General features: G+C 75.1%; 46 protein-coding genes, 1 tRNA gene and 1 pseudogene (2 of these 48 running past the window's edge). 32 read left to right on the forward strand and 16 right to left on the reverse strand.

Features of this window, described 5'->3' with window-relative positions; genetic code table 11:
* The 3 genes from kdpB to K353_RS13115 all read left to right on the forward strand — a co-directional run.
* Positions 1-1,506 carry the 3' portion of a potassium-transporting ATPase subunit KdpB gene (gene kdpB / locus K353_RS13105; RefSeq protein ID WP_111553765.1) on the forward strand. 582 nt of this gene lie to the left of the window's left edge, so the window shows 1,506 of its 2,088 coding nt (coding positions 583-2,088); its start codon lies off the left edge, out of view; its stop codon occupies positions 1,504-1,506.
* A gap of 14 nt (positions 1,507-1,520) precedes the next feature.
* A complete protein-coding gene (gene kdpC, locus K353_RS13110; RefSeq protein ID WP_111553766.1) occupies positions 1,521-2,129 on the forward strand; it encodes a potassium-transporting ATPase subunit KdpC in 609 nt (202 codons plus the stop codon).
* Positions 2,130-2,323: 194 nt separating this feature from the next.
* Positions 2,324-4,924, forward strand: coding sequence for an ATP-binding protein (locus tag K353_RS13115; RefSeq protein WP_111553767.1), 2,601 nt, complete (start codon positions 2,324-2,326; stop codon positions 4,922-4,924).
* Positions 4,925-4,971: 47 nt separating this feature from the next.
* Here the strand turns inward: K353_RS13115 and K353_RS13120 are convergent, their stop codons facing one another.
* From K353_RS13120 to K353_RS13145, 5 genes are all read right to left on the reverse strand, one after another.
* On the reverse strand, positions 4,972-5,583 hold the full coding sequence (locus tag K353_RS13120; protein WP_233533545.1) for a phosphatase PAP2 family protein: 612 nt from the start codon (positions 5,581-5,583) through the stop codon (positions 4,972-4,974).
* On the reverse strand, positions 5,580-6,929 hold the full coding sequence (locus tag K353_RS13125; RefSeq protein WP_199528083.1) for a diacylglycerol kinase family protein: 1,350 nt from the start codon (positions 6,927-6,929) through the stop codon (positions 5,580-5,582). Before K353_RS13125 ends, K353_RS13120 begins: the two co-directional genes overlap by 4 nt.
* A 188-nt stretch (positions 6,930-7,117) precedes the next feature.
* Positions 7,118-8,413, reverse strand: a complete 1,296-nt coding sequence (gene serS, locus K353_RS13135) for a serine--tRNA ligase (protein WP_111553771.1) — start codon at positions 8,411-8,413, stop codon at positions 7,118-7,120.
* Between the two features lie 252 nt (positions 8,414-8,665).
* Entirely contained in the window at positions 8,666-9,505 is an 840-nt protein-coding gene (locus K353_RS13140) for an alpha/beta fold hydrolase (RefSeq protein ID WP_233533546.1), read from the reverse strand.
* Positions 9,502-9,711 (reverse strand): DUF4287 domain-containing protein, encoded by a 210-nt coding sequence (locus tag K353_RS13145; protein WP_111553772.1) that lies wholly within the window; start codon positions 9,709-9,711, stop codon positions 9,502-9,504. The genes K353_RS13140 and K353_RS13145 overlap by 4 nt, the downstream gene beginning before the upstream one ends.
* Before the next feature lie 136 nt (positions 9,712-9,847).
* Between K353_RS13145 and K353_RS13150 the strand changes: the two genes are divergently transcribed.
* Positions 9,848-10,756 carry a hypothetical protein gene (locus K353_RS13150; protein ID WP_111553773.1) on the forward strand — a complete coding sequence of 303 codons (909 nt, stop codon included), beginning with the start codon at positions 9,848-9,850 and terminating at the stop codon, positions 10,754-10,756.
* 51 nt (positions 10,757-10,807) lie between these two features.
* Here the strand turns inward: K353_RS13150 and K353_RS13155 are convergent, their stop codons facing one another.
* The gene (locus tag K353_RS13155; RefSeq protein WP_111553774.1) at positions 10,808-11,251 is read right to left on the reverse strand and encodes an iron chaperone; all 444 of its coding nucleotides are present in this window, start codon (positions 11,249-11,251) and stop codon (positions 10,808-10,810) included.
* A gap of 229 nt (positions 11,252-11,480) precedes the next feature.
* On the opposite strand from K353_RS13155, the gene K353_RS34320 reads away from it, so the two are divergent.
* The 3 genes from K353_RS34320 to K353_RS13165 all read left to right on the forward strand — a co-directional run bounded on the left by K353_RS34320 (position 11,481) and on the right by K353_RS13165 (position 13,268).
* Positions 11,481-11,627 (forward strand): hypothetical protein, encoded by a 147-nt coding sequence (locus tag K353_RS34320; protein WP_158585400.1) that lies wholly within the window; start codon positions 11,481-11,483, stop codon positions 11,625-11,627.
* 70 nt (positions 11,628-11,697) lie between these two features.
* On the forward strand, positions 11,698-12,561 hold the full coding sequence (gene nth / locus K353_RS13160; RefSeq protein WP_233533547.1) for an endonuclease III: 864 nt from the start codon (positions 11,698-11,700) through the stop codon (positions 12,559-12,561).
* Positions 12,558-13,268 carry a CoA pyrophosphatase gene (locus K353_RS13165; RefSeq protein WP_111553775.1) on the forward strand — a complete coding sequence of 237 codons (711 nt, stop codon included), beginning with the start codon at positions 12,558-12,560 and terminating at the stop codon, positions 13,266-13,268. The genes nth and K353_RS13165 overlap by 4 nt, the downstream gene beginning before the upstream one ends.
* A 25-nt stretch (positions 13,269-13,293) precedes the next feature.
* Here K353_RS13165 and K353_RS13170 read toward each other — a convergent pair whose 3' ends face one another.
* Positions 13,294-14,085 (reverse strand): DUF4389 domain-containing protein, encoded by a 792-nt coding sequence (locus K353_RS13170; protein ID WP_111553776.1) that lies wholly within the window; start codon positions 14,083-14,085, stop codon positions 13,294-13,296.
* Between the two features lie 153 nt (positions 14,086-14,238).
* On the opposite strand from K353_RS13170, the gene K353_RS13175 reads away from it, so the two are divergent.
* Together K353_RS13175 and K353_RS13180 are read left to right on the forward strand one after the other, a co-directional pair.
* Positions 14,239-15,423, forward strand: coding sequence for a MarP family serine protease (locus K353_RS13175; protein WP_111553777.1), 1,185 nt, complete (start codon positions 14,239-14,241; stop codon positions 15,421-15,423).
* A gap of 129 nt (positions 15,424-15,552) precedes the next feature.
* Positions 15,553-16,251, forward strand: a complete 699-nt coding sequence (locus tag K353_RS13180; protein ID WP_111553902.1) for a metal-dependent hydrolase — start codon at positions 15,553-15,555, stop codon at positions 16,249-16,251.
* Positions 16,252-16,661: 410 nt separating this feature from the next.
* On the opposite strand, the gene K353_RS13190 is transcribed toward K353_RS13180, so the two are convergent.
* The 3 genes from K353_RS13190 to nhaA form a co-directional block, all read right to left on the reverse strand.
* Positions 16,662-17,630: an alpha/beta fold hydrolase gene (locus tag K353_RS13190; protein WP_233533548.1), complete on the reverse strand. Its 969-nt coding sequence runs from the start codon at positions 17,628-17,630 to the stop codon at positions 16,662-16,664.
* Between the two features lie 77 nt (positions 17,631-17,707).
* Positions 17,708-18,178, reverse strand: coding sequence for a phage holin family protein (locus tag K353_RS13195; RefSeq protein WP_100837527.1), 471 nt, complete (start codon positions 18,176-18,178; stop codon positions 17,708-17,710).
* 125 nt (positions 18,179-18,303) lie between these two features.
* A complete protein-coding gene (gene nhaA / locus K353_RS13200; RefSeq protein WP_111553779.1) occupies positions 18,304-19,596 on the reverse strand; it encodes a Na+/H+ antiporter NhaA in 1,293 nt (430 codons plus the stop codon).
* 341 nt (positions 19,597-19,937) lie between these two features.
* Between nhaA and K353_RS13205 the strand changes: the two genes are divergently transcribed.
* The gene (locus tag K353_RS13205) at positions 19,938-21,011 is read left to right on the forward strand and encodes a serine hydrolase (protein WP_158585401.1); all 1,074 of its coding nucleotides are present in this window, start codon (positions 19,938-19,940) and stop codon (positions 21,009-21,011) included.
* A gap of 91 nt (positions 21,012-21,102) precedes the next feature.
* Here K353_RS13205 and acs read toward each other — a convergent pair whose 3' ends face one another.
* Positions 21,103-23,058: an acetate--CoA ligase gene (acs, locus tag K353_RS13210; RefSeq protein WP_111553781.1), complete on the reverse strand. Its 1,956-nt coding sequence runs from the start codon at positions 23,056-23,058 to the stop codon at positions 21,103-21,105.
* Between the two features lie 311 nt (positions 23,059-23,369).
* Between acs and K353_RS13215 the strand changes: the two genes are divergently transcribed.
* Positions 23,370-23,876: a hypothetical protein gene (locus tag K353_RS13215; protein ID WP_111553782.1), complete on the forward strand. Its 507-nt coding sequence runs from the start codon at positions 23,370-23,372 to the stop codon at positions 23,874-23,876.
* Positions 23,877-24,048: 172 nt separating this feature from the next.
* Here the strand turns inward: K353_RS13215 and K353_RS13220 are convergent, their stop codons facing one another.
* Positions 24,049-26,385: a SulP family inorganic anion transporter gene (locus tag K353_RS13220; protein WP_111553783.1), complete on the reverse strand. Its 2,337-nt coding sequence runs from the start codon at positions 26,383-26,385 to the stop codon at positions 24,049-24,051.
* A gap of 423 nt (positions 26,386-26,808) precedes the next feature.
* Positions 26,809-27,795, reverse strand: a complete 987-nt coding sequence (locus K353_RS13225; RefSeq protein ID WP_111553784.1) for an ATP-binding protein — start codon at positions 27,793-27,795, stop codon at positions 26,809-26,811.
* A gap of 203 nt (positions 27,796-27,998) precedes the next feature.
* Here K353_RS13225 and K353_RS13230 point away from each other — a divergent pair, with 203 nt between their 5' ends.
* Complete coding sequence (locus K353_RS13230) at positions 27,999-28,880, forward strand: oxidoreductase (protein ID WP_100837534.1); 882 nt, start codon at positions 27,999-28,001, stop codon at positions 28,878-28,880.
* A 464-nt stretch (positions 28,881-29,344) separates the two neighbouring features.
* Here K353_RS13230 and K353_RS13235 read toward each other — a convergent pair whose 3' ends face one another.
* Positions 29,345-30,250: an HAD family phosphatase gene (locus tag K353_RS13235; protein ID WP_255410726.1), complete on the reverse strand. Its 906-nt coding sequence runs from the start codon at positions 30,248-30,250 to the stop codon at positions 29,345-29,347.
* 566 nt (positions 30,251-30,816) lie between these two features.
* Between K353_RS13235 and ssd the strand changes: the two genes are divergently transcribed.
* From ssd to K353_RS35550, 7 genes and pseudogenes are all read left to right on the forward strand, one after another.
* Positions 30,817-31,914, forward strand: a complete 1,098-nt coding sequence (ssd, locus tag K353_RS13240; RefSeq protein ID WP_111553785.1) for a septum site-determining protein Ssd — start codon at positions 30,817-30,819, stop codon at positions 31,912-31,914.
* Positions 31,915-32,361: 447 nt separating this feature from the next.
* A complete protein-coding gene (locus K353_RS13245) occupies positions 32,362-33,603 on the forward strand; it encodes a TadA family conjugal transfer-associated ATPase (protein ID WP_233533564.1) in 1,242 nt (413 codons plus the stop codon).
* A 94-nt stretch (positions 33,604-33,697) separates the two neighbouring features.
* Positions 33,698-34,777 carry a type II secretion system F family protein gene (locus tag K353_RS13250; protein WP_233533549.1) on the forward strand — a complete coding sequence of 360 codons (1,080 nt, stop codon included), beginning with the start codon at positions 33,698-33,700 and terminating at the stop codon, positions 34,775-34,777.
* 436 nt (positions 34,778-35,213) lie between these two features.
* Positions 35,214-35,858 (forward strand): type II secretion system F family protein, encoded by a 645-nt coding sequence (locus K353_RS13255; protein WP_233533550.1) that lies wholly within the window; start codon positions 35,214-35,216, stop codon positions 35,856-35,858.
* Positions 35,859-36,020: 162 nt separating this feature from the next.
* Positions 36,021-36,272 (forward strand): DUF4244 domain-containing protein, encoded by a 252-nt coding sequence (locus tag K353_RS13260; RefSeq protein ID WP_111553786.1) that lies wholly within the window; start codon positions 36,021-36,023, stop codon positions 36,270-36,272.
* Between the two features lie 67 nt (positions 36,273-36,339).
* A complete protein-coding gene (locus tag K353_RS13265) occupies positions 36,340-36,675 on the forward strand; it encodes a TadE family type IV pilus minor pilin (RefSeq protein ID WP_233533551.1) in 336 nt (111 codons plus the stop codon).
* 45 nt (positions 36,676-36,720) lie between these two features.
* Positions 36,721-37,062 (forward strand): annotated as a pseudogene (locus K353_RS35550) (Rv3654c family TadE-like protein); the annotation flags it as partial.
* Between the two features lie 198 nt (positions 37,063-37,260).
* Here the strand turns inward: K353_RS35550 and K353_RS13275 are convergent.
* Positions 37,261-39,648 carry a DEAD/DEAH box helicase gene (locus tag K353_RS13275; protein ID WP_233533552.1) on the reverse strand — a complete coding sequence of 796 codons (2,388 nt, stop codon included), beginning with the start codon at positions 39,646-39,648 and terminating at the stop codon, positions 37,261-37,263.
* A gap of 222 nt (positions 39,649-39,870) precedes the next feature.
* On the opposite strand from K353_RS13275, the gene bldG reads away from it, so the two are divergent.
* From bldG to K353_RS13335, 12 genes are all read left to right on the forward strand, one after another.
* Positions 39,871-40,212: an anti-sigma factor antagonist BldG gene (bldG, locus tag K353_RS13280; protein WP_100837540.1), complete on the forward strand. Its 342-nt coding sequence runs from the start codon at positions 39,871-39,873 to the stop codon at positions 40,210-40,212.
* Between the two features lie 168 nt (positions 40,213-40,380).
* Positions 40,381-40,797 carry an ATP-binding protein gene (locus tag K353_RS13285; RefSeq protein WP_111553788.1) on the forward strand — a complete coding sequence of 139 codons (417 nt, stop codon included), beginning with the start codon at positions 40,381-40,383 and terminating at the stop codon, positions 40,795-40,797.
* A 311-nt stretch (positions 40,798-41,108) separates the two neighbouring features.
* Entirely contained in the window at positions 41,109-41,846 is a 738-nt protein-coding gene (locus tag K353_RS13290; protein ID WP_111553789.1) for a small secreted protein, read from the forward strand.
* 144 nt (positions 41,847-41,990) lie between these two features.
* A complete protein-coding gene (locus K353_RS13295) occupies positions 41,991-43,484 on the forward strand; it encodes a methyltransferase (RefSeq protein WP_111553790.1) in 1,494 nt (497 codons plus the stop codon).
* 200 nt (positions 43,485-43,684) lie between these two features.
* Positions 43,685-44,239 carry a DUF3592 domain-containing protein gene (locus K353_RS13300; protein WP_111553791.1) on the forward strand — a complete coding sequence of 185 codons (555 nt, stop codon included), beginning with the start codon at positions 43,685-43,687 and terminating at the stop codon, positions 44,237-44,239.
* 473 nt (positions 44,240-44,712) lie between these two features.
* Complete coding sequence (gene topA / locus K353_RS13305) at positions 44,713-47,610, forward strand: type I DNA topoisomerase (RefSeq protein WP_111553792.1); 2,898 nt, start codon at positions 44,713-44,715, stop codon at positions 47,608-47,610.
* Between the two features lie 78 nt (positions 47,611-47,688).
* Positions 47,689-50,964 (forward strand): dTMP kinase, encoded by a 3,276-nt coding sequence (gene tmk / locus K353_RS13310; RefSeq protein ID WP_111553793.1) that lies wholly within the window; start codon positions 47,689-47,691, stop codon positions 50,962-50,964.
* A gap of 207 nt (positions 50,965-51,171) precedes the next feature.
* The gene (locus K353_RS13315) at positions 51,172-52,377 is read left to right on the forward strand and encodes a DNA polymerase III subunit delta' (protein ID WP_111553794.1); all 1,206 of its coding nucleotides are present in this window, start codon (positions 51,172-51,174) and stop codon (positions 52,375-52,377) included.
* A 235-nt stretch (positions 52,378-52,612) separates the two neighbouring features.
* Positions 52,613-53,719, forward strand: a complete 1,107-nt coding sequence (locus K353_RS13320) for a hypothetical protein (RefSeq protein ID WP_111553795.1) — start codon at positions 52,613-52,615, stop codon at positions 53,717-53,719.
* Positions 53,720-53,907: 188 nt separating this feature from the next.
* On the forward strand, positions 53,908-55,527 hold the full coding sequence (locus K353_RS13325; RefSeq protein WP_111553796.1) for an alpha/beta hydrolase: 1,620 nt from the start codon (positions 53,908-53,910) through the stop codon (positions 55,525-55,527).
* A 173-nt stretch (positions 55,528-55,700) separates the two neighbouring features.
* Complete coding sequence (leuE, locus tag K353_RS13330; RefSeq protein WP_111553797.1) at positions 55,701-56,351, forward strand: leucine efflux protein LeuE; 651 nt, start codon at positions 55,701-55,703, stop codon at positions 56,349-56,351.
* Between the two features lie 153 nt (positions 56,352-56,504).
* A tRNA-Thr gene (locus K353_RS13335) sits at positions 56,505-56,581 on the forward strand.
* 56 nt (positions 56,582-56,637) lie between these two features.
* Here K353_RS13335 and K353_RS13340 read toward each other — a convergent pair.
* On the reverse strand, positions 56,638-56,967 hold the full coding sequence (locus K353_RS13340; RefSeq protein WP_370447600.1) for a winged helix-turn-helix transcriptional regulator: 330 nt from the start codon (positions 56,965-56,967) through the stop codon (positions 56,638-56,640).
* 245 nt (positions 56,968-57,212) lie between these two features.
* Between K353_RS13340 and K353_RS13345 the strand changes: the two genes are divergently transcribed.
* A protein-coding gene (locus tag K353_RS13345; RefSeq protein WP_111553799.1) for an NAD(P)H-binding protein crosses the window boundary here: on the forward strand, positions 57,213-57,671 show its 5' portion. 387 nt of this gene lie beyond the right edge of the window; the window shows 459 of its 846 coding nt (coding positions 1-459); the start codon lies at positions 57,213-57,215; the stop codon falls past the right edge of the window.

Below are 57,671 nucleotides of genomic sequence, written 5' to 3' on the forward strand. Positions count from 1 at the left end.
GCCGAGCCGGGCAAGACCTTCATCGACCGGATGATCGCCCTGGTGGAGGGCGCGTCCCGGCAGAAGACGCCGAACGAGATCGCGCTGAACATCCTGCTGGCCTCGCTGACCGTCGTCTTCCTGATCGCGGTGGTCACCCTCCAGCCGATGGCCGCCTACGCCGGGGCCCCGCAGCCGACCATCGTGCTGGTGGCGCTGATCGTGGCGCTGATCCCGACCACCATCGGCGCGCTGCTCTCGGCGATCGGCATCGCGGGCATGGACCGCCTGGTGCAGCGCAACGTGCTGGCGATGTCCGGCCGGGCCGTGGAGGCCGCGGGCGACGTCAACACGCTGCTGCTGGACAAGACCGGCACCATCACGCTCGGCAACCGGCAGGCCGCCGAGTTCCGGCCCGCGTCCGGCGTGACGGCCGAGGAACTGGCGGACGCCGCCCAGCTCTCCTCGCTCGCCGACGAGACCCCGGAGGGCCGCTCGATCGTGGTGCTCGCCAAGACGGCGCACGGCCTGCGGGCCCGCGCCCAGGGCGAGTTGACGCACGCCACCTGGGTGCCGTTCACCGCGCGGACCCGGATGTCGGGCGTCGACCTGGCCGAGGCCGACGGCGTCCACCAGGTCCGCAAGGGCGCGGCGGGCGCGGTGTCCCACTGGGTGCGCGAGAACGGCGGCGGCGTCGGCGCCGAGGTCTCCGCGCTGGTCGACGCGATCGCCTCGGCCGGCGGCACCCCGCTCGTCGTCGCCGCCAGGCTCGGGGCCGCCCCCGCCCGGGTGCTCGGCGTGATCCACCTCAAGGACGTGGTCAAGGAGGGCATGCGGGAGCGCTTCGAGGAGCTCCGCCGGATGGGCATCAGGACCGTGATGATCACCGGCGACAACCCGCTGACCGCCCGGGCCATCGCCGAGGAGGCGGGCGTGGACGACTTCCTCGCCGAGGCCACGCCCGAGGACAAGCTGGCCCTGATCCGCACGGAGCAGGAGGGCGGCAAGCTGGTCGCGATGACCGGCGACGGCACCAACGACGCCCCGGCGCTCGCCCAGGCCGACGTCGGCGTGGCGATGAACACCGGCACCATGGCGGCCAAGGAGGCCGGCAACATGGTGGACCTCGACTCCAACCCCACCAAGCTGATCGAGATCGTCGAGATCGGCAAGCAACTGCTGATCACCCGGGGCGCGTTGACGACCTTCTCGATCGCCAACGACGTGGCCAAGTACTTCGCGATCATCCCGGCGATGTTCGCCGGGGTCTACCCGGGCCTGAGCCACCTCAACGTCATGGGCCTGCACAGCCCGCAGTCCGCGATCACCTCGGCGGTCGTCTTCAACGCCCTGGTCATCGTCGGCCTGATCCCGCTCGCCCTGCGCGGCGTCAAGTACCGCCCCAGCGGCGCGAGTTCGCTGCTGTCCCGGAACATCGGGATCTACGGGATCGGCGGCCTGATCGTCCCCTTCGTCGGCATCAAGGCGATCGACCTGATCGTCCGGTTCATCCCCGGCCTGAGCTGAGAGAGGCCCGTCCCATGCCCACCATCGTGCGCACCCACCTCACCGCGCTGCGGATGCTGCTGGTGATGACCGTGATCCTCGGCCTCGCCTACCCCCTGCTGGTCACCGGCGTCAGCCGAATCGCCTTCCCCGCCAAGGCCGACGGCTCGATCGTCGAGTCCGACGGCAGGCCGGTCGGCTCCAGCCTGCTCGGCCAGTCCTTCGACCTGCCGAAGACCGGCGAGGACGACCCGGCCCGGCCGGACCCGAAGTGGTTCCAGCCCCGCCCGTCCGCCGGCGGCTACGACCCGGCCGCCTCCGGCGCGTCCAACCTCGGCCCGAACAGCGCCGACCTGCTGAAGGCCGTCGAGGAACGCCGGGCCGCCGTCGCCGCCTTCGACGGCGTCGACCCGGCGAGCGTCCCGCCGGACGCGCTGACCGCCTCCGGCTCCGGGCTCGACCCGCACATCTCGGTCGCCTACGCCCGGGAGCAGGTCGACCGGGTCGCCGCCGCCCGCGGCATCCCCGCCGACACCCTGCGGAAGCTGATCGGCGCGTGCACCGACGGCCGCTCGCTCGGCTTCCTCGGCCAGCCCGGCGTCAACGTCCTCCGGCTCAACCAGGCGGTCGCCGACCTCAAGTGACGGCTCGTCAGTCACCCGTACCGGTCGGCCCGGACGCTCCCCCGTCCGGGCCGACCCGCCGCGTCCCCGGCTGACTGCCGCGTCCCCGGCTGACCGCCACCGACCCTCGCTGATCGCCACCGACCCCCGCCGACCCGTCGCCCCCCGCCGATCCGTCGACCCGGCACCGACCCCCGCCGCCGAGAGGAGCCGCCATGACCGCTGACCCCGGGCCGCACCCCGAGGGCCGCCGGCGCGGCCGGCTGCGGGTCTACCTCGGCGCCGCCCCCGGCGTCGGCAAGACCTACCGGATGCTGGACGAGGCGCACCGCCGCCGGGAGCGCGGCACCGACGTGGTGGTCGGCTGGCTGGACACCCACGACCGCCCGCGCACCGCCCGCCTGCTCGACGGCCTGGAACGGCTCCCGCCCGCCGTGCGTCGCCACCGCGGCGCCGAGTTCGCCGAACTCGACCTGGACGCGCTGCTGGCCCGCCGCCCCGAACTCGCCCTGGTCGACGAACTCGCCCACACCAACGTCCCCGGCGGGCGGCACGCCAAGCGCTGGCAGGACGTCGAGGACCTGCTCGCGGCGGGCATCGACGTGGTCACCACCGTCAACATCCAGCACCTGGAGTCGCTCAACGACGTCGTCCAGCAGATCACCGGCGTCCCGCAGCGCGAGACCGTCCCCGACGCGGTGGTGCGCCGCGCCGACCAGATCGAACTGGTCGACATGGCCCCGCAGGCCCTGCGCCGCCGCCTCGCCCACGGCAACGTGTACCGGGCCGAGCAGGTCGACGCGGCGCTCGCCCACTACTTCCGGGTCGGCAACCTGACCGCGCTGCGCGAACTCGCCCTGCTCTGGCTGGCCGACCGGGTCGACGAGGGACTGCGCGACTACCGCGCCGCCCACCGCATCGACCGGGTCTGGGAGACCCGCGAACGGGTCGTGGCCGCGCTCACCGGCGGCCCCGAGGGCGTCACCCTGATCCGCCGCGCCGCCCGGATCGCGGACCGGGCCGCGGGCGGCGGCCTGCTCGCCGTGCACGTCACCCGCAGCGACGGCCTGGCCGGCGCCTCCCCGGCCCGGCTCGCCGAGCAGCGGCAGCTGGTGGAGTCCCTCGGCGGCAGCTACCACGTGGTGGTCGGCGACGACATCCCCGCGGCGCTGCTGGCCTTCGCCCGGGCCCGGGACGCCACCCAGCTCGTCCTCGGCACCAGCCGGCGCGGCCGGACCGCCCGCTTCCTCACCGGCCCCGGCATCGGCGAGACCACCGTCGCCCGCTCCGCCGGCATCGACGTGCACCTCGTCCCCCACGCCTTCACCGGCCGCGGCCGACTGCCCGCGCTGGGCCGCCGCCACTCCCGCCGCCGCACCCTCACCGGGTACGCCGCCGGGCTCGCCGTGCCCGCCCTGCTGACCGCCGGACTCGCCCGGGCGCACACCGCGCTGAACCTCACCACCGACGCACTGGCCCTCCAACTCGGCGTGGTGGCCGTCGCGCTGCTCGGCGGCGCGCTCTCCGCGCTGCTGGCCTCGCTGACCGCCGCGCTGCTGCTGAACTACTACTTCATCCCGCCGGTGCACACCTTCACCATCGGCGAGGCCAACAACCTCATCGCCCTCGCCGTGTTCGCCGCCGTCGCGCTCTGCGTCTCCACCGTGGTCGACCACGCCGGACGGCAGACCGCCCGGGCGGCCCGCGCCACCGCCGAGGCCGAGACGCTCTCCACCCTGGCCGGCTCCGTGCTGCGCGGCACCGACGCCGTCCCCGACCTGCTGGAACGCGCCCGCACCTCGTTCGGCCTGGACTCCGCCGCCCTGCTCGACCGCGCCACCGGCGAGGTCCTCGCCCGCGCCGACGACGCCGCGACCGACGACGCCGCGGCCGACGGCACCGCGGTTCCCGGCACCGTCGCGGTTCCCGACGCCGCGGCTCCCGGCACCGCCGCGGAGGCCACCGAGTTCGGCGTCGGCGCGGACGCCGTACTGGTCCTCACCGGGCGCCGGCTGCCCGACACCGACCAGCGCGTCCTCGCCGCGTTCGGCGCCCACCTCGCCGCCGCCCTCGAACGCGACCGGCTGGCCACCGCCGCCGCCGAGCTCGAACCGATCCGCGCCGCCGACCGGATGCGCACCGCCCTGCTCACCGCCGTCGGCCACGACCTGCGCACCCCGCTGGCCGCCGCCCTCGCCTCGGTCGGCTCGCTGCGCAGCCCCGACGTCGACTTCTCGGCGGCGGACCGGGCCGAACTGCTCGACCTCGCCGACGAGTCCCTGCACCGGCTCGCCCGCCTGGTCGACGACCTGCTCGACCTCAGCCGCCTCCGGGCCGGCGCCCTCACCGCGCACCTGCGCCCCACCCGCCTGGACGAGGTCCTGCCCGCCGCCCTCGACGCGCTCGCCGAACCCGGCGCCGCCGCCCCGGTCACCGCCACCCCGGTCACCGCCGCCATCGAGGGCGTCCCGCCGGTCCTCGCCGACCCGCCGCTGCTCGCCCGCGTCCTCGGCAACGTGATCGCCAACGCCCTGCGCCACACCCCGCCGGGCGTCCCCGTCCTGGTCGCCGCCTCCAGCCACGCCGACCAGGTCGAGATCCGGGTGGTCGACCGCGGCCCCGGCATCCCCCCGGCCGACCGCGACCGGGTCTTCCTGCCCTTCCAGCGCCTGGGCGACACCGACAACACCACCGGAACCGGCCTCGGCCTGGCCCTCTCCCGGGGTCTCACCGAGGCGATGGGCGGCACCCTCGACCTGGAGGACACCCCGGGCGGCGGCACCACCGTGCTGCTCACCCTCCCCGCGGCCCGCTGACCCGGTGGCGGGAGCGGGCCGCGGCGCGCTTGCCCGCGGGGTTGCGCCTACCCGAGGGGTTGCGCCTGCCCGCGGGGCCGGAACGCCCCCGGGATCCACCCGTCGAGGCCCGCGACCAGGCTGCCCGCGACGGTGCCCAGCAGGGCGCCCGCGATCACGTCACCCGGGTAGTGGACGCCCGTGTGCACCCGGGAGTAGCCGACCGTCGCGGCGAGCAGGCCGAGCGGCGCCGCCGCCCAGGGCAGTTGGGAGGAGACCCCGGTGGCGAAGGCGAACGCGGAGGCGGTGTGCCCGGACGGGAAGGACGCCGACTCCGGCATCGGCACGTGCCGGGCCTCCGGGACCTTCCCGCGGACCCGGTCGGGCCGCGGCCGCCGGGCCAGCGACTTGCCGAGCAGGTTCGCCGCCGCCGAGGCCGCCGCCACCGAACCGAGGCCGACCAGCGCGGCCCGGCGCGGACGCCCCGGCACCAGGGCCATCCCGCAGGCCACCGCGATCGAGATCTTGGAGTGGTTCGCCGCCGTGGACAGCTGCCGCAGCCGCTCGTCCAGGGTCGGCGTCGGGGTCGCCGCCACCGCGACGTACACCGCCTCGTCCACCGCCGAGAAGTCCGCCACCACGCGCTGTCCCGTCAGCACCCACTGCGTCAACGCCTTCACTGCACACCACCGTTCGCATCCGTCCGGCCCGACGCGAGGTGCGCCAGCCGGCTCCATTTCAAGGCCGGTACCGGGACTGCCGTGCCCGGCCGGTCGCGCGGCACCCGGACCCGCAGCGCACCGGGGCGGATCACGCAGCGCACCGGCACCTCCAGTTCCAGGGCCTCGCCGTCCACCGCGACGGGGATGGTCGGCACGTCCGCGGTCACCCGCACCTCGCGGCCGACCAGCACCGTCACCCCCTCCGCGTTCGTACCGCGCAGCGCCAGGTCGGCGGCCTGGGCCGCGCCGTCCACCTTGACGCCGAGCACGCCCAGCGCGCCCCGGTCCATCCGGGAGCGCCGCCCGGGGTCGATCAGGTTGCCCGCGTCGTACGGGTTGTTGCTGACCAGGACGGCCTGCGGGCGCTCCAGCCGCTGTCCGCCGGCCTCGGCGGCGAGCTTCGCGCCCGTGTAGCCGACCAGCAGGTCCGGCAGCATCGCCAGGACGGTGGCGGCCTTCGCGTCCCGGTACTCGGGGTTCTGCACGATCTCCGCGTAGGTGCCGAACGAGACGTTGTTGACGAAGGCCCGGCCCGCGACCTCGCCGAGGTCGACCCGCAGCTCCACGCCGTCGGTCAGCGCGTCCAGGCAGCGCGCCGGGTCGTCGCGGTCCAGGCCGAGGTCCAGCGCGAAGTGGTTGCGGGTGCCCGCGGAGATCACCAGGAACGGCAGTTCGTGCCGGGCCGCGACCTGCGCGACCAGCGCCTGGGTGCCGTCCCCGCCCGCCACGCCCAGCAGGTCGGCGCCGTCCGCGACGGCCCGTTCGGCCAGCTCGGTGACGTCCTGGTGGTCCTCCGGGTCCAGCAGGACGACCTCCGCGCCCAGCTCCCGGGCCCGCTCCGCCAGGTGGAACTCCTCCACCTTCCCGCCGCCGGACTTCGGGTTCATGATCAGCACGGGCCTGCGCGGCGCCTCGACCTCCCGCTCCGGCATCTCCCGCGTGTGCCGGGCCGAGCGCAGCGCCGCCCGGGACAGCAGCAGGCCCACCGCCCACAGCGCCACCGCGCCCAGCACCCACGGCCAGCTGCCGCCGCCCACGGTCAGCACCACCAGCAGCACCGCGCCCACCGGGGCCGCCACCGCCAGCAGCACCCCCAGCCAGCGCAGCGGCCCGCGCCGCGACAGCGCCCACCACACCCCGACCGCCATCAGCGCCAGCGCGACCGCCCCGACCGCCACCACCAGCGCCCCGCGCAGCCCGGCCCCGGCGGCCAGCAGCAGTACCGCCGCCAGCCCGCACCCGATCCCCGCCCGCGCCAGCCACACCGCCTTCGCCTGCCCCGCCACCTTCGCCGCCTCTCCCATGCCACCGACGGTAACGTCACGTCAGCTACCCCGCCCGGCGCGCCGCATCCCTGGGCAGCACCCGCCGGCCGCCGCACGGGTGTACCCGAACGCACGGGTGTACCCGAACGCACGGGTGTACCCGAACACACGGGTGGCGCGCGGCAGTCCGCCGCGCGCCACCCGTTCCCCCGTTCCCCGGGGTGCTGCTACTCCTCGACGGGCGTGCCGTCCGCCGCGATCCGGGCGAAGCCCAGGTAGGGGCGCAGCGCCTTCGGCAGCAGCACCGAGCCGTCGGCCTGCTGGTGCTGCTCCAGCACCGCCGCGATGGTCCGGCCCAGCGGCAGGCCCGAGCCGTTGACGGTGGCGGCCGGTGTCGGCTTCCCCTTCTCGTCCCGGGTGCGGATGCCGGCCCGGCGGCCCTGGAAGGTGCCGAAGTCCGACACCGAGGAGATCTCCCGGTAGGTGTCCTGGCTGGGCAGCCACACCTCCAGGTCGTACGTCAGGCGCGCGGAGAAACCGGTGTCACCGGCCGCCAGCATGACGACGCGGTAGGAGAGTTCGAGCTCCTGGAGGCAGGACTCGGCGTGCGAGACCATCAGCAGCATCTGCTCCCGGGCCTGCTCGGCGGCGCAGATCCGCACCATCTCGACCTTCGAGAACTGGTGCAGCCGGATCAGCCCGCGGGTGTCGCGCCCGTACGAGCCGGCCTCCGAGCGGAAGCACGGGGTGTGCGCGGTGAGCGCCAGCGGCAGGTCGGCCGGCGGGACGATCTCGTCCGCGTACAGGTTGGTCAGCGGGACCTCGGCGGTCGGGATCAGGAACAGGTCCCGGTCCGCGACGCCGGTCCGGAACAGGTCCTCCTCGAACTTCGGCAGCTGCCCGGTGCCGGTCATGGTGCGCCGGTTGACCAGGTACGGCACCGCGTGCTCGACGTACCCGTGCCGACGGGTGTGCACGTCCAGCAGCAGGGCGACGATCGCCCGCTCCAGGGCGGCACCGGCCCCGCGCAGCACGCTGAAGCGCGAGCCGGACAGCTTGGTGGCCCGGCCGAAGTCCATGATGCCCATGGCCTCGCCGAGGTCGACGTGGTCCTTGGGCGCGAAGTCGAAGCGCTGCGGCTCGCCGACCCGGCGCAGCTCGCGGGCGTCCTCGTCGGAGAAGCCGTCGGGGGCCTCGTCGTCGGGCAGGTTGGGGACGGTCAGCAGCAGGTCGGTCAGCTCCTGCTGGACCTGCTCCAGCTCCGCCTCGTTCTGCTGCACCTGCTCCTTCAGCGCGCGGGCGGTCTCCTTCAGCCCGGTGACGTCCCCGCCCTGCTTCGCGGTGCGCTGCACCTCCTGGGCGACCTGCTTCGAGCGGGCCCGCAGCTCGTCGCCGGCCTGGATGCCGCTGTTGCGGCGGGACTGCAGCGCCTCCAGCGCGGACAGGTCGAGCCGGTAGCCGCGACGTGCCAGGAGCCGGACGGCTTCGTCCCCCAGGTCGATCAGGACGCGGGCATCATGCATCGGAGTCGGTTCTCCTCTGGTTGCGGGGGTTGCGGGGGTTGCGGCGGGTGGTGCGGCGGGTGGAGCGGGTGGATTCGCCCCGACCGTAGCAGGGGCGGGGAAACCGTCACAGCGCCTTTCGGACCCGCCCCGGGCGACGCCCGCCCCGCCGCGCGGGGGCGGTCCCGAGGACGTCCCGGAGCCGGTGGCCGCCCCGCACCCCGGCCCGGCCCCGGACCCGCCCCGGCTCGCGGCTCGCTCCCGCCCCCGGCCTCAGCCCCGGGCGATGAACTCGGCCACCAGCGCCCCCAGCGCCTCGGGCGCGACCTCGTGGGTCTGCCCCGCCAGGGTGCGGTACTCCGCGCCCGCGGCGGCGGCCGTCGCGGCGGCGGCGTCGCGCAGCAGCGCGGGGCTGAGCCCGCCGTCGGCCACCAGCACCGGCACCGGCAGCGCGGCCAGCAGTCCGGCGGGCACCGGCGCGCCCGCCGTCCCGTCCAGCACCTCCGCGTCGTTGACCAGGGTCGGGGCCACCGCCTCGAAGGCCGGCCAGGCCGGCGACCGCCGCAGCTGCTCGACCAGCTCCCCGGGGGAGCCGACGAAAGCCATGAACCGGGCCACCGCGTCGCCCGGCCGGCCCGCGGTGACGTCCGCCTCGACGCCCGCCCGGTACGCCGCGAACCGGGCGAGCTGCTCCGGCGAGGTGCTGAACGGCGGCTCGTACGCCACCACCCGCTCCACCCCGATGCCCGCCCCCGCCGCCCGCAGGGCGAGCGCCGCGCCGGAGGACAGGCCCAGCAGCGTCGCCCGGCCGCCCGCCGCGGCGACGACCGCCGCCAGGTCCTCCACCTCCCGCCGCACGGCGTACGGCCCGCCCGCGCCGCTCTCCCCGCGCCCGCGCCGGTCGTAGCTGAACACCCGGTGCTCCCGGGCGAGTTCGGCCGCGATCCCGTCCGAAGGCCCGAACGCGCGGTGGCACAGCGCCCCGTCCACGACGACCACCGCCGGGCCGTCCCCCACGGCCTGGTGGGCGATCCGGGTGCCGTCGGCGGAGGTCACGTACGCGGTCGTGCCGTCCTTCTCCCGGCCGGTTCCGGCCGACCGCCGGGTGCTCACCGCTCACCTGCCGCGGTGGCGAGGGTGTGCGCGACCAGCGCGTTGGCGTGGCCGTGGCCCAGCCCGTACTCGGTCTTCAGCCAGGCCACCAGTTCCATGTGCCTGGTGAGCGGCGAGTCGGTGATCAACCGCTGCCACTCGGCGATCGGACGCCCGTACTTCTGCTCGATGGAGGGGAAGTAACTGGCCGGTCCCTTGACGCTCATCCCGTCGCTCCGTCCGTTCCGCGTGCCGCGCTCGCCGCGCCGCACGCCGCGTGCTGCCGTCACCGGAGTGGACGGGGCGCACCGGCGGAACTCATCGGTCCGCGCCGAAGTTTCTCCCGCCCCGTACGGTCGGTCCATGGCACGCATCGACGACGGCACGATCGACCGGGCGGCCGGCTACCTGTGGACGGCCGGCCGGGTCCTCGAACAGCGGCGCTTCGCCCACCTGTTCGGCGACGCCCCCGACCCGGCGGGCGTCCTCGCCGCCCTGGACGCCTACCGCGCGCCAGGCGGCGGCTGGGCGTACGGGCTGGAACCCGACGTCCGCGGGCCCGCCGCCCAGCCGCTGGCCGCCGGCGCGGCGGCCCGGATCCTCGCCGAGGCGGACGCCCTGGCCGGTCCGCGCGGCACCGAACTCTGCGACTGGGCCGCCACGACGACCACCCCGGACGGCGGCGTCCCAGCGGTCCTGCCCAGCCTGCGCCGCTACCCGCACCCGCCCTTCCTGCCGGTCGCCGACGACCCGCCCGCCGACCTGCTCGCCACCGGCCAGATCGCCGCCCCGCTGCTCCGGGCCGGGCTGCGCCACCCCTGGCTGACCGGCGCGGCGGACTTCTGCCGCCGGGCGATCGAGGCGGTCGACCGGACCCACCCGTACGAGGTGATCACCGCCGTCGGCTTCCTGGACGCCGCCCCCGACCGCGCCTGGGCCGCCGAACAGGCCGCCCGGCTGGGCGAGGCGGTGCGCCGGCAGCGGCTGGTCCTGCTCGACCCGGCCCGCCCCGAGCAGGTCCGGCTCGCCCCCGGCTACGCGCCCGGCGAGTTCCACCTCCCGCACGACTACGCGCCCACCCCGGACAGCCTGGCCCGGGCCTGGTTCACCGACGCCGAGACCGAACGCGGCCTCGACCACCTCGCCGCGGCCCAACTCCCCGACGGCGGCTGGCCGATCACCTGGGCCCGCTGGTCCGCCGCCACCGAGAACGAGGCCCGCCCGGGCGTCACCCTGGCCGCCCTGCGCACCCTGCGCGCGTACCGGGGGTAGCGGAACGGACCCGCCGCCCGCCGACCGCCCGCCGGTTCGGCCGCCGGTCGGTCAGGAGGCCGCGCGCTCGACCAGCTCGCCGATCCGGGCCGCCTCCGCCTCGCCCAGCCCGGCGATCGCGAAGTAGGTCGGCCACATCGCGCCGTCGTCCAGTTTGGCGTTGTCGCTGAAGCCGATCATCGCGTAGCGGGACTTGAACTTGGCGGCGCTCTGGAAGAAGCACACCGGCTTGCCGTCCGCGTTGTTGTACGCGGGCATGCCGTACCAGGTCTTCGGAGCCAGCTGCGGCGCGACCTCGGTGACGATCCGGTGGAAGTGCCGGGCGAGCACCCGGTCCGCCTCCGGCATCTCCTCGATCTTCTCCAGCAGGTCCTTCTCCGCCTCGGCTGCCTTCGCCGCCGCCGACGCCCGCTTGGACTCCGCCTTCAGCTCCTTGGCACGCTCCTTCATCGCCGCGCGCTCGTCCGCCGTGAAACCCTCGTGCTTCTCCGCCATGGCCGGTCCTCCCGTTTCCCGTTCTCCGTCGCTCTCGATCGTAGGGACGGGACGGCCGCCGGGGCTTCTCGGAAACTGATCGGCTCCGGCCCCGTCAGGTTGTGCGGAATCCATCGACGACACGGAGAGGTACGAGGATGCCCGCCGCCGCCTCCGGGAACTCCGCGAGGCCCTGACGCGGCACCGGGACGAACTGCCCGACCCGCAGGCGTGCCTGGACGAGCTGGTCGTGGTGGAGGAGCGCCTGCCCCGGGCCGGCGAGGACCCGACCACCCTGCGGGCCGTCATGCGGTCGCTCCACCAGCGCTGTGGCGGCGTCCCCGGCCTGTTCGCCATCGCGGGGGTCGCCCAACAGGCCGTCGCGGCCCTGCTCTGACCGGTCCCGCCGCGGCCGGGTGCGGCCGATTCCCGGCCGTGGCCCGGCCGCTTCGGCGTAGCCTTCGTGCATGGCAGAGAGCAAGGCCGCGAAGGCCCCGCGGAAGAAGCCCGAGACGCACCTCGGGATGGTGCGCAGGGCCCGGAGGATCAACCGTGAGCTGGCGGAGCTGTACCCGTACGCGCACCCGGAGTTGGACTTCGACGGGCCGTTCCAGTTGCTGGTGGCGACCGTGCTGTCGGCGCAGACCACCGACCTGCGGGTGAACCGGACCACCCCGGCGCTGTTCGCGAAGTACCCGACGCCGGAGGACCTCGCGGCGGCGGTCCCCGAGGAGTTGGAGGAGATCGTCCGGCCGACGGGCTTCTTCCGGGCCAAGGCGAAGTCGCTGATCGGCCTGTCGATCGCGCTGCGCGACCGCTTCGACGGCGAGGTGCCGCGCGCGCTGGAGGACCTGGTCACGCTGCCGGGCGTGGGCCGCAAGACCGCCAACGTGGTGATCGGGAACGCGTTCGGCGGGGCCGGCATCACCGTCGACACCCACTTCGGACGGCTGGTGCGCCGCTTCGGCTGGACGGCCGAGGAGGAGCCGGAGAAGGTCGAGGCCGACGTGATGGCGATCTTCCCGAAGTCGGAGTGGACGATGCTCTCGCACCGGGTGATCTTCCACGGCCGCCGGGTCTGCCACGCCCGCAAGCCCGCCTGCGGGGCGTGCCCGATCGCGCCGCTGTGCCCGTCGTACGGGATCGGGGAGACCGACCCGGAGCGGGCCCGCAAGCTGCTCAAGTACGAGCTGGCCGGTCAGCCCGGCCAGCGCCTGCGTCCCCCGGCGGACTTCCCGGGCGAGGCCGCGGCCCGGGCCGAGGCCGCCGCCGGCCACCCGCTGCCGGACACCGGCCCCGAGGCCCGGCCGGCCGCGCGGGGGCGGGCATGACGGCGTTCCCGACCCCGCCCGCGCTGGTCCGCGACGGCCTGCCGGCCTGGCTGCTGCCGGTGCGGGAGGCCGCCGAGCGGGCGGCGCCCGAGCAGTTGAGCCGGTTCCTGCCGCCCGCCGAGGGCGGTCGCCCGTCGGCGGTACTGATGCTGTTCGGCGAGGGGCCGGCCGGGCCGGACCTGCTGCTGATCGAGCGGGCCCGCAGCCTGCGCTCGCACGCCGGGCAGCCGTCCTTCCCGGGCGGCGCGCTGGACCCGGAGGACGGCGACCCGGCGGGCGGCGGCCCGCTCGCGGCGGCGCTGCGCGAGGCGGTCGAGGAGACCGGCCTGGACGCGTCGGGCGTGCAGCTGTTCGCCCGGCTGCCCGCGCTGTACATCCCGGTCAGCGGCTTCGTGGTGACGCCGGTGCTGGGCTGGTGGCGGGAGGAGTCGCCGGTCGCCGTGGTCGACCCGGCGGAGACCGGCGCGGTGTTCCGGGTGCCGCTGGCCGAGCTGACCGACCCGGCGAACCGGGCCCGGCTGCGGCACCCGTCCGGCTTCACCGGGCCCGCCTTCCAGGTGGCCGGCCGCCTGGTGTGGGGGTTCACCGCGGGCGTGATCGACCGGGTGCTGCACTTCAGCGGCCTGGAGCGCCCCTGGGACGCCCGGCGCACCGTGGAGCTCTCCGCCGAGGCCGTGGCGCTGTCCCGGCCGCGCCGGGACCCCTGAGGGGCGATCCCCCGGGCGGCGCCCCTCAGCGCGGCAGCGGCGCCATGGTCGACACCGTGCCCCCGTCGTCCTCGTAGGAGTCCCAGTCGTTGGTCACCGAGCTCGCCGCCGACCCGATCACCCCGAGCACCAGGTAGATCACCAGCAGCGCCTTCGCGGCCCCGGTCAGCACCAGCGGCCGGGTCGCGGAGCGCACCGGCTCGGAGTCGGCCGGGTCGCCGAACACGGCCTTGGGGTAGGCCGCGGTGAGCATCATCAGGTACGCCTCGAACCGCATCCGGTAGCGCAGCACCGCGGCGGTGGCCTCGAACAGCGCCCGCGGCATCCGCCCGAGCACCAGCACCACCAGCCAGCTGATGAAGGACACCGCCCACCAGCCGCTCTGCAGCAGCCCCTGGACGATCCCGGCGGGGATCGCCAGCAGCAGCCGGAAGAACACCGCGAGCCGGTTCAGCGGCCCGCCGGCCCGCAGTTCGATCCGGACCGGGTAGTCGGGGGCGTCGAACCGGAACGGCGGGTAGCGGTCGGTGATCAGCAGCGTCGAGGCGTAGACCCGGGTGTCGTACGCCAGGTACCCGCTCAGCCAGCCGACGGCGAACCGCGGCAGCCGCCCGGCGAACAGCGCGCCGAACCAGCCGATCACCACCACCACGAAGGCGACGATCGACAGCAGCCACAGCACCACGTACTGCGGGACCAGCAGCAGCAGGCGCAGCAGCACGGTGAGCCGGTTCTGCGCCCCGGGCGGCGGGATGTCCAGGGCGGGCTGGAACTCGGTGCGGTCCACGACCGGCACGTCCCAGCTGGGTTGTTCCATGGTGCGGCTCCCTGTTCCCTGGTCGGCTGCGCGGAAGGTCGGATGCTCAGACGGTCCCAACCGTCCCGGCCGCGCTGCCCGCCGGACTGACCCGATCGGGCGACGGCCGGGGACCGGTGTCCCCCGCCCGGCGGGACGTGGGAGGGTATTCGGGTGAACGTCCTGGATCTGCTGTTGATCGCCGCCGCGCTCGGCTTCGCCGTCTCCGGCTATCGGCAGGGGTTCGTGGTCGGCGCGCTGTCGGTGCTGGGCTTCCTGGGCGGCGGACTGGTCGCCGTCCAGCTGCTTCCGCTGCTGCTGCGCCACCTCTCGCCGGGCACCACCGCCTCGGTGGTGGCCGTGGTGGTGGTGATCGTGCTGGCCGCGGTCGGGCAGGCGGTCACCACGCACTTCGGGTGGAAGCTGCGCGGCCGGATCGGCCGGGCCGAGGTGAAGACCCTGGACGCGGTCGGCGGCGCGCTGGTCAACGTGCTGTCCATGCTGCTGGTGGCCTGGCTGATCGGCTCGGCGCTGGCGGGCACCTCGCTGCCCACCGTCTCCAAGCAGGTCCGCAGTTCGAAGGTGCTGGGCACGGTGCAGCGGGCGCTGCCCAGCGACGCCCCGAACTGGTTCTCCGACCTCAGCCAGGACCTGGCCCGCAACGGCTTCCCGCAGGTGTTCAACCCGTTCGAGCAGGAGCCGATCACCGAGGTCGAGCCGCCCGACCCGGCGCTGGCCAACAGCCCGGGCGTGCTGCGGGCCAGGGGCTCGCTGGTGAAGGTGCTGGGCACCGCCACCTCCTGCGGCAAGACGCTGGAGGGCTCCGGTTTCGTGTTCGCCCCGCACCGGGTGATGACCAACGCCCACGTGGTGGGCGGCGTCGACGAGCCGACCGTGCAGATCGGCGGCGCCGGCCAGCTGTACGACGCGACGGTGGTCCGCTACGACTGGCAGCGCGACATCGCGGTGCTGGACGTCCCGAAGCTGAACGCTCCGCCGCTGTCCTTCGCGGGCGAGGCCCGCTCCAACGACTCGGCGATCGTCGCGGGCTTCCCCGAGAACGGCTCGTTCAACGTCCAGCCCGCCCGCATCCGCGGCCGGATCCAGGCCAACGGCCCGGACATCTACCACCGCGGCCAGGTCGTCCGGGACGTCTACTCGGTGCGCTCGCTGGTCCGCCAGGGCAACAGCGGCGGCCCGCTGCTCACCCCGGACGGCCAGGTGTACGGGGTGGTGTTCGCCAAGTCGCTGGACAGCTCCGACACCGGGTACGTGCTGACCGCCGCCGAGGTGAGGGACGACGTCACGCAGGGCGCCACCGCCAGCGGGAAGGTCAGCACCGAGGGCTGCGCGCTGTGACCGCTCCGGGGCCGAAACCACTCTGACGGTGCGTCCGCCGCTCCTGGTAGCGTCGGCCCAGCTCACCCGATCGGTCCAATCCCGGGCCGCCTTGGACGGGAGCCCACGGGAGGTCGGACACACGTCATGATGGGTCACTCGCACGCGGTCAGCGGCGCCCTGCTGTTCGCGGCCACCGCGCCGTTCCTCCCGCCGGTGCTGAACATGCACCTCCAGCCGGCCGACGTACTGATGGGCACCGTGCTGTGCGCGGGCGCGGCCCTCCTGCCGGACCTGGACCACCACGACGGCACCATCGCCAACTTCCTCGGCCCGATCTCCAAGCTGCTGTGCCGGTTCGTCGCGCTGGTCTCCGGCGGCCACCGGCACGCCACCCACTCGCTGCTGTTCGTGGCGCTGATGGGCGGCGGCAGCTGGGCCGGGATCACCTACCTGGGCCGCAACTTCACCATCGGCCTGACGTTCTTCCTGCTCGCCATGGCGATCCAGTCACTGCACCTGCACCCGCCGGGCGACGGCCCGCAGTCCTGGATCACCGTGATGGGCCTGGCCGCGCTCGGCACCTTCGGCATGCTCGAGTGGCTGCCCAGCGCCCCGGGCTGGCTGCCGTACGCGGTGGCCCTCGGCACGCTGGCGCACCTGCTCGGCGACTGCCTGACCAAGCAGGGCGCGCCGCTGCTGTGGCCGCACAAGGTGCGCTACGAGGTGGTGCTGATCAAGCGCACCGGCAACAAGGTGGAGACCAAGGTGCTCGTCCCGGTGATGACGCTGGCGACGTTCGCGCTGCTGCTCTGGTCGACCACCATCTCGCCGACCGTGCTGAGCTGAGCGCGCGCAACGGCCGGGGCCGGCCCGGAGGGGTTCTCCGGGCCGGCCCCGGCCGTTCGCGGCGCTCGGGGCGCTCGGGGCGGTTCACCCCTCCCGGCGGAGCCGGGCGCCGACCCAGCGGGCGCGCCGTCCGATGATCTTCGGAATGCCGAGCCGGTACCCCGCTCCGCGTGGCGTCCGCCCGGCGGACTCGTAGGGCCACTCCGGCTGCGGGGCGTGCTGTTGCGAGCTGCTGCTGCCACGGCGGCCTCGGCGCGGCTGGGCTTCTCGATCGGGCATCCAGGTCATACCGGAGGGATTCCCCTGGGCCGCCCGGAGTAACCGCCTCCGGGACCGCCGACTGGCCTATGCGCTTGTCATATGAACGTCGCCAACTGGGCCGGATCGGCGGCCGGTTGGGCCGCCGCCGCTCAGGACCCGTCGTGCCGGCGGACCCACTCGATCAGCTCCGCGGTGAACTCCTCCGGGACCTCCTCGTGCGGGAAGTGCCCGACCCCCGGCAGCAGCCGCCACCGGTACGGCGCCGACACGTACTCGCCCGCCCCCAGCGCCGTCCGCGACAGCAGCACCGGGTCCGAGGCGCCCTGCACGTGCAGCACCGGCGCGGTGATCTGCTTCTTCATCCGGCGGGCGAACTGGATGCCGTCCGGCCGCGCCATCGACCGCATCAGCCAGCGGTACGGCTCGATCGAGCAGTGCGCGGTGCTCGGCACCTGAATCGCCCGGCGGTACGCCGCCACCGCCTCCGCGGGCAGCATGTTCGGCCCGGTCCAGTCCCGCAGGTACGCGCCGACCAGCGCCCCGTCGTCCGCGACCAGCCGGCGCTCCGGGATCCACGGCCGCTGGAAGCCCAGCACGTGCTCGAACGCGGCGATCTGCTTGCGGTCGGTCAGCAGCGCCCGGCGCAGGTGCCGCGGGTGCGCCGCCGAGACCACCGTCAGGCTGCGGATCACCGAGGGGCGCATCACCGCCGCCACCCAGGCCAGCGTGCCGCCGGTGGCGTGCCCCACCAGGTGCGCCTGCCGCTCGCCGAGCGAGCGGATCACGCCGGTGACGTCCAGCGCCAGGTTGCCGGGGTCGTAGCCGCGCGGGGTGCGGTCCGAGCCGCCCATGCCGCGCAGGTCCAGCGCGACCGCCCGGAAGCCCGCCGCGGCCAGCGCCGTCAGCTGGTGCCGCCACGCCCACCAGTACTCCGGCCAGCCGTGCACCAGCAGCACCAGCGGGCCCTCGCCGAGCTCGGCGATGTGGAAGCGCGCGCCGTTCGCCGCCACGTCCCGGTGCGTCCACGGCCCGGCCGGGCGCACGCTCCACGGCTCCCCGGGCACCGGCGGTACGGGAACGGGAGCGGACTCATCCACGGGCTTCTGGTCCAACGACATACCAGCAGCCTGTCACATCCGCACCCCTCGCACCCGCCCGGCGCCCGCGCCCGCGCGCAACCGTTACCGGCCGGTGCTCACTGGATCCGGCCCAGCGCCCGGTCGATCTCCTCCTTGGTGGCCGGCCGGGGCTTGGCGTTCTTCAGCACCTCGGCGGTGGCCTGGGCGCCCGCGATGGTCCGCTCCGGCTTCCGGATCTTCTTGAAGTACCGGACCATCAGGAACGCCAGCAGCAGCGCGATCAGCACGTACGCCCCGCCGACGATGGCGAACGACCAGCCGGTGGTGATGCCCAGCGCCTGCAGGCCCCAGGCGAAGGCGAAGGAGAACATCGGGATCGAGGCCAGCGCGACCACGCCCGCCACCACGCCGGCCGCGGTGCCGATCCCGCCGCGCACCACGTCGGCCTTGATCTCCGCCTTGGCCAGCGCGATCTCGTCGTGCACCAGGCTGGACAGCTCGGCGCTGGCGTCGGCGAACAGCTCGCCGATCGTCCGCTCGCCCTCGTGCGGGGTGCGGCCGTTCGGGGGGGCGGCTCCTGCGGCCATCGGCGGTCTCCGTTCAACGGGCTGGTGAGGTGTCCTGAGCGAGCGTCACACACGGGTGTGTCAGCTCAGCATCATGCCCCTACCGGCGAGTCGGGCACCACTCCGGGTACCCGCCGGACGGCGTGTCACCCCTGCTGTTGGTACACATCGGGGATGCCGTCGCCGTCCTCGTCCCGGTCCTCGTCCGAGCACAGCTCCCGGTAGTACCGGTTGCGCCGCTTCAGCAGCAGGGTGCCGACCACCGCGCAGACCAGCGAACCGACCAGCACGGCCTCCTTGCACAGCTCGGCCAGGTGCGGGTCGTCCGGGAAGGCCAGATCGCTGATCAGCAGCGACACCGTGAAGCCGATGCCCGCGACGGTGGCCAGCGCGACCAGGTCGGACCAGGTCAGCCGGGGGTTCAGGACGGCCCGGGTGTAGCGGGCGGCCAGCCAGGTGCCGCCGAAGACGCCCACCGACTTGCCGACCAGCAGGCCGATCACGATGCCCAGCGGCGCCGGCTGGGTGAACACCTCCCCCAGGACCTTCCCCGACACCGGCACGCCCGCCGCGAACAGCGCGAACACCGGCACCGCCAGCCCCGCCGACAGCGGCCGCACCAGGTGCTCGATCCGCTCGCCCGGCGACCGCTCCTCGCCCTCCTCGCGGTGGCAGCGCAGCAGCAGGCCCATCGCCACGCCCGCCACCGTCGCGTGCACCCCGCTCTCGTGCATCAGCGCCCAGATCACCACCGCCAGCGGCACGTACAGCCACCAGCCGCGCACCCCGCGCCGGTGCAGGAACCAGAACAGCACCAGGCCCGCCAGCGCCGCCCCCAGCGCCCAGAACACGATCCCGGACGAGTAGAAGACCGCGATGATCAGGATCGCGATCAGGTCGTCCACCACCGCCAGGGTCAGCAGGAACGCCCGCAGCGCGGAAGGCAGGTGACTGCCCACCACCGCCAGCACGCCCAGCGCGAAGGCGATGTCGGTGGCCGTCGGGATCGCCCAGCCCGCCGGGTGCCCGTTCGGCGCGGCCACGTTGACCACCGTGAACAGCAGCGCCGGCAGCAGCACCCCGGACGCCGCCGCCACCACCGGCAGCAGCGCCGCGCTCGGCGTGCGCAGCTCCCCGGCGACGAACTCGCGCTTCAGCTCGATGCCCGCCACGAAGAAGAAGACCGTCAGCAGCCCGTCCTGCGCCCACGCCTCCAGCGGCAGGTCCAGGTGCAGCGGCCCGCTCGGCCCGACGGTGTGCTCCAGCACCGCCTCGTACCCGTGCGGCCAGACGTTCGCCCAGACCAGCGCGCAGGCCGCGGCCACCAGCAGCAGCACGCCGCCGACCGTCTCGGTGCGCAGCGCGTCGGCGAGGTAGCGGCGTTCGGGCAGGGACAGCAGGCCGAGGAACGGACGGCGGTCGTCGGACGGGCCGGTCACGGCGGGGGACCTCCTGAGGCGGGCGGCATGCGGACACACGGGTGGTGCGGTGCCGACCAGACTTCCCGGCGCGCCTCGGATCCTGACGTTTTCTTGACATCCTACGACGCGTGACAAGCGGGCCATCGGTTCGTCCCACTTTATGCCGGTCCGGCGAGGGCCCGCGGCGCGCCGACCCGGATGGGTTCGTCCGGATGCGGACCACCCGCCGCGTTCCTAGGGTCGGCCGCAGAAGCGGGCCGCCGTCCGGGTGGCCCGCCCCGTCATGGAGAGAGCCGATGCCCAGTCAGGAGACCGAACCCATACCGGTGCAGTCCGTGGGTCCCCAAGCGAGAGGAGCCGTGGGCGCCGACACCGCCCAGCCTCCGTTAGCCGACCCGGACCTGGAACACCTGCTGCGCCCGCTGTTCGCCGCCGGCGCGCCCGAGGGCGGCATGGCCGTCGCGGTGATCCGCGGCACCGAGCGCACCGTCGCCTGCCGCGGCTACGCCGACCGGGCCGGCGAGCGCCCCGTCCGGGCCGACACCCGGTTCGAGCTCGGCTCGGTCACCAAGACCTTCACCGGCCTGCTGCTCGCCGACATGGTCGCCCGCGGCGAAGTCGGCTACGACGACCCGATCGACCGCTACCTGCCCGCCGAGGTTCTGCCCGGCTACCCGCACGAGCGCCCGATCACCCTGCTGCACCTGGCCACCCACACCTCCGGACTGCCCCGGCTGCCGGTCGGCCTCGCCCCCGCCGCGGTGCCCCGCTGGTTCACCAGCCCGTACGCCACGTTCAGCGCCGCCCACCTGCTGCGGGCGCTGCCCCGCACCCCGGTGCGCGGCACCCCCGGCACCCGGGTCCGCTACTCCAGTCTCGGCGCCGGGCTGCTCGGCCTGGTGCTGGAGCGGGCCGCCGGGCAGCGCTACCAGGAGCTGCTCACCGGGCGGGTCTGCGAACCGCTCGGCCTGCTCGACACCTCCTGCGGCACCGGCCGGGACGAGACCACCGGCTACCGGCGCGGCCGCTGGATCCCCTCGTTCAAGATCCCGGCGCTGCCCGGCGCGGCGGCCCTGCGCTCCACCGCCGACGACATGCTGCGCTACCTCCAGGCCCACCTGGCGGTGGACGCAGTGCCGATCCCCGAGCGGACCGGCGCGGCGGCGAGCCTGCGGACCGCGCTGCGCGAGGTGTGCCTGCCACGGGTCTCCCGGCGCGGCTCCGGGCAGCGGATCTGCCTGAGCTGGCACCACCGCCCGGCCGAGGACGCCGAGGTGGTCTTCCACAACGGCTCCACCGGCCGCTGCACCGCCTTCGTCGGCTTCGACCGGGCCGCGCAGACCGGCCTGGTCGCCCTGGCCGGCCCGCTGGCCACCGGGCGCCGCCGGTTCGCGCAGACCGCGTACGACACGCTGCGGGCGCTGGCGGTCTGACCCCGGGGCCGACCGGCCCCGGTCGCCCGACGGGCCGGGCCCCGATCCGCGCGGTGCGGATCGGGGCCCGACCCGTCGGGGCGGTGGCGGATCAGCCCTCGGAGCCGGCGGCCGGCAGCTGGGACTGGATCAGGTTCATCACCGAGGAGTCGGCCAGGGTGGTGGTGTCGCCCACCTCGCGGCCCTCGGCGATGTCGCGCAGCAGTCGGCGCATGATCTTGCCGGAGCGGGTCTTCGGCAGCTCCGAGACCACCTTGATCTGCTTCGGCTTGGCGATCGGGCCGAGGGTGCGGCCGACGTGGTCGCGCAGGTCCGCGATCAGCTCCTCGCTGTCCGTCGCGGTGCCGCGCAGGATCACGAAGGCCACGATCGCCTGGCCGGTGGTGGCGTCGGTCGCGCCGACCACCGCGGACTCGGCGACCGCCGGGTGGCCGACCAGCGCCGACTCGACCTCGGTGGTGGAGATGTTGTGGCCGGAGACCAGCATCACGTCGTCCACCCGGCCGAGCAGCCAGATGTCGCCGTCCTCGTCCTTCTTGGCGCCGTCGCCGGCGAAGTAGCGGCCCTCGAAGCGCGACCAGTAGGTGTCGACGTAGCGCTGGTCGTCGCCCCAGATGGTGCGGAGCATGGACGGCCACGGCTCGGTCAGCACCAGGTAGCCGCCGGAGCCGTTGGGCACCTCGCGGGCCTCGTCGTCCACCACGGTGGCGGCGATGCCGGGCAGGGCGCGCTGGGCGGAGCCCGGCTTGGTCTCGGTGACGCCCGGCAGCGGGCTGATCATGATCGCGCCGGTCTCGGTCTGCCACCAGGTGTCGACGATCGGGGTCTTGCCCGCGCCGATGTGCTCGCGGTACCAGACCCACGCCTCGGGGTTGATCGGCTCGCCGACCGAGCCCAGCACCCGCAGGCTGGACAGGTCGAACTGGGCGGGGATGTTGTCGCCCCACTTCATCCAGGTGCGGATCAGCGTCGGCGCGGTGTAGAGGATGGTCACGCCGTACTTCTGCACGATTTCGAACATCCGGCCCTGGTGCGGGGTGTCCGGGGTGCCCTCGTAGATCACCTGGGTGGCGCCGTTGGAGAGCGGGCCGTAGACGATGTACGAGTGGCCGGTGACCCAGCCGATGTCGGCGGTGCACCAGTAGACGTCGGTCTCCGGCTTGAGGTCGAAGACCGCGTTGTGGGTGAAGCTGGCCTGGGTGAGGTAGCCGCCCGAGGTGTGCAGGATGCCCTTGGGCTTCCCGGTGGTGCCCGAGGTGTACAGGATGAACAGCGGCTGCTCGGCGTCGTGCGCCTCGGGGGTGTGCTCGGCGGACTGGCCGTCGACCAGCTCGTGCCACCAGACGTCGCGGCCCTCGGTCCAGGCCACCTCCTCGCCGGTGCGGCGCACGACCAGGACGCTCTGCACGCCGTCGACCTTGGTCAGCGCCTCGTCGATGGCCGGCTTGAGCGCGGAGGGCTTGCCGCGGCGGTAGCCGCCGTCGGCGGTGATGACGACCTTGGCGTCGGCGTCCTTGATCCGGGAGGCCACCGCGTCGGCCGAGAAGCCGCCGAAGACCACCGAGTGCGCCGCGCCGATCCGGGCGCAGGCGAGCATCGCGACGACCGCCTCGGGGATCATCGGCAGGTAGACGGCGACCCGGTCGCCCTTGGCCACGCCGAGCTCCTGCAGGGCGTTCGCGGCGCGGGAGACCTCGTCCTTGAGCTGCGCGTAGGTGATGGCGCGGCTGTCGCCGGGCTCGCCCTCGAAGTGGATGGCGACCCGGTCGCCGTGGCCGGCCTCGACGTGGCGGTCCACGCAGTTGTACGCGACGTTCAGCTTGCCGTCGGCGAACCACTTGGCGAACGGCGGGTTCGACCAGTCCAGGGTCTCGGTGGGCTCGACCGCCCAGCTCAGCCGGCGGGCCTGCTCGGCCCAGAAGGCCAGCCGGTCCTCGGAGGCCTGGGCGTAGGCGTCGGCGGTGACGTTGGCGGAGGCGGCGAGCTCCGCGGGCGGGGCGAAACGCCGCTCCTCCTTGAGCAGATTGGCCAGGCTCTCGTTGCTCAACGCGCACTCCTCATCGAGTCTCAAATGCCGGGGAACCCCGTGCGGAGGGATTGTCCCGTGTGTCCCAGCGCACAGCTCACCAGGCCGACAGCTCCGTTGACAAGTGCTGCCGGGAAATTGGTGTAGACCTTTGACCGGATCAGGACTCCGCCCCAGGTGGGCGCGGCCCCGGCGCTTCCGCCGGTCCCCACCACGTTTTCCCGCCCCCCGCGCCGGTCAATCCCGCGCAGCACCTTGACGCCCCCGCCGACCGGATCTCCACTGAGAGTCCCCACTCCATCACCCTGAGCGACCACGATGGAGGTACCACCATGACCGCCACCCCACCCCTCCCCGGCGACTTCGCGGTCGTCCGGATGGACGGCGCCATCGGCCGCCTGATCCGGATCGGCCAGTTCCTCAACGGCGACGGATTCGCCGACTACGAGCACGCCTTCGTCTACCTCGGCGACGACCGCCTGCTGGAGGCCCAGCCCGGCGGGGCGCGGCTCGGACCGCTCTCCGGCTACGACGGCGTCCCCGCCCGCTGGTCCACCGGCCGGATACCGCTCACCGACGGCCAGCGCGCCGCGATCACCGCGGCCGCCCGCTCCTACCTCGGCACCCCCTACAGCTTCGCCGACTACCTCGCCCTCGCCGCCGCCCGCCTGCACCTCCCGGCGGGCCCCCCGCTGCGGCGCTTCGTCGCCACCACCCGGCACATGATCTGCTCCCAACTCGTCGACCAGTGCTACCAGGACGCCGGCGTGCACCTCTTCACCGACCACCGCTGGCCGGGCGACGTGACCCCGGCCGACCTGGCCCGGCTGCTGCGCTGACGCCGGGGCCCGGGGCCCGAGGCCCGGGACCCGCGGGGGCGGCCAACCGCTCCCGCGGGCCTGTGTCGTGGCGGGTCTCCGTTGTGACGGGTCTCCGTCGTGGCGGGCCTTCGCGGCCGGCACGCGTCGTCCGGCTCGTAGCGGGCGGCTCGTACCGGGCGGCGCGCGCCTCCTACGCGGCCAGGTCCTGCTCCGGCTCCACCCGCGCGTGCACCGGGGTGAACCGGCCGGTCGCGGCGTCCAGCACGTAGGTCTGGGCCGTGGCGAAGTCGAAGTACATCCCGACCAGCCGCAGCGAACCGTCCGCGACCCGGCGCCCCACCGCCGGGTTGGCCAGCAACTGGTCGAGCTGCTGCACCACGTTGGTGATGCACAGCTGCTCCACCACGTCCGCCGCCGCACGGCCTTCGAACTCGGCGGGGGCGCGCCGCAGGCGGTCCAGCGAGCTGCGGCCGTTGCGCAGCCAGCGGGCCAGCGCGGTGGGCGGGCCGGACGCCTCGGTGACGCCGTCCAGCAGGGCCTTCATCGCGCCGCAGCCGGAGTGCCCGCAGACCGTGATCGAGGCGACCTCCAGGACCTCCACCGCGTACTGGACGGCGGCGGCCACCGAGTCGTCGGCGGCACCCGGCTCGTACGGGGCGGGGGCCAGGTTGCCGACATTGCGGACGGTGAAGAGGTCTCCGGGGCCGGAGCTGGTGATCATGCTGGTGACCATCCGGGAGTCCGCGCAGGTGAGGAAGAGCTGCGAGGGCGTCTGGCCATCCCTGGCGAGGCGGGCCAGCTCCTGGCGGACCAGCGGTGCGGTGTGCTGCTGGAAGCCGCGGACGCCGTCGAGCAGGCGGACGTGCGGGTCGTCCTCGTTCTGCTCGATGCAGTGGTGGCCGACCCAGGGCGTCCAGGCCCGGCAGCGGTGCGGGCCGGGGGAACTGCCCGCGCGGACGGTGCCGTCCGGATCCAGCACGTCGTTCGGCCGGCGCTCGGTCAGCATCGCCACCTGCGCGCCGGAGTCCTGGTGGCCGGTGCGCCAGGCGTGCAGCGCCTCGTAGGCGGCGTGGTCCAGGAACGAGCCGTCGTGGTGGACCGTCACCCGGGCCCCGGCCGGGATCCGGGTCAGCGCCCGGCTCAGCTTGGGGACGGCGGCGAAGGTCAGCGGGCCGTGGGTGCGGACGGTGTACGAGCCGTCCTCCTCGGCCAGCACGTCGACGTGGGCGCGGGTCAGCCGGTAGAGGGCGAGCAGCATGGCCACCGCGCCGCCGAGCACCACCCCGAGCGGCACGCCGAGCAGCACCACTCCGAGCACGGTGGCCAGGTACACCGGGAACTCGCGGTGCCGGTGCACCCGGCGGATGTGCGCGAAGCTCACCATCTGCACGCCGACCACCAGCACCAGCGCGGCCAGCGCAGCCAGCGGGATCCGCCGCAGCCCGGCGGTCAGCGCGAGCGCGGCGACCAGCACCCAGCAGCCGTGCAGCACCGCGGAGGCCCGGGTGGCCGCCCCGGCCTGCACGTTGGCCGTGGAGCGGACGGCGCCGCCGGCCACCGGGAGGCCGCCGAGCAGCCCGGAGAACAGGTTGGACGCGCCCTGGGCGCGCAGCTCGCGGTCCAGGTCGCCGCTGCGGCGGGTCATCCGGTCGACCGCGACGGAGGACAGCAGCGACTCCACGCCGGCCACCGCGGTGACCGTCAGCATCAGGCCGAGCAGCACCGCCCAGTGGTCGGACAGCAGGGCGGAGGAGGGCAGCGAGAAGAACTGGTGGTGCTCCCAGACCGGGAGCTCGACCCGGGCCAGCCGCAGCTCGGCCAGCAGCGACAGCGTGGTGGCGGCGGCCACCGCGACCAGCGCGGCGGGCAGCCGGGCCAGCCGGGCGCCGATCCGGCCGGCCGCGCCGGGCAGTCGGCCGAGCCGGGGCCAGCCGTACAGGATCGCGAGCGCCAGCAGGCCGACCATCAGCGCGGGCAGGTGCGGCCCGGCCAGCTCGCCGGGCAGCGAGCGCAGGTCGGCCAGGGCCGAACTGTGCGGCGTGCCGCCGAGGATGACGTGCAGTTGGGCGATCGCGATGGTCACGCCGACACCGGCCAGCATGCCGTGCACCACGGCGGGCGAGACGGCGAGCGCGGCGCGGGCCACCCGCAGCGAGCCGAGCAGCAGTTGCAGCAGGCCGGCGGCGACGGTGACCAGGCAGGCGGTCGGCCAGCCGTACTGGGCGATCACCCCGGCGGTGACCACGGTCAGCGCCGCGGACGGGCCGCTGACCTGGAGGTGGGTCCCGCCGAGGAAGCCGGCCACCAGCCCGCCCACCGCGGCGGCGACCAGACCGGCCGTCAGCGGGGCGCCGGTGGCCAGCGCGATGCCGAGCGAGAACGGCACCGCGATGAGGAACACCGCGAGGGAGGCCGGCAGGTCGTGCGCCAGCAGGACGCGGACCCGGCCCGGGGTGCCGCCGGGCGGCGGCGGGGCGTGGTCGGTGGTGTCGGAGGCGGTGGGGGCGCTGGAGACGTCGAGTGTCATGGGTGTCTTCCCGTCTTCTTCCGGGGGAACGAACGCAGTCAGGTCCGGCGGTGGGTCTGGTCGGATCGGCTGTCGTGGGTCACAGCGGGTGCGGCGGGGCGGTGCGGCCGTGCGGAGCGTGCGTGGTGGCGCGTGGTGAAGGTCGTGCGTGGCGCCGCGTGGCGAAGGTGCGGCATTGCGGGGTGCGGCGGGGCCCGGGGCGCGGTGGCGACGGCCCGTGGCGTCCGGTGGTTCAAGAGTTGGTAAACCGGGAGTAATGGAACCTTTGCACAGCGTGTGCTTCGAGTGCCAGTACAAATAGGGGCGTTCACCACATCGTGTGGCACCCGGGCCGGTCGGGAATTTCCCGGCGGGAAGCCCGGAGGGGCCGGTCCGCCGGGCTGGGCAGACCGGCCCCTCCGGCCGGTGGAGCGGGGTGCCGGCTCAGACCCCGGCGGTGCTGGCCCGCTCGGCGCCCAGCACGTAGTCCGGGTCGACCTGGTCGGCCAGGTCGGCGCCGACCTTGGCGTTGCCCCAGCTCTCCGCGTTGCGCAGGTGGAAGCGGGCCGCCTGGGCGCTGTACCGGCGCGGGTCGCGCAGCCCGTGGGCGGCGTCGGCGGCGGTCCGCAGCCGGGTCAGCACCTCCCGGTTCGCGGGCTCCAGCTCGCGCAGCGGCGGTTCGTCCCCGCGCTCCAGCCGCCGCACCCAGCCGGACTGCCCGAAGCAGGCGTACAGGTCCTCGCCGACCTCGCGGCGCAGGAAGGCCAGGTCGTCCGGGCTCTGCACCTTGTTGCCGACCACCCGCAGGTGGACGTCGAAGTCCTGGGCGTACTCCTTGTACTGGCGGTAGACCGAGACGCCCTTGCGGGTGGGTTCGGCGACCAGGAAGGTCAGGTCGAAGCGGGTGAACAGGCCGGAGGCGAAGGAGTCGGAGCCGGCCGTCATGTCGGTGACCAGGTACTCGTCCGGGCCGTCCAGCAGGTGGTTGAGCAGCAGTTCCACCGCGCCGACCTTGGAGTGGTAGCAGGCCACCCCGAGGTCCTCCTCGGTGAACGCGCCGGTCGCCAGCAGCCGGACCGAGCCCTCGTCCAGGGCGACCGGGCGGGCACAGGCCGCGTACACCGGGTTCTCCTCGACGATCCGCAGCAGCCGGGAGCCGGGGCCGGGCGGGGTGGTCTTGATCATCTCCTCGGCGGAGCGGATCAGCGGGTTGTCGCCGCGCAGGTACTCCTTGATCTCCGGCAGGTGCGCGCCCAGCGAGGGGAGCGCGGCGGCCTGGGCGTCCGTCAGGCCGAGGGCCGGTCCCAGGTGCTGGTTGATGTCGGCGTCGACGGCGAGCACCGGGCGGCCGACGGCGGCCAGGTGGCGGATGAACAGGGCGGACAGGGTGGTCTTGCCACTGCCGCCCTTGCCGACGAAGGCGATCTTCATCTCTGAGTCTCCGGCTCTCTGGCTCTGGGGTGTCCGTGGGGCTCCGACGGCCCCGGTGCTTGTTGGAAACCGTTATCGTAACCGATTAGTGGACATGCTAGCGGTGGTTTGGGGGGCGCACATGAGGGAACGGCGGATTGCCACGAAAGGGTGACCCGGGGGTTGCCTCCCCGTCGCCCGGTGGATTCATTACTCTCGGGTAGGTGACCACAGGAACTGACCCGCTCGCCCCGCTGGCCCAGCTCGCCGGGGTCCCCGAGGCCGTCGCCGAAGTGCGCAAGAACGTCGACCGCCTCTACGGGCACCGCGTGATGCGGCGCCGGGCGGGCGAGGTGACCTCCGAGTCCGCGCTGCGCGGCGCCCGCGCCTCGGCCGCCCTGGACGGCGCCGACTGGCCGCTGGAGGAGGTCCGCCGCCGCACCGACTTCGGCGCCGACCCCGAGGCCCGCACGGTCGGCGCCGCGCTCCGCCTGTCCGCCGAGGCCGGCCAGCTGCTCAGCGTCTGGCGCACCTCCCCGCTCCAGGTGCTGGCCCGGCTCCACCTGCTCGCCGTCGGCGACGGCGACCCCGCGGCCGGCCGCCCGCGCCGCGACGGCGAGGAGGCGGCGCCGCTGTTCCCGCGGGAGGTCGCCGCCACCGAGGGCGAGGCCCCGGCCGGCCCGGTCGGCGAACTCCCGCCGCCGCCCCCGCCCGCCGAGACGGCCGCCCGCCTCGACCAGCTCGCCGGGCTCCTCACCGCCCGCACCGAACGCCCCACCGGCGGCGCGCCCGCCCTGGTGGTCGCCGCCGTCGTGCACGGCGAACTGCTCGCGCTGCGCCCGTTCGGCACCCACAACGGCCTGGTCGCCCGGGCCGCCCAGCGGATCGTGCTGACCGCCGAGGGCCTCGACCCGAAGGCGATCTGCCCCGCCGAGGTCGGCCTCGCCGAACTCGGCACCGCCGCCTACCGGCAGGCCCTGCTCGGCTACCTGGAGGGCACCCCCGAGGGCGTGTCCCGCTGGCTGGTGCACTGCGCCGCCGGGCTCGGGCTGGGCGTGCGCGAGAGCACCGCGGTGTGCGAGGCGATGCAGCGCGGCATGGTCTGAGGGCCCCGCCCGGACGCGGGTCGGTCCCGCCTCGGCGCGCTCCCGCCCGGGCGCGGGCCGATTCCGAGCGGTGCCGGAACCCGTGGCTCCGGAATCCGCCGGTCCCGGAACGCAGTTGCGGCGACGCCCGAGACTTCCGGGCGTCGCCGCTGGTACGGAGACCGGGTTACCAGTGCATGCACCGTTTCTATGCCCATCAGGCGGGGTCCTGTGCCCGTTCGCCTGGTGCGGCGGCCCGTCAGCGGGTCGGCTGCATGTGGGTGCCCGGCTGTCCGTACGTCGGTCCGTGGGGCCTTAACTGCGTTGTCGGTTCGACCTCTTGGGGTCCTGACCGGGTCTCGCGGGCCGTACCCCATTTCTACCTCAGATCCGCCGAAAGAGGAACCCGAAAACAGGTTCTTTACGGGTTTGCGTGGAGGTTTGTCCGATTTTGCGAACCCGGCGGCGGTCGGACCGGCCGCCGCTCAGGCCGCCACCGGGCGCCGCCGCCGCGCGCTGTACCAGAGCACCCCGGCCGTCAGCACCGCCGTGCCGATCGCCACCGCGGCCACCACCGAGCGGCTCGGCGCGTGGAACTCCGGGAGCCTGCGGGTCAGTTCGACCGGCCGGCTGAACGCCAGCACCGGCCACTCGCGGGCCGCCGCCTCCTTGCGCAGCGCCCGGTCCGGGTTGACCGCGGCCGGGTGGCCGACGGCCTCCAGCATCGGCAGGTCGGTCGAGGAGTCGCTGTACGCGTAGCAGTTGGCCAGGTCGTAGCCCTCCCGCTCGGCCAGCTCCCGGATCGCCGCCGCCTTGTTCTCGGCGTACGCGTAGTACTCGATCTCGCCGGTGTAGCGCCCCTCCTCGACGTGCAGCCGGGTGGCGATCACGTGGTCCGCGCCGAGCAGTTGGCCGATCGGCTCGACCACCTCGGAGCCCGAGCTGCTGACGATCACCACGTCCCGTCCGGCCGCGTGGTGCTGCTCGATCAGCGAGGCCGCCTCGTCGTAGATGAGCGGGTCGATCATGCCGTGCAGGGTCTCCGCGACGATCTCCCGGACCTGCTGGACGTTCCAGCCGCGGGTGAGCGAGGACAGGTAGGCCCGCATCTTCTCCATCTGGTCGTGGTCCGCGCCCCCGACCAGGAAGATGAACTGGGTGTAGGCGCTCTTCACCACCGAGCGGCGGTTGATCAGGCCGCCCTGGTAGAAGGGGCGGCTGAACGCGAGCGCGCTGGACTTGGCGATGATCGTCTTGTCGAGGTCGAAGAAGGCGGCGGTGCGGGGCGCATCGTGGCCGCCCCGGTCCGCGCGGTGGCCGGTTCCGGCGCCCGCGTCGGGCCCGGCAGCGGCGTCGCGGTCGGCGAAGTCGGCGTTCTCGGTGGTGTCCACGGGAACCGAGGATAGAGGGGCGGGCAAAAGGGAGGGCCATTCGGTGGACCCGTGGGCGTGCGGGTTTGTGTTTCTGGCCGGTCGGGTACACCATGGAAGTCACGGATCGTTCGCGCGACCGTGCTAACCCGGTCCGGCTCCTCCCCCCCGAGCCGGGCCGTGGATAGACGACCCCCGCTCTCCCCCCCGGCGGGGGTCGTCGCATGTCCGGGCCCATTTCCCTTGGCAGTTGAGCCTGTAGGGAGTGGTGGTGCCGATGGTTGCGGGGGGTGCTCCAGCGGCTCCGGAGCCGCTGTCGAGGGTTCTTCGCACCCCAAGTTTCTGTCACTCTGCGTAGTTGTGTGAGTGTCATATCGGTATACCTGAAGTGTCAATTCCGAACTGATTTAGCCCCCGTCCGAGTGACCCCGGTTATCCACAGGGGCGAGTTATCCACAGGCAATCGGAAGTCGGCTGACGCATTCCGCGCCGTCCTGCACCGTGGTGTCCGCGCCGCCACGCGGAGCCCGTCCGGGCCACCGCGCCCGACGCGCCGTCAGACCGTCCCCGCACCACGGGAGGCCGCCTTGTCCGCTTCCGTCACCGACCCGCACGCCACCGCGCCCGAGCCCCCGCCCGGGCCGCTGGTCCTCACCGGCGACGCCGCGCTCGCCGAACAGCTCACCCGCCTGTGCGCCGCCGCCGGGGCCGAACCGCGGCTGCTCGGCGTCCCACCGCCCGCCCGGCTGTGGGCGGACGCCCCGCTGGTGCTGGTCGGCGACGACCTCGCCGAGCAGTGCGCCGGCCTCGCCCGCCGGCCCGGCGTCCTGCTGCTCGGCCTCGACCTCGACGACGGGGAGGTCTGGGTCCGCGCCGTCCGGCTCGGCGCCGAGCACGTGCTCTTCCTGCCGGACGCGCAGCCCTGGCTGCTCGACCGGATCGCCGACGCCACCGAGGGCGTCGGGCCACCCGCCCTCACCGTCGCCGTGCTCGGCGGGCGCGGCGGCGCCGGCGCCTCCACCCTGGCCTGCGCCCTCGCGGTCTGCGCCGCCCGGGCCGGGCACCGCACCATGCTGATCGACGGCGACCCGCTCGGCGGCGGACTCGACGTACTGCTCGGCGCCGAGCAGGCCGGTGGGCTGCGCTGGCCCGACCTGGCCGCCTCCCGCGGCCGGATCAGCGGCACCGAGCTGGCCAAGGCGCTGCCCGAGCCGCACCGGCTCAGCACCCTGTCCTGGGACAGGTCCGACACCCTGGCCATCCCCGCCGAGGCCATGCGCAGCGTGCTGGCGGCCGCCCGCAGACGCGGCGGGCTGGTCGTCCTCGACCTGCCCAGACAGCTCGACGCGGCCGCCGCCCAGGCCCTCGAACAGTCCGACACCGGGCTGCTCGTGGTCCCCGCCGAACTGCGCGCCCTGGCGGCCGCCGACCGGGTCGCCGCGGCCGTCCGGATACGGCTCACCGACCTGCGGGCCGTCGTCCGCACCCCCGGCCCGTCCGGGCTCACCGCCGCCGATGTCGCCCGCGGCCTGCACCTGCGGCTCGCGGGGGAGCTGGCCCCCGAGCCCGGCCTGGCCCTGGACGTCGAACGGGGCACCCCGCCCGGCCTGCGGGAGCGCGGGCCGCTCGCCCGGTTCTGCGGGCGATTCCTGACCGAAGCGATGCCGCCCGTCGTGGCGGCCTGAGGAGCGACCATGACCAACCGCCTGCACGCCATCGACTCCCGCGCCATCGACTCCCGCGCCGTGGACCTCCGCGCCGTGGACCAGGAGGCCATCGACTCCCGGGCCGTCGACTCGGGCGCCGTCGGTGCGGACGCCGTGGGCGTCCGTACCGAGGACGACCGTGCCCCGAACGATCACCATGGCGGTCGGCGGGCTGCCCGGCGGCCGATCGCCCGCACCCACCGCCGGATCGCCGTACCGCGGCCCCGCAGCCTCGTCAGTGCCCCGTCGCAGCCCGTGGAGGACGTCCTCCCGGCCGGGGACGGCGGGCCCGCCCCCGAGGGCCGATCGGCCCCGCCGGTGCGCTACCTGGTGCACCGCAAGCCGCCCGCCGCCCCGGCGGACGACGGGCCGCCGACCGTTCCCGTCGCGGGGCCCGCCGGACCGGTCCAGGGCGAGGCCGCCGACCTGGTGGACGCCGTCCGGATCCGACTCGCCGAGGCGGGCGCGCCGCCCACCGCCGGGTCGGTCGCCGCCGCGCTGCGCGCCGCCGGGCCCCCGCTCGGCGGAGCCGACGTGCTCAACGCGGTGCGCAGCCTGCGCTCCGAGATCGTCGGCGCCGGCCCGCTCGACCCGCTGCTGGCCGAGGACGGCGTCACCGACGTCCTGGTCAACGGCCCCGACCAGGTCTGGGTCGACCGCGGCCACGGTCTGGAACGCGCCCCCCAGGTGCGCTTCCCGAACGCGGACGCCGTCCGTCGGCTCGCCCACCGACTCGCCACCGCCGCCGGACGCCGCCTCGACGACGCCCGCCCCTGGGTGGACGCCAGGCTGCCCGACGGCACCCGGCTGCACGCCGTCCTCCCCCCGATCGCCGCCGACTGCACCCACATCTCGCTGCGCACCAGCCGCCGCGAACCCTTCACCCTCCCCGGACTGGTCGCCGCCGGGGCCCTGCCCCCGTCCGGGGCCGACCTGCTCGCCGCCGTCCTACGGGCCCGGCTCTCCCTGCTGGTCTCCGGCGGCACCGGCACCGGAAAGACCACCCTGCTCGCAGCCCTGCTCGGCCTCGTCCCCGGCAACGAGCGCATCGTCCTCGCCGAGGACTCCGCCGAACTGCGCCCGGACCACCCGCACGTGGTCCGGTTGCAGTCCCGCCCGCCCAACCAGGAGTCGCTGGGCGAGCTGACCCTGCGCGACCTGGTCCGGCAGGCGCTGCGGATGCGGCCCGACCGGCTGGTGGTGGGCGAGGTCCGCGGCGCCGAGGTGGTCGACCTGCTGTCCGCCCTGAACACCGGCCACGAGGGCGGCTGCGGCACCGTCCACGCCAACACCGCCGCCGACGTGCCCGCCCGGCTGGAGGCCCTCGGCTCGCTGGCCGGCCTCGACCGGCACTCCCTGCATAGCCAGCTCCGGGCCGGACTGGACGCGGTCGTCCACCTCGGCCGGGACCGCGCCGACGGCCGCCGCCGGGTCACCGGGCTGCACCTGCTGGTCGGCGGGCCCGACGGCCTGACCGGCACCGCCGCCGCCGTCCACTTCGACCGCGACGGCCGGGCCCGCCCCGGCCCCGGCTGGCCCCGCCTGCGGGAACTGTGCGCCGAACGCGGCCTCGACCTCCCGCCGCACCCGGAGGCCGCCGGTGCCGGAGGCGGGGGCGGGGCGGGCCCGGAGGACGTCGCCATCGAGCCTGCGGAGGAGGGGACATGACGGTGGGCCGACTGGAGTGCGTCTGGGGGATCGCGCTGTGCGTGCTCGGGGTGGTGGCGTGGCGTCTGCTGCGCTCCGCGGTCAGGGGGCTGTGATGGCCGTTTCGGTCGAGGCACTCGGAGCGTCCGGGGTGCTGGCGGGTGTGTTCCGGCCCGGCGGTGCGGCTCGTGCGGCGGCTCTGCTGGGGGCGGCCGCCGGGGCGATCGGTGGGGTGCTCGTGGCGGCCTGGCTGCTCGGCGTGCGCCGCCGGGTGTGCGGTGGCGGCCGGGTGCGGCGGGTGCTGCACGGGCATCGGGGCCGGGGCGGGCCGTCGGGCCGGTTGGGGCGGGTGCGGGCGCTGTGGCGGCGTCGGCGACCGCGCTGGCTGGTGCCCGAACTGCTGCTGCTCCCGCTCGGGGCGGTGGTGGGGCACGGCACCTCCTCGGTGCTCCCGGTGGCCGGGGCGGCCTGCGGAGTGGTCCCGCTCCGGCGCTGGCGGGCGGGGCGGCGCACGGCCCGGGCGGCCCGGCGGCGGGCCACGGCGGTGATCGATCTGTCGGCCGGGCTGGCGGCCGAGCTGCGCAGCGGTGCCACCCCCGAGCAGGCCATGCACGCCGTCCTCGCCCGGGCCGCCCTCGACTGGGGCCGCCGCCTCGGTGCCGAACCCGCGGCCCGGTTGGCGGCGGGCCGCTACGGGGCGGACCTGCCTGCGGCGCTCCGCCTGGTGGCCGAACTACCGGGCGGAGCGGGTGCGGCGGCCATGGCGGCCTGCTGGCAGGTCAGCACCGAGAGCGGCACCGGCCTGGCGGCCGGGCTGGACCAGGTCGCGGACGCGCTGCGGGCCGAACGGGCCCTCAGCGAGGAGATCGCGGGCGAACTCGCAGGCCCGCGTACCACGATGGCCGTCCTCGCCGCCCTGCCCGCCGTCGGCCTCGGCCTGGGGGCGGCACTCGGGGCGGATCCCGTCCACGTTCTGCTGCACACCCCGGTGGGCCTGCTCGGCCTGCTGGTCGGGGCGGCCCTGGAGACGGCTGGAATCCTCTGGACGGCCCGGATCGTCCGCTCCGCCGAGGACGCCCCGGCCCGCCCCGGACCGGCCCGCCCCGCTACCGCCGGTTGCGGGATCTCCCGGACGCGCGGCGACCTCCGGCTCGCGGCTCCGCAGTCGCCGACGGTGGGGCCGGTCGGGTGGTGACGACCTTCGGGCGGGAGGCCCGGGCTCAGCAGGAGGCTTCGACCAGCCACGGCAGCAAGGTGATTGACGGTTGCTCGGCGAGGAGGACGGTGGGCGGCGGATGGCGCGGTACGGCCTCCGGGGCGCCGTGCCGGCACCGGGGCGGGAGTCCTTCGGTCAGATCGGGAGGGGTGGACGTGGCCAGGGAGCGAGGACGGCGCGGGGTGGTGCGGGCGCGGGGCGATCCAGGGGTTCGGTGCGGGTGGCGACGAGTGTGGGAGGCGAGGTGGACGTGATGGTGGTTCTGGTGCCGACGGCGGTTGCCGGGTTGGCCGGGGAGGTGCTGGCGGCGGCGCGGTGGCGGGCGGTCCGTCGGCGGATCGAGCGGTGCGTTCCGGCGGTGTCGGCCACTGCGGGACGGAGCGGGCGACGCGGGCGACGCGGGCGACGCGGGCGGGTGACGGCGGGGGTACGGCGGGCGGTCGGGTGGCTGGCGGGAGATCGGCCGCTGGCGGTGCTGCTGGGCATCTCGGTCGGGGCGCTGGTCGGCGGCTGGGCGGGCCCGGTGGTGGGTCTGCTGGCCGGTGGGGCGGCCTGGCGGCTGCTGCCCCGGGTGCGGTCGCCGGACGGGCGCCGGCAGGCGACGGGGCAGGACTGGCTGGTCCGTCAGCTTCCGCTGACCGCCGAGCTGTTGGCGGCCTGCCTCGGGTCGAGCGGTTCCCCGGCCGGGGCGGTCGCCGCCGTTGCGGACAGCGTGCCGGCCCCGATGCGGGATCGCCTGGCCGTGGTCGCCGCCCAACTCTCGCTCGGGGCGGGCCCGGAGCGCTGCTGGGAGCAACTGGCTTCGGACTGTCCGCCGTTGGCACCGCTCGCCCGCTGCCTGGCCCGCACCAGCCTCAGCGGTACCCCGCCGGCCGCCACGCTGACCGGTCTGGCCCAGTCCCACCGGGCGGCGGCCGCCCGGGCGGCGCACACGAGGGTCCGGCGGGCCGGAGTGCTGGCGACCGCACCGCTCGGGCTCTGCTTCCTGCCCGCGTTCGTGCTGATCGGAGTGGTACCGGTGGTCACGGGGCTGACCGCAGCCTTCTCCCAGCGCCTGTGAGCAGCACCGCTCGGGTGCGCGGCCTCCCCGGGGCCCTCGCGGTGCCCCCCGCCCCTCTCCTGCCGTGCTCCCGTTGCGCTCTTGAGCCCTCTGCGGCGCTCCGGCCGGTTCGAACCAGCTCGGTCCTGTGGCCGATCCACTGTCAGAGAAAGGAATTTCACCATGAAGAAGCTCGTCGGGGTTGTCCGGCCCGCCGCCGTGGTGCTCGCCGTCCGCAGGTGCGGGGGCTGGTTCCGACACCGCTACCGGAGGGTGGCGGACGGTCCGCAGGACGCCGGGATGAGCACCGCGGAGTACGCGATCGGCACCGTTGCGGCCTGTGCCTTCGCCGCCGTGCTCTACAAGGTGGTGACCAGCGGCACGGTCTCCGGAGCGCTGTCCGAGATCCTCGAACGGGCCCTGCATGCGGTCTGACCGGAGGCCGACTGGCCAGAGATCGACTGACCGGAGACCGACTGATCGGAGACCGGCGGACAGCGGGATGGTCACGGCGGAGACCGCGGTCGGGCTTCCGGCCCTGGTGCTGCTGGCGGCGATGCTGACCTGGGGCGTGGTGGCGGCCGGCGCCCAGATCCGCTGCGTGGACGCGGCGCGGGTCGGCGCCCGGGCCGCCGCCCGGGGCGACACCGACGCGCTGGCCCGGGCCGCCGCCGCGGCCCCGCGCGGGGCGAAGGTCGCCATCGACCTGGACGCCACCACCGCCCGGGCCACCGTGGAGGCCCCCTGCCCGGGCCCGGGCCGCCTCGCCGCCCTGCTGTCGGTCCGGCTCACGGCCACGGCGGTCGGCGCCCGGGAGGACGTTCCGGCTGACGGCTGAGGCCGACGGTGGAGGCCGCCGACAACGAACGGAAGGAGACGGCTCATGCGGGTGAGGGTGAGGGTGCCAGTACTAGCGCGGGGGAGCGGCGCGCCGCCGGGAGCGGCGGGCGACCGCGGTTCGGCGACGGTGTGGCTGGTGGCGCTGGGGTCACTCGGGGTGGTGGTGTTCTCGGCCTGCCTGGTGCTGGGGACAGTGGTGGCCGCCCGACACCGCGCCGAGTCGGCTGCCGATCTCGCGGCCCTGGCCGCCGCCGACCGGCTGCTGCTCGACGAGGACGGCGGCTGCGGACGGGCCGCGGCACTCACCCGGGCCCAGGAGCGGGCCGAACTGGTCTCCTGCCAGGTCCTCCCGGGGCAGGACGCGGTGGAGGTGGTGGTCCAGGTCCCGATCCACGGCGTCCCGGTACCGCTGCCCCCGGCCCGGGCCCGCGCCCGGGCGGGTCCGGTCTGGGCCTGGGGCGAGGGGGCCGACGCGGCGGCGTCCACCGCAGGACGGGAACCGTCACGGCAACGAGCGGCCCCGGGGAGCGCGGTGACGGGCGTGCAGGTAGGCGTGCAGGTGGGCGTCCGGGCGGGCGGCAGGTCAGCCGTTCTCGACCGGTCCCTCCTCGCCGGCGCCGTCCGGGGCGGTGGCCTGGGTCGGAGCGGTGGTCCGGGCCGGGGCGCCGGCGAGGAGGACGGTGAGCAGACGGATCGCGGCGGCCTTGTCGAGCGGCTCATTGCCGTTGCCGCACTTCGGGGACTGGACGCAGGACGGGCAGCCGCGTTCGCACTCGCAGGCGGCGATGGCGTCCCGGGTGGCGGTCAGCCACTCGACGGCGCGCCGGAAGCCGCGTTCGGCGAAGCCCGCGCCGCCGGAGTGGCCGTCGTACACGAAGACGGTCGGCAGGCCGGTGTCGGGGTGCAGCGGGACGGAGACGCCGCCGATGTCCCAGCGGTCGCAGGTGGCGAACAGCGGGAGGAGTCCGATGGAGGCGTGCTCGGCGGCGTGGGCCGCGCCGGGGAGCTGGTCGAACGGGACGAGTGCGTCCAGGAGTTGGTCCTCGGTGACGGTCCACCAGACGGCGCGGGTGCGCAGCGTACGGGGCGGCAGGTCGAGCTTGCTCTCACCGAGGACCTCGCCGGTGGCGATCCGCTTGCGGAGGTAGCCGACGACCTGGTTGGTGACCTCCACCGAGCCGAAGCCGAGCCGGGCCTCGCCCCACTCCTCGACGGTGTCGGTGGACAGGATCGAGATGGAGGTGACGTCCCGGGCGGAGGTGGTGTACGGCGGGTTCGCGGGGGAGACCAGGGCGACCGAGGACTCCAGGTCGAACTCGCGGACCAGGTAGGTGGCGCCCCGGTGCAGGTGGACGGCCCCGGTGTGCACGGTGGTGTGCGCGGCCTCGGCGTCCACGGTGCCGAGCAGCCGCCCGGTGTCGGCCTCGACGATCTGCACGGGACTGCCGCCGCTGCCGCGCAGGTCGACGCCGTCGGCGGCGCGCTCGCGGCGGGTCCAGTACCAGGAGCCGTCCGAGCGCCGCCGCAGCAGGCCGCGCCGCTCCAGCACCGGCAGCAGCGGTGCGGTGGACGGGCCGAACAGCTCCAGGTCCGCGTCGGTGAGCGGGAGTTCGGCGGCGGCCGCGCACAGGTGCGGGGCCAGCACGTGCGGGTTGTCCGGGTCGAGGACGGTGGCCTCCACCGGGGTGGCGAACAGCGCCTCCGGGTGGTGGACGAGGTACGTGTCCAGCGGGTCGTCCCGGGCGATCAGCACCGCCAGCGCGCCCTGGCCCTCCCGGCCCGCCCGCCCGGCCTGCTGCCACAGCGAGGCCCGGGTGCCGGGGTAGCCGGCCAGCAGGACGGCGTCCAGGCCGGAGACGTCCACGCCGAGTTCGAGGGCGGAGGTGGAGGCCAGGCCGAGCAGCCGGCCGGTGTGCAGGTCGCGTTCCAGGGCCCGGCGCTCCTCGGCCAGGTAGCCGCCCCGGTAGGCGGCGACCCGGGCGGCGAGCGGCTGGCCGAGCTGCTCCTGAGCCTGCAGCGCGACCAGTTCGGCGGCCCGCCGGGAGCGGACGAAGGCCACCGTGCGGGTGCCGCCGTGCACCAGGTCGGTCAGCAGGTACCCGGCCTCGGCGGTGGCGCTGCGACGGACGGGCGCGCCGTGCTCGCCGACGTTCTCGGTCAGCGGCGGCTCCCACAGCGCGAATACCAGCGGGCCGCGCGGCGAGCAGTCCTCGGTGACGGCGGTGGCGGGCAGGCCGGTGAGCCGCTCGGCGGTAACGGCCGGTTCGGCGGTGGTCGCCGAGGCCAGCAGGAAGGTCGGCTCGGAGCCGTAGCGGGCGCACAGCCGCCGCAGCCGGCGCAGCACCTGGGCGACGTGCGAGCCGAACACGCCGCGGTAGGTGTGGCACTCGTCGACCACGACGTACCGCAGCGCCTTGAGGAAGGAGGACCAGCGCGGGTGGGCCGGGAGTATGCCGCGGTGCAGCATGTCCGGGTTGGTCAGCACGTAGGACGCGTACTGACGGACCCACTCGCGCTCCTGCGGCGGGGTGTCGCCGTCGTACAGCGCCACCCGGACGCGGTCGGGGACGAGTTCGGCGGCGCGCCGGCGCTGGTCGGCGGCCAGCGCCTTGGTCGGGGCCAGGTACAGCGCGGTCGCGCCGCGCCCGTTGCGGGCCTCGGTGCCGGTCAGCAGGTCGCTCAGCAGCGGGGCCAGATAGCCCAGCGACTTGCCCGAGGCGGTGCCGGTGGCGATCACCGTGGTCCGCCCGGCGGCGGCCAGGTCCATCGCCTCCGCCTGGTGCGCCCAGGGCAGCACCACGCCGAGCCCGGAGGCCGCCGCGACGACTTCCTGCCGGATTCCTTCCGGCCAAGGCGCATACCGGGCCGCTCGGGCGGGCAGGTGCTCCGTATGGGTGAGGCGATCAGACCTGCCGCGCCCGTGGGAAAGGGCAGTGAGCAGGGCCTCGGGCTGGTGGTGACGGGGCGGCATGAAGACCCAGTGTGTCACCGGCGTGACGGAGAATCGCTGTTAACCATCGTGCGGCCGTAGCCGCAAGTGGTTGAATGAGGCGCGTGACGGCCGCATGGCCGAGGGCCGCAACGCTGAGGCTCCGACCTGTTGGTCCGTCGCGCCCTGGCCCTGCGACCCTGCGGTGGCAGCCGCTGGGTTGAAGATCGCAATGACGTAGCAAGGCAAGGTGCTGGAGGTTCCGTGGACCTGTCCCTGTCGACCCGTACTGTCGGCGATCGCACGGTCGTCGAGGTTGGCGGCGAGATCGATGTGTACACCGCGCCCAAGTTGCGCGAGCAGCTTGTCGAGCTCGTCAACGAGGGCAACTACCACTTGGTCGTGGACATGGAGGGCGTCGACTTCCTCGACTCCACCGGTCTCGGCGTGCTGGTCGGTGGCCTGAAGCGGGTCCGTGCGCACGAGGGTTCGCTGCGCCTGGTGTGCAACCAGGAGCGCATCCTGAAGATCTTCCGGATCACCGGTCTGACCAAGGTGTTCCCGATCCACAACTCGGTGGACGAGGCCGTCGCGGCGACCGACTGACGTCTCCCGTCGGTCGGCCGTTCCCATCGGCCGCTCCCACCGCATCACTTCGATCGACCGTCGCCGGTCGGCCGGGCCCGTCGCCCTGCCCGGCCGGCGTGGCCGACGTCCCCGCCTCCGTCGTGCGGGCCGGTGTGCCCGGCGGCGGAGCAACCCTGGAGGGGAGACATGGCAACCGTCGAACTTCGATTCAGCGCGCTTCCCGAGCACGTGCGCACCGCCCGGCTGGTGGCCGCCGCGGTGGCCAGACGCGCGGGGGTGGACGAGTCGGTGCTCGACGAGTTGCGCCTCGCCGTCGGTGAGGCCTGCTCGCGCGCGGTGGCGCTGCACCAGCGCAACGGCATGGGCGGCGCGGTCCGGGTGGCGCTCACCGAGCAGGAGAAGCGGTTCCTCATCGAGGTCGCCGACGAGGCCGGACCGGCGCACGCCGCCGGTGCCGCCGCGGGCGGCGACCCGGAGGACGAGGACGCGCTCGGCCTCGCGGTGATCACCGGCCTGGTCGAGGACGTCGAGGTCGGCAACGGCTCCGACGGCGGCGTGATCCGGATGAGCTGGCCGGTCACCCCGGTGTCCGTCTCGGTCTGACCGGGGAGCGGGAGGCCGGTCCGCAGGCTCGCCCGCCCATCGAGTCGTCCGCCCACCGGGTCCGTCTGCCTACCGGGTCAGTTCGGACGGTCCGGTCCGTTCCGGTCGTGCTTTCCGGTCCGGTGGCGCTGCTCGGTCCGTCGTACGTACCGCCTCGGCAGGTCGAGCGAGGCGGTGCTTCGTGGTTCCCGGGCAGGTGCTGAGCTGCGCGGATGTCGCGGGCCGCGGCCTTCCCGCCGGGGCGGTCCGGGCGGGCGTGTAGGTTCGCTGGCGATGCCCGGAGCCGGGTGTCAGTGACCGAAAGGGCCCCGGTGAAGAAGCGACTGGTGACCGTCCCCGCGCTCGGCGTGCTGTTCGCGCTGGCCGCGGTCGGCTGCTCCGCCGACGATTCGTCGGCGAAACTCGACGGCTGGGCGAAGAGCGTCTGCGACGGCGCGAAGGACCCGATCGCGCAGTCCAAGGCGGCCCTCGCGGACACCGCGGACGTCAAGCAGGGCGAGGCCCCCGTCGACCTGCAGAAACGCCTCTCGACCGACCTCGCCTCGCTCGCCACCACCAACCAGCAGCTGGCCGACGCGGTCCAGAAGGCCGGGGCGCCGAAGATCGACGACGGGGCGAAGGTCCAGCAGGACGCCGTCAACGAGCTGAAGCAGGTCGCGCAGGGCTACCTGGACGCGCAGAAGAAGCTCGACGGGCTGACCAGCGCGGACCAGGCCAAGTTCGCGGACGGCCTGCGCAGCGTCGGGGACCAGGTGCAGCAGCTCTCCCAGGTGTCCATCTCCGCGCTGGCCACCCTGCAGAGCGGCGGCCTGGGCGAGGCGATGAAGAAGCAGCCCGGCTGCAAGGCCGGTGCCGTCACCGCCGGAACGGGCGCGTCCGCCGACCCGTCCGCCGCGCCGACCGGCGGCGCGGGTGCGACCGGCACCGCGGCTCCCGGGGAAAGCGCCTCCCCGGCCGACCCGGCGGCCTCCGGCAGCCCGTCCGGGTCCGGGTCGACCGCGTCCGGGTCCGCTTCCGCGTCCGGTTCGCCGTCACTCGCGAAGAGCTGACACCCCGTCGGTCCGCTCCGCACCGCACCGCTCCGCACCGACGCGCCCCGACCGGTGGGCCCGGGCCGGCGGGCGGGGCGATCCTCGCGCGGGACGGGAGAGAATGGCGGGGTGACGAACAGCCCCATTCTTGATTCCGGCCGGATGGCGGAGTTCCGCGAGGCGCTGCTGAGCGCCTCCTTCACCGCCGACGGACTGCTGGACCTGCTCGGCCCGACCGCGTACGCGGCGCTGGCCCGCAGCGAGGCCGTCCCCGCGCTGCGGGCGACCCGTGGCGGCTCGCCGCTGGAGACCCTGGTGCGGCTGTTCCTGCTGCAACGGGCCGTGCCCAGGGCCGCGGCCGCCGTCGCGCTGCCGGTCGACGCCCTGCTGGCCGACGGCTGGCTGACCGCCGACGGCGACGAGCTGCGCGCCACCGTGGACGTGCGGCCGTACGCCGACGAGGTCGCCGGGCTGCCCAGCGCCGACGCCTGGGTGGTCTCCGACCTGGGCTGCGCCGTCGGCGGCGCGGGCGGGATCGGTTCGGGCCGGACGGCCGCCGGGGTCGAGCGGCGCGACCTGGTGCTCGGGGTGGGCGGGGCGTCCACCACGCTGGCCAACCTGACGGTGCGCCGACCGGTCCGCGAGGTGCTCGACCTGGGCTCCGGCTCCGGCGTGCAGGCCCTGCACGCGGCCCGGCACGCCCAGCGGGTCACCGCCACCGACCTCAACCCGCGCGCCCTGCACTTCACCCGGCTGACCGCCGCGCTCTCCGGCTTCGACCAGGTCGAGACCGCCGGGGGCAGCCTGTACGAGCCGGTCGGCGAGCGGCGCTTCGACCTGATCGTCTCCAACCCGCCGTTCGTGATCTCCCCGGCCGGCCGGTTCACCTACCGGGACGGCGGGATGGCCGGCGACGAGCTGTGCCGCAGCGTGGTCCGCGGCGCGGCCGCCCACCTGGCGCCCGGCGGCTACTGCCAGCTGCTGGCGAACTGGCAGCACGTCAAGGGCGAGGACTGGCGCGACCGGTTGGCCGACTGGGTGGCCGGCACCGGCCTGGACGCCTGGGTGGTGCAGCGCGAGGTGCAGGACGTCGCCCAGTACGCCGAGCTGTGGCTGCGCGACGGCGGCGACCACCGCGGCGAGGAGTACGCCGCCCGGTACGAGGAGTGGCTGGACGACTTCGAGGCGGCCGGTGTCGAGGGCATCGGCTTCGGCTGGATCACCCTGCGGGCCTCCGGCGCGGCCGACCCCGTGGTGCGGATCGAGGAGTGGCCGCACCCCGTCGAGCAGCCGCTCGGCCCGCACATCGAGGAGTGGTTCGCCCGGCAGGACTTCCTGCGCGCCCACGACGACGCCGGGCTGCTGGCCGCCCGCTACCTGCTCGCCGACGAGGTGGTCCAGGAGCAGATCGGCGACCCCGGCTCGGAGGACCCGGAACACGTGGTGCTCCGGCACAACCGGGGCATGCGGCGGGCCACCAAGGTCGACACGGTCGGCGCGGGCTTCGTCGGCGTCTGCGACGGCACCCTGGCCGCCGGAGAGATCGTCGACGCGATCGCCCACCTGCTCGGCGAGGACCCGGCGCAGCTGCGCGAGCGGGTGCCCGAGTCGCTGCGGCTGCTCACCGAGCAGGGGTTCGTCGAGCCGGTCCGCTGAGCCGTGAGCCGCGACCCGCTGTCGCGGTGCCGTCCCGCGGAGTCCCCCGGAGTCCTGCGGAGGACCGGTCCCGGACCCGGGGCGGGTTCACCTCGCCGTTCCCCACCCGTGGCCGGGCGTACTCCGGGTGTCCGCCGCCGGTTGTCCACCGGGTGCCAGGGTGCTGTCCACAGGCTGTGGAAGCGCGGGGGAGGACCGGGGTGGAGACGCCGACGACGCTGGTGGGCGGGGCGGTCCTGACGGTCTTCGGGAGCGCGCTGCTGCTGTGGTGCGCCGTGGAACTGCGTCTTCGCCACCGCCTGCGGCGGTACGGGGTGCCCGCGACCGCGCAGGTGGTCGCCGATCCGGACCCCGCCGCGGCGATGGACGGCAGCCCGCTGCTGTCCTACCCGGTGGTCTCGCCCGGCGGCCGGACCGGTCTCGCCGCCGATCTCCCGGCTGGTCTCCCGGCCGACCTCGCGGTCGCGGCCGACGCCGGTGCGGGTACGGTTCACGAACTGCGTCCGCTCGCCGTGCCGGACGGGACGAGCCGCCTGGTGCTGGCCCGGCCGCGCGGCAACACGCCGCTGCGCCGCCCGGCCCGGTTGGTCCCGGGCGCGGCCGTCCAGGTCGCCTACGACCCGCGCCGTCCGGACCGGGTGGTGCTGGCCGCCCACGAGGAACTGCCCTCGCTGCCGGCCGACCTGTTCTGGGCGCTGCTCGCCACGTCCGCGCTGGCCGGGGGCCTGACGCTGCTGGCCCTGGCGCTGCGCTGACGCTGCCGGTCGGCCCCGGGGAGCGTCCCGGCCGGCTGTCCGTAGAACGTTCCCGGCGGTCGCGGAGCGCGCTCTTCCGCTTGGCGTCCGCGCACCGTCCGGGCGGTTCGCGACGGGTTCGCGACGGGCTCCCCGCTGGTTCCCGGACGGTTCCCGAGCGGTTTCCGGACGGCGGGGGAGGGGCGGATCGGGCCGCTCCGGGGCGGGTTCCGGCCGTTCGGGGGCGGGCCGTTCGGACCCGGTGGAAGGCGTGGTTGCCGGGGAAAGACATGCCCCGGGGCCGGTCGCCGGGTTACCGTTCGAGTGGCGTCGGTCGGCCTTGCCGGTGAAAAAGCAGGTTCCGTCCGTTTGACAAGGGTGGCCGGGGTACGGTCACACTCCGCTGGTGGGGCCGTCGCGCTGCGGCAGCCCGGGAGCTGTCGCGCTGCGGCAGCCCAGGAGCTTTGGTAAACGACCGGGAGAGAAGAGCGAAGGTGTCCCCGAGCAGCGAGACCGCGCACGGCAAGCGACTCGTCATCGTCGAGTCGCCGGCCAAGGCCAAGACGATCAAGGGCTACCTCGGGCCCGGCTACATCGTCGAGGCCAGTGTCGGTCACATCCGTGACCTGCCCGGCACGGCCGCCGAGGTCCCGGACGAGTACACCGGCGAGGTGCGCCGCCTCGGCGTCGACGTGGACCACGACTTCGCCCCCATCTATGTGGTGAACCCGGACAAGAGGTCCCAGGTCACCAAGCTGAAGTCGTTGCTCAAGGAGTCCGACGAGCTCTTCCTCGCCACCGATGAGGACCGCGAGGGCGAGGCCATCGCGTGGCACCTGCAGGAAGTGCTCAAGCCCAAGGTGCCGGTGCACCGGATGGTCTTCCACGAGATCACCAAGGACGCCATCCAGGAGGCCGTGCGCAACCCGCGGCACCTGAACAAGCGCCTGGTCGACGCCCAGGAGACCCGCCGCATCCTGGACCGCCTCTACGGCTACGAGGTCTCCCCCGTGCTGTGGAAGAAGGTCATGCCGAAGCTCTCGGCGGGCCGCGTCCAGTCGGTGGCCACCCGCCTGGTGGTCGAGCGCGAGCGCGAGCGGATCGCCTTCACCTCGGCCTCGTACTGGGACCTGGTCGGCACCTTCGGCACCGGCCGCACCACCGCCGACGCGGCCAACCCGGAGTCCTTCGGGGCCCGGCTGGTCTCGGTCGACGGCAAGCGGGTCGCCACCGGCCGCGACTTCGGCCCGGACGGGCGGTTGAAGAGCGCCGCGACCACCCTGCACCTGGACGAGCAGGCCGCCCGCACGCTGGCCGCCGCGCTCCAGCAGACCGCGTTCAGCGTCCGCAGCGTCGAGTCGAAGCCGTACCGCCGCTCCCCGTACGCGCCGTTCCGCACCACCACGCTGCAGCAGGAGGCCAGCCGCAAGCTGGGCTTCGGCGCGAAGCGGACCATGCAGGTGGCGCAGAAGCTGTACGAGAACGGCTTCATCACCTACATGCGCACCGACTCGACCACGCTGTCGGAGACCGCGATCACCGCGGCCCGCGCCCAGGTCACCCAGCTGTACGGGGCCGACTACCTGCCGTCCGCGCCGCGCACCTACGCCTCCAAGGTGAAGAACGCGCAGGAGGCGCACGAGGCGATCCGCCCGTCCGGGGACCGCTTCCGCACGCCCGCCGAGACCGGGCTGGGCGGCGACGACTTCCGGCTGTACGAGCTGATCTGGATGCGCACCGTCGCCTCCCAGATGAAGGACGCGGTCGGCCAGTCGGTCACCGTCCGGGTCGGCGGCCGCTCCGCCGACGGGCGGGACGCCGAGTTCTCCGCCTCCGGCAAGATCATCACCTTCCACGGCTTCCTGAAGGCGTACGTCGAGGGCGCCGACGACCCGAACGCCGAGCTGGACGACCGCGAGCGCCGGCTGCCGCAGGTCACCGAGGGCGACCCGCTGGCCGCCGAGAAGCTCACCCCCGAGGGCCACGCCACCAAGCCGCCGGCCCGCTACACCGAGGCCTCGCTGGTCAAGGAGCTGGAGGACCGGGAGATCGGCCGCCCGTCCACCTACGCCTCGATCATCGACACGATCATCAACCGCAAGTACGTGTTTAAGAAGGGCACCGCCCTGGTGCCGTCCTTCCTGTCCTTCGCGGTGGTCAACCTGCTGGAGAAGCACTTCGGCCGACTGGTCGACTACGACTTCACCGCGAAGATGGAGGACGACCTCGACCGGATCGCGGCCGGCCAGGCCGAGTCCGTGCCGTGGCTCAAGCGCTTCTACTTCGGCGCGGACGCGGCCGGCGGCGCGGCCGTCGGTGCGGTCGGCCCCGCCGCCGACGCGGGCAACGGCGACGGCGACCACCTCGGCGGCCTCAAGGAGCTCGTCACCGACCTCGGCGCGATCGACGCCCGGGAGATCAGCTCCTTCCCGGTCGGCGGCGGCGTCGTGCTCCGGGTCGGCCGCTACGGCCCGTACGTGGAGCGCCCCGCCGCCGTCGAGGGCGAGACCGGCCAGCGCGCCGACGTCCCCGAGGACCTGCCGCCGGACGAGCTGACCGTCGAGCTGGCCGAGGAGCTGTTCGCCAAGCCCAGCGGCGAGCGCGAGCTCGGCACCGACCCGGTCAGCGGCAACCCGCTGGTCGCCAAGGACGGCCGGTACGGCCCGTACGTCACCGAGGTGCTGCCCGAGGGCACCCCGAAGACCGGCAAGAACGCCGTCAAGCCGCGCACCGCCTCGCTGTTCAAGTCGATGGACCTGGACACCGTCACGCTGGAGGACGCGCTCAAGCTGCTCTCGCTGCCGCGGGTGGTCGGCGCCGACGCCGAGGGCAACGAGATCACCGCGCAGAACGGCCGCTACGGCCCGTACCTCAAGCGCGGCACCGACTCGCGCTCGCTCACCAGCGAGGACCAGCTGTTCAGCATCACCCTCGACGAGGCGCTGGCCGTCTACGCCCAGCCCAAGGCGCGCGGGCGGGCCGCCGCCGCGCCGCCGCTCAAGGAGCTCGGCAACGACCCGGTCAGCGAGAGGCCGGTGGTGGTCAAGGACGGCCGGTTCGGCCCGTACGTCACCGACGGGGAGACCAACGCGACGCTCCGCAAGGACGACGAGGTCGAGACCATCACCCCCGAGCGGGCGTACGAGCTGCTCGCCGAGAAGCGCGCCCGCGGGCCGGTGAAGAAGACCGCCAAGAAGGCCCCGGCGAAGAAGACGACGACGACGGCGAAGAAGGCCACGGCCACCAAGACCGCGGCGGCCAAGACCGCGGCCAGGAAGACCGTCGCGAAGAAGACCACGACGGTGAAGAAGACGGCGGCGAAGAAGACCACCGCCAAGGCCGCGGCGGGCGAGAAGTCCGCCGCTGCCGACGGCGGTTCCGAGGAGAGCTGACGGACACTCCGTAACGGGCCTGTTCGAATTCGGGCGGGCCCGTCAAGGACGGGCACCCGCACTCGCTACGCTGACCGTATGACGAGCGAGGAGCTGCCCCCCACCGCACGCACCGCCGCCCCCGGCCTCCCGGAGGTCGCCCCCGCCGGGACGCCCGGTGAACGGGCCCGTGCGCTGCTCCGGCTCCGGCCCTACCGGAAGCTGTGGACCACCCAGCTGCTCGGCGGTGCCGCCGACCGGCTGACCCTGCTGGTGCTGGTGCCGCTCACCGTGCTGGCCGCCGTGCTCGGCGGCCGGTTCGGGCACGGCTACCGGGCGCTCGCGCTCGCCGTCGCCGCGGTGTTCGCGGCCCGGCTGCTGGCCACCGGGCTGGTCGGCGCCGTCCTGCTCGGCCCGGTGCACGCCCTGGTCGGCGGGAAGCTCGACCGGCGCTGGAGCCTGCTCGGCGCCGACCTGGCCCGCGCCCTGCTGGTCGGACTCGCCCCCTGGTGGACGGTCTGGACGCCCGGCTCGGCGATCTGGCCGCTGCTCGGCACCGCCTTCCTGGCCGGTGCCGCCGAACGGGTCTGGACGATCGGCAAGGCCGCCGCCGTCCCCGGCCTGCTGGCCGTCCCCGAACAGCCCGGGCCGCCGTCCTCCGCCGCGCTGGACGCCGTCCGCACCCTCGACCTGCGCACCGGCTGGGCCGCCCTGCCGCTGGCCGCCGCCGGGCTGATCGGCTTCACGCTGCTCAACAACGTGCTGGCCGCGCTCGGCCTGGACTGGCTGCGCGACCACCAGCTCACCGTCGCCGCGCTCGGCACCACCGCCCTGTTCGTCGCCAACGCCGCGCTGCTGTACTTCCAGGAGCTCCCGGCCGGGGCCACCGCCGCGCCGCGCTCCCCGCTCCGGGGCCTGCGCGCGCCCGTGGACGCCCTCCCGTCGCCCACCACCACCCTTGCCGGAGACGCTTCGCGTCGCCCCTTCGCTCGCCCGTCCCTGAAGAAGGGCCGCACCGGCTCCGCCCCCTACTTCACCTTCGCGATCGCCGCCGCCTACGCCTCGATGGCGGGCGTCACCGCGCTCGGCCTGCTCACCGCGGGCGAGCACCTGGCCGGACCGATCGGCTACGGCCTGCTCGTCCTGGCCGCCGCCGGCACCCCCGCGCTCGGCATCCGGCTCAGCCGCGCCACCCTGCCCGGCCTCTCCCGCCGCCGGCTGCTCGCGCTCGGCCTGGTCACCTCCGGCGTGGCGCTGATCCTGGCCGGACTGGTCCTCGACTTCGTCCTGGTGCTGCTGTTCACCGTGCTGGCCGGCCTGGCCGCCGGCGTGGTGATCGCCACCGGACGCGGGCTGCTCGCCCAGGAGATCGAGGAGATCCGCCTCGGCCAGGTCACCGAGCACCTGTACGCCGTCCTGCGGACCGTGGTCGGCGCCGCGCTGGTCGGCATGCCGCTGCTGGCCGCCGCGTACGGGCAGGTCGCCCTCGGCGAGGTCGGCCGCGGCAGCTTCACCTTCATCCACGACGGCGCGGCGCTCGCGGTCTCCACCGCCGGGCTGCTGACCCTGGCGCTGGCCGCCGTCGTCCTGCTCAAGACCGACGACCAGCGCGGCGTCGTCCCGTTCGGCCGCGAACTGGCCCAGGCCGTCCGCGGCCGGGCCGAGATCGCCCCGCACCGGGCCGCCGGCCAGGGCTACTTCATCGCGCTGGAGGGCGGCGACGGGGCGGGCAAGTCCACCCAGGCGCAGGCCCTCGCCGAGTGGATCCGGGCCAAGGGCCACGAGGTCGTCCTGACCCGCGAGCCCGGCGGCTCCCCGATCGGGCAGCGGCTGCGCGCCCTCGTCCTGGACGTCGGCAACACCGGCCTGTCGCACCGGGCCGAGGCGCTGATCTACGCCGCCGACCGGGCCGAGCACGTCGAGAACGTCATCCGCCCGGCGCTGGAGCGCGGCGCGGTCGTCCTCACCGACCGGTACATGGACTCCTCCATCGCCTACCAGGGCGCCGGCCGCGACCTGGCCGCCACCGAGGTCGCCCGGATCTCCCGCTGGGCCACCGGCGGGCTGGTGCCCGACCTGACCGTCGTCCTGGACGTCGACCCGGCGGCCGCCCGGGAGCGCTTCACCGAGGCGCTCGACCGGCTGGAGTCCGAGCCCACCGAGTTCCACCAGCGGGTCCGCTCCGGCTTCCTGGCGCTGGCCGCCGCCGACCCGGCCCGCTACCTGGTCGTCGACGGCACCCAGCCCGCCGCCAACGTCACCACCGCGATCCGGCACCGGCTCGACCGCGAACTGCCGCTCTCCGGCCAGGAGAAGGCCGCCAAGGCCGAGCAGGAGCGCAAGGCCCGCGAGGAGGCCGCCCGGCGCGCCGCCGAGGCCGAGGCCGCCCGCAAGGCCGCCGAGGAGGCCGAGCGCAAGCGCCTCGCCCTGCTGGAGCAGCTGCGCGCCGAGCAGGCCGAGAAGGACCGCCTGGCCGCCGAGGAAGCCGCCCGCGTCCAGGCGGAGGCCGCGCGCAAGGCCGCCGAGGACGCCCGGATTGCCGCCGAGGCGGAGACCGCGCGACGGGCCCGGGACGAGGCCGAGCGGCGCGCCGCAGAGACCGCGCGGGCCGAGGCGGCGGAGGCGGCGGCGCGCGAGGCCGCGGCGGAGGAGGCCGCCCGGGCCGAGTTCGCGCGCCAGCGCGAGCTGCAGCGGGAGGAGCAGCGGCGGCGCGCCGAGGAGGCGTTGCAGCGGGCGGAGGACGCGCGGCGGGCCGCGGCGGAGACGGCCGCCGCGCCGGCGGCGGAGGCTCCGGCTGCGCCCGCTTCGGCTGCCCCGGCTGCTCCGGCTGCGTCCGTTCCGGCTGCGGCTCCGGCGGACGAGACGGCGGTGCTGCCGAAGGTGGAGTCCGACGTGGAGACCACCCGGGAGCTGCCCAAGCCCGGGGCGCAGGGTGCCGGCCCGAAGGGTTCCCGGCCCGGTTCAGGGTCCGGTGCCGGTGCCGGTGCCGGGTCCGAGTCCGGCGCAGGGGCCGGGGCGGCCGGGCGGCCGGCGGCGGACGAGACCGCAGTGCTGCCGAAGGTCGGAGGCGTGGACGAGACTGCGGTGCTGCCGAAGGTCGGGGGCGCCGAGGAGACGGCGGTGCTGCCGGTGGCGGACCCGGCCCGGCAGGCGCCCCGGGCGCTGTTCCGGGACGAGCCCGACTCGGCGCAGACCCGCGAGCTGCGGCCCCGGCCGGAGTGGGCGGAGGAGACCCCGCTCGACGACCTGCCCAGCCTGACGGACAGCCTGCTCGGCTCCCGCGAGGAGTGGGCCCGCTGGGAGGTGGCCGAGCCCGAGCCCGGCCAGGACGAGCAGCAGCCCAAGAAGGGCGGCTGGCGGCGCCGCAAGGACTAGGTCCCCGTCCGGGTGGACGGGACGGTGTGAGCAGGCGGTCTGAGCAGGCGGTGTGAGCAGGGGCGCGGGGGACCGCGCGCGGGGTCCGTGCCCCGCGCGGTCCCCCGCGCCGCTGCGTTCCGGAGCCTGGTTCCTGGTCGGCGCGTCGGTGCTGTCCGCGGGCGGGGTTAGGCTCGGCGGGGCGGGATCGGCGAGGAGGAGCGCGGCGTGAGTGTGTGGGACGACCTGGTCGGCCAGGACCGGGTGGTCGAGCAGCTGCAGGCGGCGGCGCGGGCGGCCCGGGCGAGCGTGTTGGCGGGGCGGGGCGGACCAACGGAGGGCAACGCCTCGCTGATGACGCACGCCTGGCTGTTCACCGGCCCGCCGGGTGCGGGGCAGGTGACGGCGGCGCGGGCGTTCGCGGCGGCTCTCCAGTGCACCAGCCCGGACCTGGAGCTCGGCGGGACGCCCGGCTGCGGCTTCTGCGACGGCTGCCACACGGTGCTGTCGGGCAGCCACGCGGACGTGAAGCAGGTGCGGACGGACGGCCTGTCGATCGGCGTCGGCGACATGCGCGAGCTGGTGCTGCGGGCGGCGAGCTACCCGACCGGCGGCCGCTGGTCGGTGATCATGGTGGATGCCGCGCACCGGCTGACCGAGGCAGCCGCGAACGCGCTGCTCAAGGGCGTCGAGGAGCCCTCGCCGCGGACGGTGTGGCTGCTGTGCGCGCCGTCCGTGCAGGACGTGCTGCCGACGATCCGCTCGCGCTGCCGCCTGCTGGTGCTGCGCACGCCCGCCGCGGAGGCGGTCGCCGACATGCTGGTCCGGCGGGACGGGGTGGAGCCGGAGGCGGCCCGGCTGGCCGCGCTGGCCGGACAGGGCGACGTCGACCGGTCGCGGCGGCTCGCGGTGGACGAGCAGGCCCGCTCGCGGCGGGCCGAGGTGCTGCGCATCCCGCTGGAGGTCGCCGACCTGGGCGGTTGCCTGGCCGCCGCCCAGCGGCTGGTGGACACCGCGAAGGCGGACGCCGAGGCGCTGGCCGAGACCCAGGACACCCGGGAGGCCGAGGACCTGCGGGCCGCGTACGGCGCGGCGGAGGGCAGCCGGGCCCCGCGCGGCATGGCCGGGGCGGTCAAGGAGCTGGAGAAGCGGCAGAAGAGCCGGGCCACCCGGACCCGCCGCGAGACGCTGAACGTGGCGCTCGGCGACCTGCTGGGCTTCTACCGGGACGTGCTGGCCCTGCAGTTCGGCGCGGTCGGCGAGCTGGCGAACGAGGACCAGCGCCCGGCGCTGCAGCGGGTCGCGGGGGCGGGCACGGCGGAGCACACGCTGCGCCGGATCGAGGCCGTGCTGGCCTGCCGGCGGGCGCTGGACCGGAACGTGGACCCGCTGCTGGCGGTGGAGGCGATGACGGTGGCGCTGCGGGCGGGCTGAACCTGCGGGTGTTGCCCGGGGCGCTCGGGGCGCTCGGGGCGCCGCCGGGGGTGTGGCGGGGTGCTGCGGGGACGCTGATGACGTGCTGTGAGGCCGTCCGGCTGTCGCTCGTTCGAGTGAACGTGCGGAGACGCCCGTACCGCTCTCGGGCGAGGGGGCGCGTGGTCTTGCACCCTGTGCACTGACCACGCGCTCGCGTCCGGCGGCCGGTCCTTCCCCGAGGTGGTGCGTCCCCATGCCCCGTTCGCTCCTCGTCCTGTTGTTGCTGGTGGCCGCGGTGGCGGGCAGTTGGCTGGCCCGTGCGGCGATGGTGCGCTGGCGGGACCTGCGGTCCGCGCAGACGTACGAGCTGGCGGCGGGGGTGCGGCCGGTGCTGGTGCGGGCGGGGGCGGCGGGGCTGTGCCTGATGTGCGTGAGCGCGCTCGGGGTGGCGGTGCTGCTGGGGGAGCGGGGCGGGGCGGGGCGGGCCGTGGCGGCGGTGGCGGCGGACCGGCCCGCGGGCAGTGCGGACCTGGCGGGGGCCGGGTCGTCCCCCGCGTCGGCGCCGTCGCCCGCGGCCGCGGCAACGGCGGCAGCGACCGCTGCGGCGGCGTCCGCGACGGCGTTCGCGTCGGTGGGCAAGGTGGCGGGCGGGGAGCTGGTGCAGGGCGCGGTGCCCGGTCCGGACGGGCGGGCGCGGGCGGTGCGGGTGTGGCTGCCCGCCGAGTACGGGAAGAACCCGGCGGACCGGTTCCCGGTGATCGTGCTGCACTCCGGGACGCCGGGGCACACCGCCGACGCCGACCTGCCGGACGTGTTCGACGGCGTGGCGTCGGCGGTGCAGCAGGGCAAGGCCCGCCCGTTCGTGGTGGTCGCCCCCGAGGCCCCCGGCGGCACCGGGCACCCCTGCGACCTGGTGGCCGCCGCCCCGCAGGCGGTCGCGGACGACGCGGCGCTGCGGGCGGCCGTCGGCGCCGCCTTCCGCACCCTGCCGGCCGGCCCCGCGACGTGGAGCGTGCTCGGCGTGGACGGCGGCGCGCCCTGCGCGGCGGCGGCCGGGCTGGCCCGTCCCGACCTGTACGGGGCGGCCGCGGCGGTCTCCGGCCGGTACGACGCCCGGGCGCTGGCCGGGGCGGCGGCGGAGGCCCCCGGGGCGGCGGGCGGGCGGCTGCTGCTGGCCGCGGCGAAGCGGGACGCGGCCGGGCTGGCGTCCGGACGGGCGGTGCAGGCGGCGCTGCGGGACGCCAGGTCGCGGGCCGAGGTGCGGACGTCCGAGGTGGTGCAGGACTACACGCCGGAGCGGGAGCGGCTGCGGCTGGTGCGGGTCGCGGTGCAGTACCTGGCGGAGCAGCTCGCCAAGTAGCGGCGGGCGGCGGGCGCGGGGGTCGCGCCGTCGGACGCGGGGCTGTGGTGCGATCGGCGGTGCGGCGATCGGCCGGCCGGGGTGGTGGGTGGGCGAGTCGCCGGGCCTGGCGGTGCCGGCGGCTAGGCTCGGCCTCCCGGTGTCGGCCCCGGCCGCCGCGCCGTTCCCAGGGGAGAGGACCCACCGTCATGAGAGTCGCCCGGACCCGCCGGCCGGCCGCCGCCGTCGTGCTGGCCGCCGCCGTGTCGCTGCTGCTGGCGGGCTGTACGTCCGGGCACCCGGCCGCGTCCGGCACGCCGTCCGGTGCCGGGGGTCGCTCGGCGGACAGCGCGGCGGGCGGCGCGACGGGTGGCGCCCCCACGCCCGGGGCCACCCCGCTGGAGCCGCTGCCCGTCGAGGTGCCGGCCGCGCTGGCCCCGTACTACGCGCAGCAGTTGAGCTGGAAGCCGTGCGACTCCGGGTTCGAGTGCACCACCTTCAAGGTGCCGCTGGACTACGCGCACCCCGGCGACGGGCACGACGTGGAGCTGTCCGCGGTCCGCAAGCCCGCGGGCGGCACGGGGCACCGGATCGGTTCGCTGCTGCTCAACCCGGGCGGGCCGGGCGGCTCCGCGGTCGACTACACCGAGCGGGTCGCGGGACGCTACGACGCGGGCGTGCGCTCCAGCTTCGACCTGGTGGGCTTCGACCCGCGCGGGGTCGGCCGGTCCGCGCCGATCACCTGCCTGACCGGCCCGCGGATGGACGCGTACACCGCCACCGACCTCACCCCCGACGACCAGGGCGAGACCGACGCGCTGGTGGCCGCCGACAAGGAGTTCGCGGCCGGCTGCCGGGCGCAGGCGGGCGACCTGCTGGGCCACGTCTCCACCGTGGAGGCGGCCCGCGACATGGACGTGCTGCGGGCGCTGGTCGGCGACCGGAAGCTCAACTACGTCGGCAAGTCGTACGGCACCTTCCTGGGCGCGACGTACGCGGGCCTGTTCCCGAGCAAGGTCGGCAAGGTCGTCCTGGACGGCGCGATGGACCCCTCGCTGGACGCCGCCACCGGCAACCTCACCCAGGCCGGCGGCTTCGAGACCGCCTGGACGGCGTTCGCCGAGGACTGCGCCAAGCACGACGACTGCCCGGTCGGCCACAGCGCCGAGGAGGCCGGCCGGAAGCTGGACGCGCTGTTCGCACAGCTCGACGCCAAGCCGCTGCCGACCGAGCAGAACCGCCCGCTGACCGAGGCCCAGGCGCTCACCGGCGTCGCCGAGGCGATGTACGCCGAATCGCTCTGGTCCTACCTGCGCGAGGCCCTGACCACCGCCCTCGCGGGCGACGGCAGCGCGCTGCTCAAGCTCGCCGACAGCTACTACGGGCGCGGCGACGACGGCGGCTACGAGAACCTGATGTACGCCAACATGGCCGTCAACTGCCTCGACCTACCCGCCCCGTTCGCCGACCCGGCCGCGGTCACCGCCGCGCTCCCCGCCTTCCAGCGGGCCGCCCCGCACTTCGGCCGCGACATGGCCTGGATGGCGCTCGGCTGCGGCTACTGGCCGGACCGGGCCACCGGCGCCCCGCACACCGTCCGGGCCGCCGGGTCCGACCCGATCGTGGTCGTCGGCACCACCCGGGACCCGGCCACCCCGTACGCCTGGGCGCAGTCGCTGGCCGGGCAGCTGGAGGCCGGGCGGCTGCTCACCTACGAGGGCGACGGGCACACCGCGTACCAGCGGCAGAACGCCTGCGTCGACGACGCGGTCAACGGCTACCTGCTGGGCGGGGAGGCGCCGGCGGACGGGAAGGTCTGCAAGGACTGAGCGGGGCGCTGGGCGCTGGGCGCGGGTCGCGGGCGCGGGGCGTTCTCCGGGCCGGAGCCCGTCAGGAGCGTTCACCTGTCAGGAGTGTCCACGGGTGAAGGGGCTGGCGGCTACCATGGCGCAGCCCCTTCGGCGTCCCGCCCCCGTCCGCTCCGCCCCCCCTGGAGACCGCAGTGCTCGGAGTCCACGACCTGGCCACCTACGTCCTCGGCGCCCTGGCCATCGTCCTGCTGCCCGGCCCCAACTCCCTCTACGTGCTCTCCGTCGCCGCCCGCAAGGGCGTCCGCACCGGCTACCGGGCGGCCTGCGGCGTCTTCCTCGGCGACCTCGTCCTGATCAGCCTCACCGCCCTCGGCGCGGCCTCCCTGCTCCGGGCCAACCCCGCGGTCTTCGCGGTGGTCCGGTTCGGCGGCGCCGCCTACCTGCTGTGGATCGGCTACGGCATGCTCCGGGCCGCCCGCCAGATGTGGCGCGAGCGCGCCCTCGCCACGGCCCCCGAGCAGGACGGCGCCACCGAGGACACCGAGCGGCCGTTCCGCCGGGCGCTGATGGTCAGCCTGTTCAACCCGAAGGCCATCCTCTTCCTGCTCTCCTTCTTCACCCAGTTCGTCGACCCCTCCTACGGCGCCCCCGTCCTCTCCTTCGCCCTCCTCGGCGGCATCCTCCAGGCCTTCTCCTTCCTCTACCTCTCCCTCCTGATCTTCACCGGCACCACGCTCGCCAACGCCTTCCGCCGCCGCAAGCGCCTCTCCGCCGGCCTCACCTCCGCCGTCGCCGTCCTCTTCGCCGGCTTCGCCGCCAAACTCGCCGCCTCCTCCGCCTGACCCCGGCCCCGCCCCGCCGAGGTCGCAGGTCGAGGCCACCCACCGGGCCGCCCGCCCGGTGGGCGCGTACGGATCACCCCCGGAAACTGTGTAGACTGGCGCGCGTTGCCGATGCGACCCTTGCCCTCACCGGGCCGGGTCACCGGCAGCGGTGCCGCCTTAGCTCAGTTGGCCAGAGCAACGCACTCGTAATGCGTAGGTCATGGGTTCGAATCCCATAGGCGGCTCCACGGAGCCCGGATCGCAGTTCGCTGCGGTCCGGGCTTTTCCCGTTGGGGCCGGGGCGTCAGGGGGTGGTCGTGTCGAAGGCGGTGCGGGCGCGTTCGACTGCGGGGAGGTGGTGGTGGGACCAGTCGGTGAGGGCGGCGAAGAGGGGGGCCAGGCTGAGGCCGAGTTCGCTGATCTCGTATTCGACCCGGGGTGGGACTTCCGGGTGGTAGGTGCGGGTGACCAGGCCGTCGCGTTCCAGTTGGCGTAGGCGTTGGGTGAGGACCTTCGCGGTGATGGGGCCGATGTTCCGGTTCAGTTGGACGAAGCGTTGGCGGCCGAAGTGGTGGAGTGTCCAGAGGATCGGCGTGGTCCAGCGGCTGAAGACGATGTCGAGCACCGGGGTGATCGGGCAGGGCTGGGCGCTGCCGTGTCCGGCGGGGGGTCGGTCCGTCGTGGGTTCGTTCCGGGTGGCCACCGTGTACGCCCTCTCGTCGGTCGTTCTGCTGCGGGTTCCCACTGTAGGGCGGGGAGGGGTGAGGGGGGTCGGTTTCCTCTAGGTACCTAGTATCTTTCCGGTGCTAGCTTCGGTCCGTGGCCGAAAAGGCCGCTCAGGCAAGGGACTTGGGCCCTGACGGACCGAGGAGTGCGTTCATGATCGTTGTCACTGGGGCCACCGGGAACGTCGGCCGTCCGCTGGTCGGCCTGCTCGCCGCGGCGGGGGAGCGGGTCACCGCGGTCTCCCGGCGGGTGCCGGACAGCGGGTTCCCGGCCGGGGTGGTCCACCGGGCCGCGGACCTGGCCGACTTCGGGAGCCTGGCCCCCGCGTTGGAGGGGGCGGACGCGCTGTTCCTGCTGTTGGCCGGCGAGCTCAACGGCCCCGGTGCGCCGGCCGCCGAGCTGTTGGGGCTGGTGCGGGCGGCGGGGGTGCGGCGGGTGGTGCTGCTCTCCTCGCAGGTCGCCGGGACCCGGCCGGCGGCGCTCTCGCACGCCCGGCTCCGCGAGTTCGAACGCGCGGTCCGGGAGAGCGGGTTGGCGTACACCATCCTGCGGGCCGGGGGCTTCGCCTCCAACGCGTACGCCTGGGCCGAGGGCGTCCGTGCCCGGCGCACG

Source organism: Kitasatospora sp. SolWspMP-SS2h, assembly GCF_003259315.1.
Classification (GTDB): domain Bacteria; phylum Actinomycetota; class Actinomycetes; order Streptomycetales; family Streptomycetaceae; genus Kitasatospora; species Kitasatospora fiedleri.

Bases quoted from the DNA above. Each gene is read 5' to 3' on its own strand.
- serS (WP_111553771.1), bottom strand. From the start codon at position 8,413: ATGCATGATGCCCGCGTCCTGATCGACCTGGGGGACGAAGCCGTCCGG.
- K353_RS13285 (WP_111553788.1), top strand. From the start codon at position 40,381: ATGGCAACCGTCGAACTTCGATTCAGCGCGCTTCCCGAGCACGTGCGC.
- tmk (WP_111553793.1), top strand. From the start codon at position 47,689: ATGACGAGCGAGGAGCTGCCCCCCACCGCACGCACCGCCGCCCCCGGC.
- K353_RS13260 (WP_111553786.1), top strand. From the start codon at position 36,021: ATGAAGAAGCTCGTCGGGGTTGTCCGGCCCGCCGCCGTGGTGCTCGCC.
- K353_RS13265 (WP_233533551.1), top strand. From the start codon at position 36,340: ATGGTCACGGCGGAGACCGCGGTCGGGCTTCCGGCCCTGGTGCTGCTG.
- nth (WP_233533547.1), top strand. From the start codon at position 11,698: ATGGCAGAGAGCAAGGCCGCGAAGGCCCCGCGGAAGAAGCCCGAGACG.
- K353_RS13155 (WP_111553774.1), bottom strand. From the start codon at position 11,251: ATGGCGGAGAAGCACGAGGGTTTCACGGCGGACGAGCGCGCGGCGATG.
- K353_RS13125 (WP_199528083.1), bottom strand. From the start codon at position 6,929: ATGGGAGAGGCGGCGAAGGTGGCGGGGCAGGCGAAGGCGGTGTGGCTG.
- K353_RS13165 (WP_111553775.1), top strand. From the start codon at position 12,558: ATGACGGCGTTCCCGACCCCGCCCGCGCTGGTCCGCGACGGCCTGCCG.
- K353_RS13145 (WP_111553772.1), bottom strand. From the start codon at position 9,711: ATGAGCGTCAAGGGACCGGCCAGTTACTTCCCCTCCATCGAGCAGAAG.
- K353_RS13325 (WP_111553796.1), top strand. From the start codon at position 53,908: ATGAGAGTCGCCCGGACCCGCCGGCCGGCCGCCGCCGTCGTGCTGGCC.
- K353_RS13150 (WP_111553773.1), top strand. From the start codon at position 9,848: ATGGCACGCATCGACGACGGCACGATCGACCGGGCGGCCGGCTACCTG.
- K353_RS13275 (WP_233533552.1), bottom strand. From the start codon at position 39,648: ATGCCGCCCCGTCACCACCAGCCCGAGGCCCTGCTCACTGCCCTTTCC.
- K353_RS13220 (WP_111553783.1), bottom strand. From the start codon at position 26,385: ATGACACTCGACGTCTCCAGCGCCCCCACCGCCTCCGACACCACCGAC.
- K353_RS13170 (WP_111553776.1), bottom strand. From the start codon at position 14,085: ATGGAACAACCCAGCTGGGACGTGCCGGTCGTGGACCGCACCGAGTTC.
- kdpC (WP_111553766.1), top strand. From the start codon at position 1,521: ATGCCCACCATCGTGCGCACCCACCTCACCGCGCTGCGGATGCTGCTG.
- K353_RS13320 (WP_111553795.1), top strand. From the start codon at position 52,613: ATGCCCCGTTCGCTCCTCGTCCTGTTGTTGCTGGTGGCCGCGGTGGCG.
- K353_RS13195 (WP_100837527.1), bottom strand. From the start codon at position 18,178: ATGGCCGCAGGAGCCGCCCCCCCGAACGGCCGCACCCCGCACGAGGGC.
- K353_RS13115 (WP_111553767.1), top strand. From the start codon at position 2,324: ATGACCGCTGACCCCGGGCCGCACCCCGAGGGCCGCCGGCGCGGCCGG.
- K353_RS13295 (WP_111553790.1), top strand. From the start codon at position 41,991: ATGGCGGAGTTCCGCGAGGCGCTGCTGAGCGCCTCCTTCACCGCCGAC.
- K353_RS13180 (WP_111553902.1), top strand. From the start codon at position 15,553: ATGGGTCACTCGCACGCGGTCAGCGGCGCCCTGCTGTTCGCGGCCACC.
- K353_RS13225 (WP_111553784.1), bottom strand. From the start codon at position 27,795: ATGAAGATCGCCTTCGTCGGCAAGGGCGGCAGTGGCAAGACCACCCTG.
- K353_RS13190 (WP_233533548.1), bottom strand. From the start codon at position 17,630: ATGTCGTTGGACCAGAAGCCCGTGGATGAGTCCGCTCCCGTTCCCGTA.
- K353_RS13215 (WP_111553782.1), top strand. From the start codon at position 23,370: ATGACCGCCACCCCACCCCTCCCCGGCGACTTCGCGGTCGTCCGGATG.
- K353_RS13250 (WP_233533549.1), top strand. From the start codon at position 33,698: ATGGCCGTTTCGGTCGAGGCACTCGGAGCGTCCGGGGTGCTGGCGGGT.